General features: G+C 40.2%; 52 protein-coding genes and 2 pseudogenes (1 of these 54 running past the window's edge). 44 read left to right on the top strand and 10 right to left on the bottom strand.

Annotation, left to right across the window (positions count from 1 at the left end):
• The 5 genes and pseudogenes from R8925_RS09520 to R8925_RS09500 form a co-directional block, all read right to left on the bottom strand.
• Positions 1–251, bottom strand: partial view of an MGMT family protein gene (locus tag R8925_RS09520; RefSeq protein WP_430535638.1) — the 5' portion only. 49 nt of this gene lie to the left of the window's left edge; 251 of the gene's 300 nt are visible here — the first part of the coding sequence; the start codon lies at positions 249–251; the stop codon falls past the left edge of the window.
• Positions 252–328: 77 nt separating this feature from the next.
• Positions 329–712, bottom strand: a complete 384-nt coding sequence (gene gloA / locus R8925_RS09515; RefSeq protein WP_430535637.1) for a lactoylglutathione lyase — start codon at positions 710–712, stop codon at positions 329–331.
• A 62-nt stretch (positions 713–774) separates the two neighbouring features.
• The gene (locus R8925_RS09510; protein ID WP_430535636.1) at positions 775–1,611 is read right to left on the bottom strand and encodes a YihY/virulence factor BrkB family protein; all 837 of its coding nucleotides are present in this window, start codon (positions 1,609–1,611) and stop codon (positions 775–777) included.
• A gap of 195 nt (positions 1,612–1,806) precedes the next feature.
• A pseudogene (locus tag R8925_RS09505) lies at positions 1,807–3,235 on the bottom strand (IS1182 family transposase).
• A 135-nt stretch (positions 3,236–3,370) separates the two neighbouring features.
• Positions 3,371–4,501, bottom strand: a complete 1,131-nt coding sequence (locus tag R8925_RS09500) for an LCP family protein (protein WP_430535635.1) — start codon at positions 4,499–4,501, stop codon at positions 3,371–3,373.
• A gap of 388 nt (positions 4,502–4,889) precedes the next feature.
• Between R8925_RS09500 and R8925_RS09495 the strand changes: the two genes are divergently transcribed.
• The 6 genes and pseudogenes from R8925_RS09495 (at position 4,890) to R8925_RS09470 (ending at position 10,300) form a co-directional block, all read left to right on the top strand.
• Positions 4,890–6,137 (top strand): SpaA isopeptide-forming pilin-related protein, encoded by a 1,248-nt coding sequence (locus tag R8925_RS09495; protein ID WP_430535634.1) that lies wholly within the window; start codon positions 4,890–4,892, stop codon positions 6,135–6,137.
• A 381-nt stretch (positions 6,138–6,518) separates the two neighbouring features.
• Positions 6,519–8,006 carry an AcpB/EbpR/MafR family transcriptional regulator gene (locus R8925_RS09490; RefSeq protein ID WP_430535633.1) on the top strand — a complete coding sequence of 496 codons (1,488 nt, stop codon included), beginning with the start codon at positions 6,519–6,521 and terminating at the stop codon, positions 8,004–8,006.
• Between the two features lie 152 nt (positions 8,007–8,158).
• Entirely contained in the window at positions 8,159–9,148 is a 990-nt protein-coding gene (locus R8925_RS09485; protein ID WP_430535632.1) for a choloylglycine hydrolase family protein, read from the top strand.
• Positions 9,149–9,156: 8 nt separating this feature from the next.
• Positions 9,157–9,255 (top strand): annotated as a pseudogene (locus R8925_RS09480) (hypothetical protein); the annotation flags it as partial.
• 84 nt (positions 9,256–9,339) lie between these two features.
• Positions 9,340–9,507 (top strand): hypothetical protein, encoded by a 168-nt coding sequence (locus R8925_RS09475; RefSeq protein WP_430535631.1) that lies wholly within the window; start codon positions 9,340–9,342, stop codon positions 9,505–9,507.
• Between the two features lie 76 nt (positions 9,508–9,583).
• On the top strand, positions 9,584–10,300 hold the full coding sequence (locus tag R8925_RS09470; protein ID WP_430535630.1) for a Crp/Fnr family transcriptional regulator: 717 nt from the start codon (positions 9,584–9,586) through the stop codon (positions 10,298–10,300).
• 195 nt (positions 10,301–10,495) lie between these two features.
• On the opposite strand, the gene gad is transcribed toward R8925_RS09470, so the two are convergent.
• The gene (gene gad / locus R8925_RS09465) at positions 10,496–11,908 is read right to left on the bottom strand and encodes a glutamate decarboxylase (RefSeq protein ID WP_430535629.1); all 1,413 of its coding nucleotides are present in this window, start codon (positions 11,906–11,908) and stop codon (positions 10,496–10,498) included.
• A gap of 526 nt (positions 11,909–12,434) precedes the next feature.
• Between gad and R8925_RS09460 the strand changes: the two genes are divergently transcribed.
• The 26 genes from R8925_RS09460 (at position 12,435) to R8925_RS09335 (ending at position 40,045) form a co-directional block, all read left to right on the top strand.
• On the top strand, positions 12,435–13,151 hold the full coding sequence (locus R8925_RS09460) for a Crp/Fnr family transcriptional regulator (RefSeq protein ID WP_430535628.1): 717 nt from the start codon (positions 12,435–12,437) through the stop codon (positions 13,149–13,151).
• Between the two features lie 370 nt (positions 13,152–13,521).
• The gene (locus tag R8925_RS09455; protein ID WP_430535627.1) at positions 13,522–18,324 is read left to right on the top strand and encodes an Ig-like domain-containing protein; all 4,803 of its coding nucleotides are present in this window, start codon (positions 13,522–13,524) and stop codon (positions 18,322–18,324) included.
• A 133-nt stretch (positions 18,325–18,457) separates the two neighbouring features.
• A complete protein-coding gene (locus tag R8925_RS09450; protein ID WP_430535626.1) occupies positions 18,458–18,952 on the top strand; it encodes a DUF4352 domain-containing protein in 495 nt (164 codons plus the stop codon).
• Between the two features lie 19 nt (positions 18,953–18,971).
• Positions 18,972–20,108: a glycosyltransferase gene (locus tag R8925_RS09445; RefSeq protein WP_430535625.1), complete on the top strand. Its 1,137-nt coding sequence runs from the start codon at positions 18,972–18,974 to the stop codon at positions 20,106–20,108.
• Positions 20,109–20,120: 12 nt separating this feature from the next.
• Positions 20,121–20,783, top strand: coding sequence for a YveK family protein (locus R8925_RS09440; protein WP_430535624.1), 663 nt, complete (start codon positions 20,121–20,123; stop codon positions 20,781–20,783).
• 7 nt (positions 20,784–20,790) lie between these two features.
• A complete protein-coding gene (locus R8925_RS09435; RefSeq protein WP_430535623.1) occupies positions 20,791–21,468 on the top strand; it encodes a CpsD/CapB family tyrosine-protein kinase in 678 nt (225 codons plus the stop codon).
• Complete coding sequence (locus R8925_RS09430) at positions 21,455–22,861, top strand: O-antigen ligase family protein (RefSeq protein ID WP_430535622.1); 1,407 nt, start codon at positions 21,455–21,457, stop codon at positions 22,859–22,861. The genes R8925_RS09435 and R8925_RS09430 overlap by 14 nt, the downstream gene beginning before the upstream one ends.
• Positions 22,854–23,618: a glycosyltransferase family 2 protein gene (locus tag R8925_RS09425; RefSeq protein WP_430535621.1), complete on the top strand. Its 765-nt coding sequence runs from the start codon at positions 22,854–22,856 to the stop codon at positions 23,616–23,618. Before R8925_RS09430 ends, R8925_RS09425 begins: the two co-directional genes overlap by 8 nt.
• A 43-nt stretch (positions 23,619–23,661) precedes the next feature.
• Positions 23,662–24,315 (top strand): sugar transferase, encoded by a 654-nt coding sequence (locus tag R8925_RS09420; protein WP_430535620.1) that lies wholly within the window; start codon positions 23,662–23,664, stop codon positions 24,313–24,315.
• A gap of 3 nt (positions 24,316–24,318) precedes the next feature.
• Positions 24,319–25,758, top strand: coding sequence for an oligosaccharide flippase family protein (locus R8925_RS09415; RefSeq protein WP_430535619.1), 1,440 nt, complete (start codon positions 24,319–24,321; stop codon positions 25,756–25,758).
• Between the two features lie 19 nt (positions 25,759–25,777).
• Positions 25,778–26,605 carry a hypothetical protein gene (locus tag R8925_RS09410; protein ID WP_430535618.1) on the top strand — a complete coding sequence of 276 codons (828 nt, stop codon included), beginning with the start codon at positions 25,778–25,780 and terminating at the stop codon, positions 26,603–26,605.
• A complete protein-coding gene (locus R8925_RS09405) occupies positions 26,602–27,936 on the top strand; it encodes a nucleotide sugar dehydrogenase (RefSeq protein ID WP_430535617.1) in 1,335 nt (444 codons plus the stop codon). The genes R8925_RS09410 and R8925_RS09405 overlap by 4 nt, the downstream gene beginning before the upstream one ends.
• A gap of 3 nt (positions 27,937–27,939) precedes the next feature.
• Positions 27,940–29,148: a glycosyltransferase gene (locus tag R8925_RS09400; protein ID WP_430535616.1), complete on the top strand. Its 1,209-nt coding sequence runs from the start codon at positions 27,940–27,942 to the stop codon at positions 29,146–29,148.
• A gap of 3 nt (positions 29,149–29,151) precedes the next feature.
• A complete protein-coding gene (locus R8925_RS09395) occupies positions 29,152–29,388 on the top strand; it encodes a DNA-binding protein (protein WP_430535642.1) in 237 nt (78 codons plus the stop codon).
• A gap of 32 nt (positions 29,389–29,420) precedes the next feature.
• Complete coding sequence (locus R8925_RS09390) at positions 29,421–30,374, top strand: GDP-mannose 4,6-dehydratase (RefSeq protein WP_430535615.1); 954 nt, start codon at positions 29,421–29,423, stop codon at positions 30,372–30,374.
• A gap of 76 nt (positions 30,375–30,450) precedes the next feature.
• Positions 30,451–31,077 (top strand): MBL fold metallo-hydrolase, encoded by a 627-nt coding sequence (locus R8925_RS09385; protein WP_430535614.1) that lies wholly within the window; start codon positions 30,451–30,453, stop codon positions 31,075–31,077.
• Positions 31,078–31,090: 13 nt separating this feature from the next.
• Complete coding sequence (locus tag R8925_RS09380) at positions 31,091–31,489, top strand: VOC family protein (RefSeq protein WP_430535613.1); 399 nt, start codon at positions 31,091–31,093, stop codon at positions 31,487–31,489.
• Between the two features lie 49 nt (positions 31,490–31,538).
• The gene (locus R8925_RS09375; RefSeq protein WP_430539428.1) at positions 31,539–32,360 is read left to right on the top strand and encodes a helix-turn-helix transcriptional regulator; all 822 of its coding nucleotides are present in this window, start codon (positions 31,539–31,541) and stop codon (positions 32,358–32,360) included.
• A gap of 72 nt (positions 32,361–32,432) precedes the next feature.
• On the top strand, positions 32,433–33,509 hold the full coding sequence (locus tag R8925_RS09370; RefSeq protein WP_430535611.1) for a Gfo/Idh/MocA family protein: 1,077 nt from the start codon (positions 32,433–32,435) through the stop codon (positions 33,507–33,509).
• A complete protein-coding gene (locus tag R8925_RS09365; protein WP_430535610.1) occupies positions 33,506–34,246 on the top strand; it encodes a sugar phosphate isomerase/epimerase family protein in 741 nt (246 codons plus the stop codon). Before R8925_RS09370 ends, R8925_RS09365 begins: the two co-directional genes overlap by 4 nt.
• A complete protein-coding gene (locus tag R8925_RS09360) occupies positions 34,243–34,965 on the top strand; it encodes a ThuA domain-containing protein (protein ID WP_430535609.1) in 723 nt (240 codons plus the stop codon). The genes R8925_RS09365 and R8925_RS09360 overlap by 4 nt, the downstream gene beginning before the upstream one ends.
• Position 34,966: 1 nt before the next feature.
• On the top strand, positions 34,967–35,935 hold the full coding sequence (locus tag R8925_RS09355) for a sugar phosphate isomerase/epimerase family protein (RefSeq protein ID WP_430535608.1): 969 nt from the start codon (positions 34,967–34,969) through the stop codon (positions 35,933–35,935).
• Positions 35,935–36,984 (top strand): Gfo/Idh/MocA family protein, encoded by a 1,050-nt coding sequence (locus tag R8925_RS09350; protein WP_430535607.1) that lies wholly within the window; start codon positions 35,935–35,937, stop codon positions 36,982–36,984. Before R8925_RS09355 ends, R8925_RS09350 begins: the two co-directional genes overlap by 1 nt.
• A gap of 250 nt (positions 36,985–37,234) precedes the next feature.
• A complete protein-coding gene (locus R8925_RS09345; RefSeq protein WP_430535606.1) occupies positions 37,235–37,990 on the top strand; it encodes a DUF2653 family protein in 756 nt (251 codons plus the stop codon).
• A gap of 252 nt (positions 37,991–38,242) precedes the next feature.
• Positions 38,243–39,301, top strand: a complete 1,059-nt coding sequence (locus R8925_RS09340; protein ID WP_430535605.1) for a Glu/Leu/Phe/Val dehydrogenase dimerization domain-containing protein — start codon at positions 38,243–38,245, stop codon at positions 39,299–39,301.
• Between the two features lie 72 nt (positions 39,302–39,373).
• Positions 39,374–40,045, top strand: a complete 672-nt coding sequence (locus tag R8925_RS09335; RefSeq protein ID WP_430535604.1) for a histidine phosphatase family protein — start codon at positions 39,374–39,376, stop codon at positions 40,043–40,045.
• A 211-nt stretch (positions 40,046–40,256) separates the two neighbouring features.
• Here the strand turns inward: R8925_RS09335 and R8925_RS09330 are convergent, their stop codons facing one another.
• Entirely contained in the window at positions 40,257–40,682 is a 426-nt protein-coding gene (locus tag R8925_RS09330) for a hypothetical protein (protein ID WP_430535603.1), read from the bottom strand.
• Between the two features lie 503 nt (positions 40,683–41,185).
• Here R8925_RS09330 and R8925_RS09325 point away from each other — a divergent pair.
• A complete protein-coding gene (locus R8925_RS09325; protein WP_430535602.1) occupies positions 41,186–42,229 on the top strand; it encodes an alpha/beta hydrolase in 1,044 nt (347 codons plus the stop codon).
• 204 nt (positions 42,230–42,433) lie between these two features.
• Here R8925_RS09325 and R8925_RS09320 read toward each other — a convergent pair whose 3' ends face one another.
• Both R8925_RS09320 and R8925_RS09315 read right to left on the bottom strand, forming a co-directional pair.
• A complete protein-coding gene (locus R8925_RS09320) occupies positions 42,434–43,336 on the bottom strand; it encodes a D-alanyl-D-alanine carboxypeptidase family protein (RefSeq protein ID WP_430535601.1) in 903 nt (300 codons plus the stop codon).
• A gap of 287 nt (positions 43,337–43,623) precedes the next feature.
• Positions 43,624–44,655 carry a YdcF family protein gene (locus R8925_RS09315; RefSeq protein WP_430535600.1) on the bottom strand — a complete coding sequence of 344 codons (1,032 nt, stop codon included), beginning with the start codon at positions 44,653–44,655 and terminating at the stop codon, positions 43,624–43,626.
• A gap of 199 nt (positions 44,656–44,854) precedes the next feature.
• On the opposite strand from R8925_RS09315, the gene R8925_RS09310 reads away from it, so the two are divergent.
• From R8925_RS09310 to R8925_RS09275, 8 genes are all read left to right on the top strand, one after another.
• The gene (locus tag R8925_RS09310; protein WP_430535599.1) at positions 44,855–45,982 is read left to right on the top strand and encodes an Lmo2079 family surface lipoprotein; all 1,128 of its coding nucleotides are present in this window, start codon (positions 44,855–44,857) and stop codon (positions 45,980–45,982) included.
• A gap of 647 nt (positions 45,983–46,629) precedes the next feature.
• A complete protein-coding gene (gene tsaE, locus R8925_RS09305) occupies positions 46,630–47,088 on the top strand; it encodes a tRNA (adenosine(37)-N6)-threonylcarbamoyltransferase complex ATPase subunit type 1 TsaE (protein WP_430535598.1) in 459 nt (152 codons plus the stop codon).
• Entirely contained in the window at positions 47,085–47,768 is a 684-nt protein-coding gene (gene tsaB, locus R8925_RS09300) for a tRNA (adenosine(37)-N6)-threonylcarbamoyltransferase complex dimerization subunit type 1 TsaB (protein ID WP_430535597.1), read from the top strand. Before tsaE ends, tsaB begins: the two co-directional genes overlap by 4 nt.
• Positions 47,761–48,207: a ribosomal protein S18-alanine N-acetyltransferase gene (gene rimI / locus R8925_RS09295; protein ID WP_430535596.1), complete on the top strand. Its 447-nt coding sequence runs from the start codon at positions 47,761–47,763 to the stop codon at positions 48,205–48,207. The genes tsaB and rimI overlap by 8 nt, the downstream gene beginning before the upstream one ends.
• A 50-nt stretch (positions 48,208–48,257) precedes the next feature.
• A complete protein-coding gene (gene tsaD / locus R8925_RS09290; protein ID WP_430535595.1) occupies positions 48,258–49,283 on the top strand; it encodes a tRNA (adenosine(37)-N6)-threonylcarbamoyltransferase complex transferase subunit TsaD in 1,026 nt (341 codons plus the stop codon).
• Positions 49,284–49,389: 106 nt separating this feature from the next.
• Positions 49,390–51,360, top strand: coding sequence for a KUP/HAK/KT family potassium transporter (locus R8925_RS09285; protein ID WP_430535594.1), 1,971 nt, complete (start codon positions 49,390–49,392; stop codon positions 51,358–51,360).
• Positions 51,361–51,763: 403 nt separating this feature from the next.
• The gene (locus R8925_RS09280) at positions 51,764–51,943 is read left to right on the top strand and encodes a hypothetical protein (RefSeq protein WP_430535593.1); all 180 of its coding nucleotides are present in this window, start codon (positions 51,764–51,766) and stop codon (positions 51,941–51,943) included.
• Positions 51,944–51,981: 38 nt separating this feature from the next.
• On the top strand, positions 51,982–52,605 hold the full coding sequence (locus R8925_RS09275; RefSeq protein WP_430535592.1) for a hypothetical protein: 624 nt from the start codon (positions 51,982–51,984) through the stop codon (positions 52,603–52,605).
• Between the two features lie 99 nt (positions 52,606–52,704).
• Here the strand turns inward: R8925_RS09275 and R8925_RS09270 are convergent, their stop codons facing one another.
• A complete protein-coding gene (locus R8925_RS09270) occupies positions 52,705–54,651 on the bottom strand; it encodes an ABC-F family ATP-binding cassette domain-containing protein (protein ID WP_430535591.1) in 1,947 nt (648 codons plus the stop codon).
• A gap of 378 nt (positions 54,652–55,029) precedes the next feature.
• Here R8925_RS09270 and R8925_RS09265 point away from each other — a divergent pair, with 378 nt between their 5' ends.
• From R8925_RS09265 to R8925_RS09255, 3 genes are read left to right on the top strand one after another with little or no spacing between them, the layout of a single operon-like run.
• Complete coding sequence (locus tag R8925_RS09265; RefSeq protein WP_430535590.1) at positions 55,030–55,671, top strand: redox-sensing transcriptional repressor Rex; 642 nt, start codon at positions 55,030–55,032, stop codon at positions 55,669–55,671.
• A gap of 48 nt (positions 55,672–55,719) precedes the next feature.
• A complete protein-coding gene (locus R8925_RS09260; RefSeq protein WP_430535589.1) occupies positions 55,720–56,523 on the top strand; it encodes an aminoglycoside 6-adenylyltransferase in 804 nt (267 codons plus the stop codon).
• Between the two features lie 2 nt (positions 56,524–56,525).
• Positions 56,526–57,590, top strand: a complete 1,065-nt coding sequence (locus tag R8925_RS09255; protein ID WP_430535588.1) for a DNA glycosylase AlkZ-like family protein — start codon at positions 56,526–56,528, stop codon at positions 57,588–57,590.
• The last annotated feature ends 81 nt before the right edge of the window (positions 57,591–57,671 follow it).

The raw sequence follows: 57,671 nt of genomic DNA, 5'->3' as shown, positions 1-57,671 counted from the left end.
AATGTGATGCCTTCTGCTTTTAGTAGTTCGTATTGGGCGGGCCAGTTTGGAACGAGACGGCCTTGAGAGTTGACGACGCGGTGGCTTGGGATGCTGGCGTCACTTGGGGTTAATCGCATGGCAACACCTACAAGGCGCGAGTTTTTCGGGCGGCCAAGCATGTAAGCAATCTGACCGTATGTTGTGACTTTTCCGCGAGGGATTTGGCGGACGAGATTGTAGACGTCTTGTTGAAATTGGGCGTGGTGCATAATTTTTTTCCTCCTACTTGAATATAGATAGCAAAAGAGAGCATAAAATCGAAACTGCTCTCTTTTTTTCATTTCATTTAGCGATTTTGGATGACTTCGGTTTTGTAGCCGTCTGGATCCATTACGAAGAAGTAGGTTGGTTTGGTTCCTGGTAGGCCTTTTAAGTCGGTCACGCTGTAGCGGGCTTTTTCGAAGGTTTGGTGTGTTTCGGAAAGGTCATCAACGCCAACTGCAAGGTGCCCATAGCCATTTCCAAGGTCGTAAGGTTGCGCTTGATCGTAGTTGTATGTTAGTTCTAGTTCGAAGCCACCTTCTTCAAATGCAAGGTAAACGAGCGTGAATTTGTGGTCTGGAAAATCTTTGCGACGTGTTTCTTTTAGGCCAAATGCTTCGGTGTAGAATGCTAATGATTTGTCTAGATCCTTGACGCGAATACATGTATGTAGCATTTTGATACTCATATTAAAATTCCTCCTAAATAGCTATTTTCTCTCGATTTTATTGTAATATATCTACGCATTGATTACAAATTTTGTTGTTTGTAGGTGTTGATGATAACGTTTAGAAAAGCGCCAAGTAATAGGATAATCGAGATGAAGTAGAGCCAGAGCATGATGACAATCATAACGCTGAGACTGCCGAAGCCAAGAATTTTGTCACCTTGAAAACGGACGTAAGCGGAGAGTAGCTCGGTTGCAATGAGCCAGCCGATTGTCGCGAACAGTGCACCGCTGAGACTTTTTCTAATCTTCCATTTTACGTTTGGAACGAGCCAGTAGATGATAATAAAAAGAAGAAATAGGAAAATTGGCGTGATGAACCATTTTGCGGCACCTAAATTGGCAAGCGCGTCTAGTTTAAGATCGAATTGATTTTGCAGAAAGGTTACGAGTTGTTCACCGAATGCGAAAAGGAAAACAACAGCGCCCAAAATGATGATAATAACGAGCATCATCAGAAAAGACATGATGCGGGTTACAATGAAATTTTTGCGATCTGGGGCTTGGTAGACGATATTTAGAACTTCTTGTAAGGCGCTGAAACATTTTGAGGCAGACCAAATCGCGGTGATTAGACCGAGTGAGATGGCGGTACCGCTTGCATTTGTTAGCATGTTTTCAATGGCAGGATGCAAAATATCGTATACTTCTGGTGGCATGAATGTTTGGAGTGTGGAATAGACCTCTTCTTTTGGAAGTGGCAAGAGCGGTATTAGGTTACCGAATACTAGTAGCATTGGCAAAATGGATAATAATATGTAAAAGGTGAGCTGGGCAGCGTGCGAGGTGATTCGTGCGCTTTTCCAGTTTGTTTTGGCGAGTTCTCCTGCTTGTTTTAGTTTGACTTTATTTAAAGACATGTAGATTTCTTCCTTTCGTGAATTATTTTCCATGAGCATTAGATGGGTAAATCGAGATATTAATCGCGCTCGTTACTGTCATCATACCCTTGAGTGCATAAATAAAAACAAAATAGGTTGCATTTACTTTGAGAGAGTTTTTGTTAAGTAGAGCGAATGAGTAGATCAAAGTAATAGTTTATTCAGTAACATTTGTTACTGTAAGACTGCAGAAAAACAGGATTTCCGTTGATAATTGATGAAAAATCCTGTTTTTATGTATGTACGAAAAAATGTTAAAAAAGGCATCGCCTTTTCCCATAGCCAGTTGGCTAATTTTTTTAAGTTGAGTGCAGCGAAAGTAAACATCGCCTGCAAGGAAAATTTCGCAAGCCCGTGATAAGTTGCCCAACGCATCCCATGTTTTTCTTTAGCATCAGCAAAACATCTTTCGATGGTTTCTTTTCGGCGTTTGTACCAGATTTTATGTAGCGCAGTAAAGCGAAGTTCTTCGGAAATCTCTAAATAAGGTTGCCATAGGTGGCGAAGCATTACCTTTTCTTGTGCTTTGCTTTGTGTGCATTCATGTAGTAAGGGACAAATGGAGCACTGTCTAGCATCCGATTTAAACATACGGTAACCATCTCGTGTAAGACGACGATAAGTAAGCAACTTGTTGTTGGTGCAGATATAAGCATCTAGCCAATGATCATATAAAAATTCACGCTTGGAAAAGAGGCCTTCCTTTTTTCGAGGTCGATGGCAAGACGGCCTGAATATTTTGACTCCAAAGATATTTAGCGATGACAGCGGTTTTATATCCTGCATCAGCAACAATGACACGTGGACTAATTAAAGTATTTTTTAATTTTTCGACAAGTGGGATGAGTAGCTGACTATCATGTATGTTTCTAGGTGTCACGATGACACCAAGTATAAAGCCATTGTTATCACACGCGCTATGGAAAGAATACGCAAATTGTTTTTCACGCTCTCCTTTGACATAATATCCTGCTTCTTTATCCGTGTTACTGATTTTGATCTCCTTTGTTTCTTGTTTCTCGATCCATACAAAAGGCTTTTTTCCTTCGGATATCCCAACCATATTAATTTCATCTTCTAACACGCCTTGGTAAAGTTGTGCTTCTTTTTGTACCGTTTCTTTATGAAATTTATGCTTGTTGGCATTGGCTTTGACGTGAGTGGAATCAATAAAAGCTACTTCAGGATTTATAAACCCTGCATCAGAAGCTTGTTGAAGAATACGATAAAAAATTTCTTCAAAGACATCTGTTTCAGCGAAACGACGAACATAATTTTTACCGAAGGTAGAGAAATGAGGAATCTTTTGATTGAAGTCATACCCGAGAAACCAACGATAAGCCATGTTTGTTTCTACCTCTTTTATGGTCTGACGCATAGAGCGAATGCCAAATAGATACTGTACGAGTACCAACTTGATTAAAACAACAGGGTCTATGCTAGGTCTTCCAGTATGAGAATAGGTATGTTCTACGATAGGATAAATAAAGTCAAAGTCTAAAATAGCATCTACTTTTCTTACAAGATGTTCCTGCGGAACTAATTCTTCTAAAGAAATAGCAATCATTTGATTTCTGGTATCTCTCTGGTTTTTGGAAATAATTGGAATCACTCCTCCTATGTGTAAGCCTTATCATTATTATACAATAAAAAAAGACTATAGGCATGTAATCTAATACTGTGTCTATAGTCTGAGTCGATTGAAAACCTAGCAGGGTTTTCAATCGGCTTTTTGCATTTAATCATAAAACCCAGTAGTCGTTTTTCTGTTTGGTAAATCACCTGTCTTCGTATTTCCTTCTGTACCAATATATATGCCATCACCAGTGAATGTATCTGCATTTTTCTCTGATTCTGGGGTTGATGTTGTGTAATCACTCTTAAATTTGTATTTTCCGTTAGTTTGGAACTTCTTTTTGTCGCGGTCATCTTTTTCTTCTATTCCGAGCGACACTCTTAGCTGGTGCGCGACGTGATCAATACTATCTTGGTACAATTCCACCATGCTATGCCCGCCATTACTAAAAGCTCGCCAATCAAAAGTGAGTTGTTCAATCTCGTAATCTTTGCCAATCAGGAAATCTTGAATCACTGTTTTTATTTGACTCTTATCAAGGTCCATCTGGATTTTACCTTCTAGTGATTCGATTATTTTAAGGTATTTCGTAACGGAATTAAGGTTGGTGGCCTTGTCTTTTACCGCCTCAAGTACGAGTTGTTGTCGGAAACCGCGCATGATATCATTATCAATTTTACGTTCTCTCGAAAAAGCTAGTGCCTCTTCGCCGTTAAGGTGCTGTTTACCCTTTTCAAAATGAACCTTTTTACCTGTATCAAAAAGGGGACCGTCAAATGTTTTTGGCACATCTACATCGATTCCTCCGAGCGCGTCGATAACATGCATAAACGAATCGAAATTAAAAACTACATAGTGATTAATTGGGATATTAAATAATTTTTTTACTGTATTTACAGCGCTTTTTGGTCCACCGTACGTATAAGCTGATTCGATTCGTTGCATACCTGTATAATCATCGGATTGTATTTGCACAAAGCTATCTCGAGGAATACTACAAAGCGTCATTTTTTGTGTGCGTTTATTTAAACTTACAAGCATTAGAGTATCTGTTCTAGAGCTACCAAGATTCCTAGATGCATTATTATCCAAACCCATAATTAAAAAAGTCATTGTGTCTGGGGTTTTAACCTTATCTGTTGAAGGTACGGGATGATAGGCCTTATTCCAAACATTCTCTGCTTTAGCGTACAGGATACAGAGATAAACGAGTGTGCTAATGATCAAAACTCCGAATAATAGTGTTATAGAAAGCAGTAGGGTGCGTTTTTTTATAAACCTTGCTCGTTTCATTTGTTAACCGCCTTTCGTGAAAAAGTATGATTAAAAGAAGTATAATATAGGTTTGTTACATATATGTGTCGGTTTGAAAGACACATAATGGACATAAAAAATCATATAATTTGCAAATGGTAGATAAGTGTATCTTTAACCGGAATATAGATGGGATATTATGAAAGTATATTCATCAAAACTAGTGGGAAGGCATTTGAAACATGAGATGAATATAGCGTGCTTAAATAAAGAACAAAGGAGATTAAATCATAATGGGAAAAATAAAAAATATATTGTATGTTTGATGATTGCTATGCTTTGTTAACCGTTATTTGGCATATTTGCATCGGCACAAGGTGGAGTAGCAAAAGCTGGAGGGACAACAATTCAGACTTCACTAGCTGTTGTGACGGGAGCGATTAGTAGTCGGGAGGAAGTTGATTTACGCGTCAATATTTCTGGAAGTGCAGGTGCTTTTCTGACGGATCATGGTGACATTAAGGTGACGATACCGAAAGAGATTGTTTACAATTCGAATGATTTCATAGCTAAAACAGTCATTCTGCAACCATTCAAATTGGAAAAGGTGACGAATGATGCGCTGAATTATTATTTGACCTTCTCGATTGACCGAACGGCGATTGGAGACAACGACGCGTTCAATGGTATTTTTGAAATTAAGTTTGGGGCGCCGCTGATGACAGTTGGGGATGCTTATCATGATACGCAGACGTTCATGGTGGACTATGCTGGGCAAAGCAAGAACGTAACGGTGGATGTGCAGAAGCAGAACGTAGCGATTGCACCACTTTTTGATAAGTGGTATAAAGGTGATTTTGATAAAGATGGGGTTGCAACGTTAAACACGGTGGATTCCGAAAATAATAGTTTTCAGTTAGTCGTAAATTATCGACGCATAGACTTACAAAATGTTGTTATTACAGATACGTTGCCAAAAGGGACATCATTGATTGCGTCGCCGACTAAGTCTTCCATATCAGGGGATACGATGACAAAGGACGGGATTCGAATTTTGAAAGTGATGGCTTTTGATGCGGCAGGTACGGCAACGAAGTATCAGTATGTGACGGCTGATTTTCAAGATAAGATTCATGTGGATAAGGAAACGAATCGTTTTACCGTAGAATTAGGGGATTTGACAGTAGATGGGTTAGACCCGTGGACTTATGCATTTGTTGAAACTGCTGCACCGAAAGGGTACATGCTAAATAGTGATGCTGTGTCATTTGAAATTAAGTTTGGGGAAAATGATGGTGTCGTGGAGGTTGTGAAGGAAAATAGTCATGTTTTCACGCAGGAGCCAGTAGATCCGGTTGTGCCGGAACCAGAGATTCCAATCAAGCCAGAAGTTCCAGTCAATCCAGGGCTTCCAGTCGAATCGGAAAGTCCAGTAGATTTGCCAAAAGCACCGATTGAAAAGCCAATAGTAAAGCCAGAAATTGTTGCTCCAATTGCAAAACCGGTAATTTCTGAGAAGCCAAGTTTGGCACCAATAGTAAAGCGAGAAATAGTTGTTACATCCAAAGTGAAACAGGAAAAATTAGTGAAAACAGGAGATCAGTCAGACAAACAGTTTATTCTCCTTGGTTGTATGTTACTAGGGGCTACTTTACTTTGGTATAGAAAAGTGTAATATAATCGCGTTTTAAATAAAAAATGAGCAGAAATCTCGTGTACCCATTTTTAGAGAATGGTGTTATGCAAGATTTCTGCTTTTTTGTGCCCTCAATTAGCTAGCGTCAACTTTAGTCCAATAATCGGATTACACGGAGGTGCTCTGATCGAATTTTATGCCATGGCAATGATGTTTGACAATCCAGCTCTTAAAAATGGGGTGCGTGATACCTGCTTTTTCTTAAAATCCATTAGAAAAAACACCATTTAGTGAATATATCGTTGTTTTGGCTATAATACAAATGGTTTGGAGGTGTAATTTGAGGTCAAAAGTGGTATAAGTATTAAATGTAGTTTAAAAAATGGGATGCTTACTGGTAATTTTAAAGGAGGATTTCCAATGAAGAAGGATATTTATCAAACTGTAGGCCAAAACACAAACAATAATATGGTGCTTTTGCGGATGATTTCAGAGGAGGAACGCTGGTATACAGTGAGTGAAATAAGTGAGCGCTTGGAGATGAATCAAAGAACAGTGCAGCGTTATTTGGCAGATTTATTGGACAAAATTGAGGACTATAATGATGACAAAATTCAGTTGCATACGGCGAAAAATAAAGGTGTACTCTTGGAAGTGAAGCTAGGTGCGGATGTACTCAATTTCGAATTGTATCTTTTAGAGGATAATGTGACAATTATGTTAATGAAGGCGGTCTTTTTTGAAGAATTTACATCGGTGAAAAAATTTGCGATGGATTATTTTTTGAGTGAAACGACGATTCGGAGGTCATTAAAGTACTTTCAAGGGTTGATGGAACCGTATGAGATCGGCTTGAAGCGTGAAACGTATGAAATCGTGGGACAGGAAGAGCAGGTTAGGATGTTTTTGTACATTCTTTTTTGGCGGATTTATCAAGGAGCGATGTGGCCGTTTGACATAGTTAATCGCAATATCGTAGGAGAGGCGGCAGAAAGACTTAGCTCAAGCTTACGACTAAATTTAACGCATGTGCAAAAGAAACAGGTCGAATATATTTTAGCGATTAATATCATTCGGATTAGGAAAAAACATACGGTCAAGGTCAAACCTCAGTGGGAAGATTATCTGGATTTGGAGAACGATTATAAAAGTCTTGTTAAAATGGAAACGGTTTTTGATTCCTTGAATATCCAAGCGGAAGGAGAGGTTTATTTCTTCTATTTAATGATGGGAACGCGATCTAAGATATATGATAATAGTGAGGTAGCAAAGAGAGCGATGATACCACATCAAAAAAATGAGACGGATGTTTATGTGGCAACGCAAGCTTTTCTTCGTTTATTTTCAGAGGACGTTATTGAGATACCTGAGAAGAAACAGGAAGAGTTTTTTTATAGTAGTTTTTCGGTACATTTGTTTTGTACGTTGTTTAAGCATTTTTCGGTGGATATCAATGGGTATTCGTATTTGCGTAAGATGAAGGAGTATTATCCGAGTTTGCATCAGAAAATGGATGCGTTGTTGGATAAGCTGTATGTGGAGACGGGAAATGCGTTGTTTTTGGAGAAGGGTCTTTTACTGACGAGGTACGGGTTAATGTTTTCTTCTATTAGACGATTGACGCATTTTGAGAATCAGGTTCAGATTGTAATGGATACGGATTTGCCGAAGTTTGCAGAGCGGAATTTGCGACACCAGATTTATGACATGCTGAAATATCGGTATAAGGTTCTTTTTTTGAATAAGGATAGTGCGTCTCAAGCGGATGTAATTTTGACGACGGTTGCGACCCCGATGATGGTGGAGCGGTATAATCGTAAAAAAGTGCTTCATATTGAGTCAGAGTTGACTGCGAAAGATTTTTTTAATATCGTGAATATAGTCGTTGAAGCGATGTCTGGTAAATAGTAATAGAAGGAAGCTGCCGATACTGGTGGCTTTTTTTCATACGGTTAAAAATGTGCAGATAATACGACAAAATTACAAATTTGCGAGATGTGATATTCGCTATAATAGGTAACATAATAAACAAATACAAATTTGAAGGAGAGAATTAAATTATGTGCACAAGTTTAGTATTAGAAACGTTGGATGGGAAACATTTATTATCAAGAACGATGGATTTTGCTTTTATTTTGGAGGCGAATCCGACGGTCAGTCCGAGGAATTATGCGTGGAAAACTTCGACAGATGGCGCGAGTTACAAGAATAAGTACGCGTTTGTCGGAGCAGGCAGAGAGTTGGATAAATACATTTTCGCGGATGGATTGAATGAGAGAGGCTTGAGTTGTGCGTCGCTGTATCTTCCTGGAGAAGCGGTTTACGCGCTGGAAGCTATTGATGAGAAAATCAATTTGGCACCGCAGGAATTTTTACTTTGGATGTTGGGCACGTGTGCGACGATTGAGGATGTGGAGGCGAAGTTGGCGGATATTAACTTGGTGGATCAGCAGGTTGCGTTACTTGGAATCACGCCGCCGCTACACTGGATTTTCACCGATAAAAGTGGCCGATGCGCGGTTATTGAGCCAACGGAAACGACGCTGCGTATCAAGCAAAATCCAGTCGGTGTGATGACAAACACGCCCTGCCTCGAATGGCATATTGAGAACTTGCGAAACTACACGGGATTACAAGCGCAACAATTGGCGCCAGTGAAGTTCGGTGATTATGTCGCGAAACCATTTTCACAAGGAACTGGGACAAGTAAATTACCAGGCGGATTCACACCACCGGAACGATTTGTCCGCGCGGCTTACTTGAAAGAAAACGTGGTTCCAGCGAAAAATGAGGAAGAAGGAATCACAAACGTGTGGTACATTTTGAACAGCGTCCGCATACCAAATGGCGCCGTGATTGAGGAGAATGGCGATTCGGATTTTACACAATACGTAGCATCGATGTGTCCGGAAAGTAAGACGTACTACTTCACTTCTTATGAAAATAACCAAATCAACAGCGTTACCTTGACGGATGAACTTTTAGAAAATACGAAAGAACCGATCACATATTTTGTCGATACGACGCAGAATGTAAACAAACTAGTCTAAAGATGAGTTACTTCCTTATCGGCGTCCTTGTTATTTTCTAGGGGTTGACATTACTACAATTAAAAGGTACAAAAGTGACAGCTATCTTCGCAAAATTAGGCTTCGTTAGGTGTAACAAATCGAGGCAAAAATACCATGAAAATAGTTAAGAAGAAAGGAATCCACTCATATCAATTATTGTTATTATGAGCATGATAGCCTTTGGAGCTGGGAATTTCAGCTTAAAAAATCCGAATCATACGAAATATCTGATGTATGGCATAAAAGAAGATGTTTTGGAGTACGCGATTGCGCCAAGGCAAGAGATGAAAGGAAATATTTATTTTGAGATTTCTGTTGATTTGGAGGAGTTTTGGTGAGCTATAGGACTGAACCTAATCACGACAAAGCGACAGAATGATTGATTGTATTTCCTAAAGATTAGGAGGGGCTGGAATGGCCAATAAAGAGACTAATATGGAATTACTTTACGGGGAAGCCCATATTAGCAAAGGTTTCAATGAAGTAAAGTTCCGCGAATTTATACAGGATGACTTGATTTTTCCGACTAAAGGTGTGAAGAAGTATTATATGAAACAGGATATTCTCATTCAAGATGAGACGGATGAAAATGATGTCTATTTTATCGAAAATGGTATTGTAGCGGCTACGCTTGACGGGAAAATAGTCGTAGATTTTTTTACTGAAAATGATGTCATTGGCTTGTCTAACTTAACACTTGGAAGTAGTCCAGACTATGTTTTTACAGCGATATCCGATGAGGTGGAAGTGACGCGATATCGAAAAGAGGATTTGATTGAGAAAATCATGAACACACAAGAAGGCTATCTTTATCACTATGTGCACATGAAAAATATGATAGACAGGTTGCTTGCTCGTCAAGAACTCTGGAGATTGCCAACAGAAGAAAGGGTTATTATCGTGCTACTAGAGCTTGGTAAAAAATACGGAAAAGAGGCCAAAGATAAAGACACGCTCTGTTTTCCGAAACAAATAAGCAAGGGCATGATTGCACAATATACGAATTTTAATCCAAATACGATTACGACCATTTTGCAAAAACTAGAAGAAGAAGATTGCATTTATGCGGTTCGTAGCTCAATTTTTGTTAATACGGAGAAATTAGAAACAAAGTTAAGAGCTTTTTCATAGAAGTGAAAAGATAGGATGCTGTAATAACGCTCAATAGGAGCGATTCTTAACATGCTGGTAAACCAAGTTCGGGCTGCACAAGGCGCTTCTACTAATTATTATAATGCGACGGATGACAGGGCGCCTAAAACTGAAGATTAGACAAAGATGCCATCCGTGGGCGTTCATATTTTCCCAATCCTTATCCATCACAATTTAATGCGTAAATCCTCTCGTTTCTTTTTTACCATCTGAGGAATCATCTTTCGGGGCCAAGATTCTTGCTTTGTCTAATTCCTCAACGGCGCCATGTAAGTCTTCCACAAATTCCTCTGCTACGTTGAAACCTAAGTCAGCCCGACACACGTAGCGTTGGATTAAAACGTCCTCCATATCTTTCGGTAGTGGATAAGTCGGTACTTGCCAGCCTTTCATTTGTAAGCGATCTGTTAAATCGTACAGCGTCCATTCCTTGTCAGTATCAGCTTTTAGCGTATAACAGACAATTGGAAGGTTCGCGCCGTCATTATAAATTTCGAAAAGTCCTGTTTCTTCCAGCGCTTTAGATAAGAACAGCGCTACTTTCTTCGTTCTTTCGTGAATGCCACGATAGCCATCAAAGCCGAGTCGCATGAAATTATAGTATTGCGCGATGACTTGGCTTGCACTCCTAGAGAAGTTAATCGCCATGGTAGGCATGTGACCACCGAGGTAACTCACATCAAAAATAAGTTCTTTTGGTAAATATTTTTTATCTTTCCAAAGTATCCAACCAATACCTGGATAAACAAGCCCGTACTTGTGGCCAGATGTATTTATAGAAACGACATGTTCGAGACGGAAATCCCAAGGTAATTCAGGATTTACGAACGGTGTGAACATCGCACCACTTGCACCATCGACATGAATAACGAGTTCATGCCATTTGCTTTTCTTATTGTATGCATCTACTAAATGGTTTATTTTTTTAATGTCATCAAATTTGCCCGTATAAGTGATACCTAGAATACCAACAATTCCAATCGTGTACTCGTTGACGTAATCCATCAGCATATCGGTATTAATACTCATATGTTTCGGATCAACAGGGACTTCAATCAAATCGACATCCCAATAAACACCGAATTTTTCCCAACAAACTTGGAAACCAGAGGAGATGATTAGATTTGGTCTTTGCGCGTTGATGTCTAAACCGTTTTCAAGAGCCATTTTACGCCATCTAAATTTCATCGCCATACCAGCCAGCATACAAGCTTCACTGGATCCGACGGTAGAAGTTCCAATGAAATCGTGCTCTTTTTGGACATTCCATAAATCAGCTAAAATGTTCACGCAATAATTTTCGAGTTTGGCCGTTTGTGGGTACTCAGATTTATCAATCGCGTTCTTTTCTAGCGTTTCACTCATCAACTTTACTGCTTCTGGTTCCATATAGGTTTGACAAAAAGTAGCGAGGTTTTGGCGTGCATTTCCTTCATCCATCAGTTCATCGGAAATAAGGCGGTAAGCTATTTGTGGGTCAATTGGTTCTCTTCTCAGCGTTGTTTTGACGATAGCGGAATCCTCGGCATAACTTCCGTAAATTGGCATTTTAGGGTCATGTTTCTTTTCTCTACGATCATGTAACATAATTATCGCTCCTTAATATTAAGATATCTTCGGTTTATAGTACATTCTACTCGTATGCGTTATAGAGAACATATATCATAGTCATAATACCCTAATTTTGAATAAAACGGAAGGAGAAACCATTTTGCTGGGGTAGAAAATCTATTATTTAGAAGGAAAAACAAAGCTGCCAAAAATGTACCGTTAAAACGACAAAAAAAAGAAATTATACAGACAGAAATTCTTTATAATTAGTACTACAGTGAACAGAAGAAGCAGTGCAGTAACCGCGCATACGGTCAAAATTGTGCAAATATAAACAAATCAGCATAAGAAATTTGCTCTTTGCTAGGTAAGAAATAAAAGGACGGTAAAAAGTCATAAAAGGATACAGATCGATAATGAAAAGTCATAAAATGTTCAAAATACTACCCATTTATTCTGGATTTTAGAAAATAGATTCTTATTTTTGTTCTATACTAGGTTCCGTTCACTACCAAGAGAAAATGCATATAAATAATCGATAATGTGGGAGGAGAATGTTTAGATGCAGAATAGAATGATGGATATGGACAGTTTGTACAGTGAAGCCTCGATAGTAAGCCAGTTTAGTGAGCGTAGATTCCGCCGGTTTATAGAGGAAGATCGTATTTTTCCGGTGAGAGGCGTGAAGAAAACCTTCAATAGGAACGATATTATTTTGAAAGCTAGTAATGATTTAAATGCTATTTATTTCATTGATGAAGGTATTGTAACGGGAACTATTGAAAAAGGAGTTGTTGTTGATTTCTATACAGCACGTGATGTACTTGGGCTTTCTAATTTGATGCTTGGAAGTGATTCAGCGTATACATATCAGGTTTTATCAGAGGAATTAGTTGTAACCAGGTATGCCAAAGAAGACATTATTGAAAAAGTAATGAACACGCAAGAAGGTTATTTTTATCATTATGTACACATGCAGAATTTGATGAATCAAATGGTGAAAAAAGAGGAATTACTCAGACTCCCAACGCTACAAAGAATCAGTTCTGTACTTCTAGAGCTTGGAGAGAAATACGGTGAAGAGACCTCAGAAAAAAATATTATCAGCTTTCCGAGGCACATAAGTAAGGGCATGATTGCTCAATATGCAAATTTAAATCCGAATACGATTACAAGCGTACTACAAAAACTGCAAGAAGAAGGATTCATCTATACGATCAAAAGCGCTATTTTTATGGATAAATCCAAGCTTGAAATGAAATTAGAAGTTTTTTCGTAAGTTGTCACAAAGTATTCGAAAATTATTATTATAATTCTAAATACTAGAAAACAGACAAAGATTTCTACTATATACTAAGAATCGATAGGAAGATAATGAGGTGCAAATCACTTCAACACGAAATGATTCATAGCACAGCGTAGCGTATAAAATGAAAATAGTTATTAGTAATATTTTGTTTTTAATATTTTGATAAAAATTATAATTAGATTTTTTAGGTTATTAATTTCAAAAAAGAAAGGGGTGTATCCGTATGAAAAAACGAAATAATCCGATTGATTCAAGTTAACTCTTTTGAATTCAGTCCAAAAAAATAGTTGCGCAACTATTAAAAGTAATAATAATTTAAATCAGAGGAGGACATTAATTAATGTCAACGAAAAAAAATATCGTCAGAAAAACTGGAACAATCGCTTTAGCAACCGTATTGGTTGGGAGCTCGTTTCTAAGTACACTACCAGTTAACGCATTCGCGAGTGAAGCAGCACTTAAAAATGTAGTGTCAGAAGCGACGCCAACTGCTGCCCCTGCTGATGCAACAGAGGTATCAACATCTACAGAACTAAGAGCAGCTTTGGAAAGCAAAACCATAACAGACATTAAACTAACTGCAGACATTAAACTGGCATCAACGTTTAACTTCACAACACAAAAAAATCTATATGGTGATGGACACACGCTTGATATGAATATGAATAAAATTGGAGTTGCCAAAGCAAATTCTGTCAACCGTGTCGAAAATCTAACAATCACTAACCAAAATATTTATCCTTTATTCTGGTCAGAATATAGTGGCGTGCAAGTTACGTATAAAGATGTAACTTCTAGCGGTAAACAATTTATTTACAATGCAAAAGGTACAGCTATTTTAGAAGGAAATATTAAAGCAACTGCGAATTATGAAGAAATTTTCCAAGGAGCGAACCTGATAATTAAAGAAGGCGCAGACGTTGATTTCTCTTCTGTTGAATCTAGTTTGACGGCACTTTATGTAACTGGTGATCTAACGCAAGAAGCGAATTCGAATATGAAAGTTGATTCAAAATCATACACGCTTTACGTAGCTAATAGTAGTACACAAATTTCTGCCGCGGGAAATATGGAACTAAATTCAGAGAAGAAACAAGCTATTTATGCAATTGGCGGGAATATGGTCGTTAAATCAGGAGCTAAATTCGAGGCTAACGCAGGTGATACAGTAGAAGAAGGTATTTCTATTACAAACGGTAACTTGACAGTTCAGTCAGGAGCTGATTTCGTTGCTACTTCAAAAGGTAAACAAGGAACAGTCCAAACTGGTAAATCATTAACATTTGAGAATGGTTCAAACTTTGCCATTACAAATACCAATGCGGTAGGCTCTGTTTTTGCGAACTATGCTGGAGCTTCAACTAAAATTAACATCAATTCTGATAAAGGCCTATCCACATGGGATTATGGTTTTATCTACAATGATAAGCCAACGCATAACTACAACGATTTTAAAACAGCAACATTCGACTTATCTGGTTGGGATAAAGGAAACTTAAGCCAAAAGAACTTGATGTCAAACAGTGCGCAGTTCCAGTCACAATTTGTAAGTAAAACAACTGGTAAATTATTTGGTGGTAGCTATGCCTTAACGAATATTGCACAAACAACTATCGAGGACCTTACTACAGATTCAACGCACGTAGTCGGTCTGGCGGAACCAAATGCAAACATCGTAATTAAAAATGCGGCAGGAGTAACACTAGGTTCTGGAAAAGTAGGCTCAGATGGTTACTACGATATTACCATTGAAAAACAAGCCGCTGGAACAGTCGTAACAGCAACAGCTGATTCCAATGGCATTACATCTTCTGCATCAACGACAGTCATCCAAGCAGCGATTAAACAAACAACGATTGCACCACTCACGACAGATTCAACCAAAGCAACAGGTACAGCAGAACCAAATGCAGATATTGAAATCAAAGCAAATGGTGAAGTTATCGGGAGTGGAAAAGTAGGGTCAGACGGAAGTTATAGCATTACGATTTCACAACAAGATGTAGGTACAAGAGTAACAGCAACTGCGACAAAAGGAACAGCTTCTTCTTACGCGACGACAACAGTAACACAAGGTGACCTTGATCAAACAACAATCTCAGCGTTAACAACAAAATCGACAATAGCAGAAGGAACAGCAGAACCAAATGCATCTATTGAAATCAAAAATGGCGCTGGAGAGACACTTGGAAGCGGAAAAGTAGGATCAGATGGCAAATACAGTATTACTATTCCGAAGCAAGAAGCTGGAACAGTCGTAACAGCTACAGCAGCAAAAGATGGCAAAACATCGACCGCTCAAACAACAGTCATTCGTGGTGAAATTGATCAGACAACAGTTAACAAAGTTACTACTGAGTCAGTAAACGTTTCAGGAACAGCAGAACCGAATGCCACACTTGTTGTAGAAGATCAAGATGGTAAGCAATTGGCAAGTGGTCGCGTAGGATCAGATGGTATTTACAGCTTAACAATTGCCAAACAACCAGAAGGAACAACTATTTCAGTAACAGCTTCTTTAGCAGGATTAACATCGAAAGCATCAACGATTGTAGAACGTGATGGCATTGATCAAACGACAATTAACAAACTCACAACAGACTCAACATCTGCATCTGGAACAGCAGAGCCAAACGCAACTATTGTTATTAAAGATCAAGATGGTAAGCAATTGGCAACAGGACGTGTAGGATCAGATGGTATATACAGCTTGACGATTGCGAAACAATCAGAAGGAACCATCGTAACAGCAACAGCAACAAAAGATGGCAAAACATCAGATGCGCGCACAACGGTAATACGTGAGTCGATTGCTCCAACAACGATTAATGCACTAACAGCGGACTCCACAAACGCAACAGGAACAGCAGAACCAAACGCATCCATTGTGATTAAAAACGCATCTGGAACAACTATCGGATCAGGAACAGTAGGATCAGACGGTAAATACAACTTAACGATTAATAAACAGCCTGAGGGAACCGTCGTAACAGCGATAGCAACAAAAGATGGCAAAACAGCAGAAGCAAAAACAACGGTAACAGCGGGTGAAAACATTGCTCCGACAACGATTAATGATTTAACAGCGGATTCGACAACTGCGACAGGAACAGCAGAACCAAACGCATCCATCGTAATCAAAAATAATGCTGGAACAACCATTGGATCAGGAACAGTAGGATCAGATGGTAAATACAGCTTGATCATTACTCCACAAGCAGAAGGAACAGTCGTAACAGCGACAGCAACAAAAGATGGCAAAATTGCAAAAGCAGAAACAGTCGTAAAAGCAGGTCAAACTATTGCAGCCCCAACGATCAATGATTACTACGTGAATGACGGCTATGTGACTGGAACGGCTCCAGCAGGTGCGAAGAAAGTAACTATTGAAGTTGCAGGTAAAACAATTCGTACGGTAGATGTTGCAGCAAATGGCACGTATAGAGTATATGTCAACGATAACGCAGCAATGGGCATAGCAGGTACTTCTTTCCAAGCCTACGCAACAGATGCGAATGGCAAAGCAGGCGACAAAGCAACAAGCACAGTTAAAGCAAGAGCGGTAATCGTTTCCCCTCCAACGATTAATGATTACGTTGTAGACGGCGGCTATGTGACAGGTAAAGCGGCAGCTCCAGCAACAAAAGTAACGATTTCTGTAGGTGGCAAAGATATCCGCACAGGTGACGTAGCAGCAGATGGTACATTCAAAATCTACGTAAACGACAACGCAGATATGAAGATTGTAGGTAAAGAATTTACAGCCGTTGCAAAAGACGCAGCAGGCAATGTAAGTAAACCAACAACCGCAACGGTAAAAGGTTCTAAACTGGCGCAACCAACAATCGATCCTTACTATGCTGGTCAAGAATATGTCACTGGTAAAACAGACAAAGCAACAAGCAAAATTGGTCTCTACGACAAAGGTGGCAACTTACTTCGTTACGGCGCAGTAGACACAGCAACAGGAACATACAAAATCTATGCTTCTGATAAAACAGCAATGCGCGTTGTCGGTGATGAATTTTCCGTCAGAGCCGTTGATGTAGCAGGAACAGCAACAGAACCAACAAAAAGCACAGTTCTAACAGCGATTTTAGGAAAACCAACAATCAATGAGTACCATAAAGACGATGAATATGTAACAGGTAAAACAGACATTGCAACGTTCAAAATCGGTCTTTACGACAACAATGGAACACTACTACGCACAGGTTTAGTAAATCCAGACGGCACGTACAAAATCTATGCATCAGATAAAGCATTCATGCAAGTGATTGGTAATAACTTCACGGTTCGTGCCATTAACTCGGCAAACGTTCCTGGGCTAGCAGCAACATCAACAGTTCTAGGCGAACGCATTCCATCTACAGTAACAGCAGCAGATTACAACTTAGGCGACAACAACGTAACTGGAACGTATACAGGGGCGGGCGCGAAAGTACAACTATTTGTGAATGACGTACTCGTTAAAAATGGTGCGCTAGACACAGCAACAGGCACATACCAAGTCTATGCAAAAGACTACATCACAGCAACAACAGATAAAGTTGAAATCGTATTATACGACAAAAACTGGCAAGAACTAGATCGCACACTAGTAAACGTAAAAGCAGCAGCAGGCGAAACATTAAAAATTACTCCTGATGAGTATACAATTGGTGAGCCTGATGTAACAGGTACGCTTGATGGTGTAAGTACAGGCATTAAACTATATGTGAATGGTGAATTTGCCCGCACAGGTCAAATAAGTGGCGACGGTAAATCTTTTGCCATTTATGCACAAGATAAAATTACGTCTACAACAGATACCGTAACAGTCGTTGGAATTGATAAAGATGGAAAAGAAGTAACAGCAACTGTAACAGTCAAAGACGCAAGTGAGTCACCAGATGCATTAAAAATCGACGCTACTTCTTACAAACTAAACACAGATAACATTACTGGTTCTTACACAGGTACAATGAACGGTGTAGAACTTTGGGTAAACGATGAGAAAGCTCGTACAGGTGGATTTGACGACACAACAAAAACATTCACTGTCTACGCAAAAGACAAAGTCACGTCTGCAAGTGATAAAGTTCAAATTAAAGGTTACGACAAGAATTGGAATACAATAACAATTGATGTCACTATAAACTAAACTTTTGAAGGCAGGCATCCTAGGCCGATAATTTTAGGATGCCGCCTTTCAATAAAATAGGTACGTTTAAAATTACCACCAAATCTTGATACAGACAGGATTTTATATATATTCTAAGAAATGAGGATTTTCTATGAAAAAATATCAAAAAATAATGATTGCCGCAGCTACTGTTTTAACATTAGGAACAACAATGGCAGGCTGTAGTACTGTAAAAGAAGACGAAACTCCTAAAGCAACGCAACAAACACAAACTGATTTAGACAAGAAAAAAGTCATTGCCGACATAGAAATGACACCAAAAAAGTTCACCTATAAACAAGATGACGCATTTAACGAAAAAGGAAAAGAGTTAACGGTTATCCCGATGCACATTGCAAACAAGACGAAATCAGAATTCGGTATTGGAGCAGGTGATTTCCACTTAGAAACAACAGACGGGAAGAAAATTGAAACATTCGGTTACCATGACAGCTTTGGAGATGTTATCCCAGCTGGAAAAACACTTGACGGTAACGCCTACTTTGCTATTCCAAAAAACGGTAAAGATTACACATTAGTCTACCATCCAGCGAATGCAGCGAAAGAACAAACTTTGAAATGGGAAATCGGCGCACCTAAAAAATAAAGAAAAGAAGGTACCAAACGTGTTAAATGCAAAAAAAATAATGATGTTTAGTTCGGTTCATGTTTGGAATGACACACGCATTTTTTATAAAGAGGCGATGACACTTGCTGATGCAGGGTTCGAGGTAGACTTTTATGCGATTGATAACGGGATGGAGGTCGTGAAACATCCAGGTTTACGAGTTCATTTACTACCTGCGAGCACATTGCGACTAGCACGCCCTTTTCGCTGGCGCAAACTTTACAATATTGCAAAAGCGTCTGACGCGATGTACTACCACATTCATGATCCAGAACTGCTCCTACTTTTACCGAAGTTATGTAAGAAAAAACCAGACGCTATCTTAACCTATGATATGCATGAAAATTTTCCAGCAGATATTGAGACAAAAACATGGATTCCTGCCATTTTACGAAAACCACTTAAAAAATGGATTTTGCGAATGGAAAAACGAACCATGGCCTGCTGTGATCATATTATTTTTGCAGAAGAATCGTATGTGGGAAGTTATGAACATGTGACTTGCAAGAAAACCACTATCTATAACTATCCAACATACATGGAAGCTATCCCCAAAAGGTTATCCAAGTCGCCATTCACGCTTATCTATGTTGGCAGTATCACCGAAGATCGCGGGGTTTTTGAAATGTTAGAACTGATTCGCGGATTACAAGAGAAGCATCCGCAAGCTTATCGGCTGAAACTTTTAGGTCCGATGACAAATAGTCTAGAGATAGAAGTACAAGAGTTTGTGAGTAAGCATCGACTGGAAACTGCTGTACAGGTTTACGGTCGCGTTCCTTATCCTGAAATTTGGCAAGCATACGCGGAATCTGATTTAGGTCTTTGTCTTTTGCATCCAATTCCGAACTACCTCCAATCGATGGCTACCAAATTATATGAATACATGGCGGCATCACTGCCAATCCTAGCCTCAGACTTTCCAGATTGGGCAGCTTTTATCGAAAAGCACCAAAGTGGGACGGTTAGTTCTCCGTTTGACATAGAAAAGCTACTATGTGAAGTAGAGAACCGGGCGGCGAATCCTCAATTTTATGCGCAAGAAGGAGAGCGAGGACGCTTGGCTTATGAGCAAGAATATCATTGGGGGATCGAGGCGCAGAAAATGCTAACTGCGATTTATAACACGCATTAATTGGAGGTATTTATGAAAGAAGCAATGAAAACAAAGCAGATTTTACGCAGTTTTAAAAAGTCTTGGTATTGGTTGATTATCGTGCCTGCCATCCTTGTCATGCTTACGTTCGGAATCGAAAAATTTTGGATTACACCGAACTATACGACATCGACCCAAGTCTTAGTCACAACCGTCACTCCAAAAAATGAAACGCAGGCCTCAGATAGTGTAAGGTCCTCGATTCAACTAAGTGACACCTATAGTACGACAATTGGAAGTGCGAGAACGATGCAAGAGGTCATTGATAAATACAATTTGGATATGACGCCTGCCGAACTTGCCAATAAAGTCACCGTGAAAGGAAACATCAACTCACTCGTCTTCACGATTACCGTGATAGATTCCAATCCAGAACAAGCCCAACTCATCGCGAACGGTATCGCATCTGTGGTGCAAAGCGATTTTCCAGATTTGTTCAGCGGTACGAAAATGATAAATTTAGAAAAAGCAAGTGAACCCGTCACGGTCAGCAGTATAACGAAATACATTTTAGCAGCCGGCTTTGGATTGGGAATAGCGCTAGTCATTGTGCTATATCGAGCAAGTTACGATACTATTATCCGCCAACGAGAAAGTTTTGATGACATGGGGCTCAGATTCTTAGGCGACATTCCACTGATAGAGGGAGGATAAAAACAACATGGCTAGATTCAAGAAAAGTAAACTGTTTTTTGAAGGGAAATCTAAATCCTTCGAAGCTGAAAAAATTCGTTCGGCACAAGTAAGTCTTCAATTTGCACTGACTACGCTGGACAAAGCACAAACCATCATGTTTACATCCGCCAATAAAGGCGAGGGAAAAACATTTTGCATTAGTAATATCGCCAAAGAATACGCTAAGTTAGGCAAAAAAGTGTTATTAGTCGATTTAGATCTGCACCGGCCACGTCTCTCCCAGTCTATTGCCCCGCGAGAAGTTGGCGGTTTGATGTTGGGTGTACGAGACCTATCCGTGTTAGCCGATCAAATTCTTCCTTTGACCGAGGAAAATCTCTTTTTCTTACCTACAGGTCCACTGCCCTCGAATCCATTGGAAGTGGTGAGTTCCGGATTGCTTGCGGAAGTGTTTGCAAAATTGGAAGAAGAATTCGATATGATTTTTGTCGATACGCCACCTGTTCGTGTGTTGTCGGATGGACGTATTATTGCCACATTATGTGATGGTGTTGTATTAGTTATTCGTAATGGCGTGACGAAGTTGAATGAAGTAGAAGAAGCCAAAGCATCAATTGAAAATGCTGGGGTGCCGATTGTTGGCGCTATTTTAAATGGTCAACAGTACAACAAGAAAGAGAAGAGTACGTATGCCTATTATTAATTGGCTACAAACAAACATTAAACTGCTATTTTTCTTCTTAGGCTTAACCGCCGTATTACAGGCTTGCGTCTTTCTACCATATGGTTTCTGGGCTTTGCCACTTTTCTTCGTTATCGCCTTTATTTTTCTACCAATCAACATGGAAAAGTTCACAACTGCACTTAGTTTTGTGATTCTATTTGCTGGCTTCTTCGGTTCTTATATAGGCATACCGGGTAACGAGAATATCTTTTTATTTCGACTCTTAATCCCGATCCATCTGTTCCTCTTTTTATTCTTTGTGAAAAAAGATTGGCTACGGTTGCGCTATATGAAAGCCTTTCTCTTCCTTTTCATTGCCTTTTTTATTGGGATGATGGCAACGGGATTTTGGGCGCCACAGTTGGGACAAAGCATGCGATATCTGTATTTTATTTTTGAATGGTTGTACGTCATTTTTCTATGTGTCTACTATGTTCGAAATGAAAATATATATCAGGTGCTGGCAAAATGGCTGACGGTGCTTTTTATCGGTATTTTAATGATTGGCGTATGGGAATGCCTGACGGGGAATCATTTAAGTCAGTCGGGCTCTCTCTTTTACGAAACGACAACGAGTGCATTCCAACCAACTGGCTTTCAGTTTAATACGAATGATTTCGCCTCGTTACTCACGATTTTCTTTCCAATTGTGATGATGTCAATTACCACGTGGAAACGAAAAGTCATCATGCTTAGCGGTTTGCTGGGAGTTGGTTCGATCACGCTATACCTCGTTATCATGACCAATTCTCGCCTTGCGCTGCTAGTTCTCATTCTAGAAATTTTTGTCTTACTGTTCGGCTGGTCTAAAATCTGGTCTTTCGTTGCCGTCTATGTTTTAGGTATGGGAGCTTTACTTGTCTCGACTTTTCATGCTTCTGGTTTCGTTCAAAAGTTACTTGGCATGGTGAATAATTCATTTACGGATAAAGGAGATTCAACGAGTGAGCGGGTGCACATGTATCAAGCCTCGTGGGACATGATTAAAGAATCACATTTCATGGGAATTGGCGCGGGAAATTTACCGATTCGACTGGATGAATATATGTATGGTTTTGAAAGGGTTTCTGATAATTACTGGGCACCTCACAATTACTGGCTTGAAGCTTTGGCAAATGGTGGTTTGTTAGCGTTTATACCGTTGCTTGCATTTTTTATCGGATATCATATTTTTGCGATTCGTTATTGGGTGGCTGGAAATTATAGTGCATTCTCTGGGATTCCGCTTTTAATTGGTATTGCTTTTGTGGCGGCAAGTATTGGTCTTAGCAGTACGATTGACAAACGGCACCTTAGTTTAGGTATTGGGATTGGGCTCGCTCTTCTGAATATCTGTTATTTACAAAAAGAAAGGGTGAAACAGGATGATTAGTATTATTATGCCTGCACACAACGCAGCGGCGCATATTCAAGCGGCGATAGATAGTGTTTTAGCGCAAACCTTTACCGATTTTGAGCTATTGATTTTAGATGATTGTTCGACGGATCAGACGGTGGCGTTTGTTCATGGTTATGCGGATTCACGGATTCAGCTGCATATGTTGGAAACGAATTTAGGTGCGGCAGGCACGCGAAATTATGGTATTCGCCAAGCAAAAGGCCGATATGTGGCGTTTTTAGATAGTGATGATTGTTGGAAACCAGAGAAATTATCGTTACAACTAGCATTTATGCAAGAAAATGAATTGGCGCTCAGTTACACGGCTTATGATGTGATGAGTCCAGACGGCGCCCAGATAACAGGGCATGTGGCGGTACCAGAATCGGTTACCTACCGCTATTTACTGCGCAACACGATTATTGGTTGCCTCACCGTGATGATTGATACGAAAAAAACCGGTCTTGTGCAAATGCCTGCGTTTCAAGGCGCGGAAGATACAGCAACCTGGCTTTCGATTCTGAAAAAAGGGCATGTCGCAAAAGGTCTGACCGAGCCACTCGCTTTTTACCGGAAAGGCAACGTATCTTTATCCAGCAATAAAATTCAGATGGCAAAACACATTTGGCAAGTCTATCGAAAAGGTCAAGACATGTCGGTGTTCACAGCTTTAACGCACTTCCCATTTTATTTATGGAATGGACTTGTGAAACATTTACGAACAGGCGGTTCCGTGAAACTCGTGAAGTAGATAGCGCTTTTAATTAATAAAAAACAAGGAGGTATCAGCCATTATGGAGCAAAAAGTAACACTGGTTGTCAGTCATGAATACAGAAGAGCCAAAAGAATTATTGATTTTATGTCAGCGCTTAGCGGGATTATTTTGTTAAGCCCCGTATTTCTCATCGTAGCGCTCATGATTAAGCTAGATTCGCCGAAAGAAAAAGTGATTTTTGTCCAAACGAGAACAGGGTTGAAAAATGAACCTTTCCAAATTTTTAAATTCCGTTCAATGCGAAAGAGTGATCAGCCGGGCGGTGCTAGAAAACATGCATATGATTGGAACGACGGCGTACCGGACGATTTTGTTTTTAAATCCGTATCGGAAAACGATCCTGAAATCTCTCCCATTGGTGCTTTCGTTCGCAAATTTAGTTTAGATGAAATACCGCAACTTTTCAATGTATTACGCGGTGATATGAGCCTAGTAGGTCCGCGCCCAGAAATACCAGCGATCACGAATCTTTACTCAAGAGCGCAACAAACGAGACTGCTCGTGAAACCTGGTGTGACAGGGTGGGCACAAGTGAATGGACGAAGCAATATGAATCATGGTCAGAAAATGGTGTATGACAGTTATTATGTACGGAAACTTAGCCTGAAATTAGACATTCAAATCATCGGTATGACCGTGAAACAGGTATTAACGGGTAAGGATGCGGTTTAATCGATGAAAAAAGTAACCACGAACTATATTTTTGTTTTACTGTATCAACTGCTCATTATTATTACACCGATTTTCACAATGCCATACGTTATTCGTGTTTTAATGCCAGAAAACATTGGTGTGGAGGCTTACGTGAGCTCTGTTGTACAAATTTTCACAGCTTTTGCCGCGCTTGGTATGGGAGATTACGGTCGAAAAGTGATTGCTAGTGTGAAGCGCAAACAAGATTTAAAAGTGGAATTCTATAGTCTGTATGTGGTACAAGGCTTCTTTTCCGCTATTGTCCTCATCGCCTATCTTATTTTCACATACTATACCGAGCAATATCAGCTGTTGTTTCTGATTAATATCTTGACTATTCTTTCGTATATTTTTGATATTACGTGGTTTTACACGGGGCAAGAGAATATAAAAAACATCATGATTCGTAATATCTTGGTACGACTTGGTTCGATGATTGGTATCTTTTGTTTCGTGAAAGGACCGGATGATTTAGCGATTTACGTTTGGATTAATGCAGCGACGCTTTTTTTAGGACAACTTGTGACGTGGCTACCTCTGTTAAGAAAGTTGAGAGGGTTTGAAGTGCAGTGGGGAAAGGTGAAAAAACATGTCGTTCCTGTTATGACGGTTGCTATCGTGCCAATCATTACGCTCATTCCACTGGCTGTCAATAAAGTTATTCTGGGAAATAGCACCTCGGCGATGGATGTCGGTTTTTATAACCAAGCATTCAAATTGATGACGCTGTTTGTGGTGTTTGTCACCGCTTTATCCACCGTTATGAGCCCGCGAATGGTTAAACAATATAATGGCGCGAAAAAAGAAGACTTCGAACGTTCCATGTATTTTTCGTTTCGCTATGTCGCGCTCAGCACGTTACCACTTGTGACTGGTTTAATCGCCATTGCACCGTTGTTTATCCCATTATTTTTAGGCAGCGCGTTTCAACCCTCAACCCTTAATTTACAAATTTTAGCCCCTAGTTTATTTTTCTCCGGTTTAGCTGGTATTTTCGGATTGCAAATTTTGGTGACGACAGGTAGGAATAAAAGTTACGCCTTCAGTGTTCTCATTGCTGCAATCGTGAGTTTCGGCACGAATATTATCTTCATTCGGCTATGGGGGAGCTACGGCACAGCGCTTTCCTATCTTATTTTCATGATTATGACCTGTGTGCTACAAGCTTACTTTGCGAGACATTATTTCTCCATCAAAAAAATGATGCAACAACTATTTCCTTATGTGGCAGCGAGTTTGGTTGCTTTTATGTTTGAAATTAGCGTCACGTATGTTTTAACAGAAATACACGCAATTTTTATCATTGCTGTACAGGTGTTTATCGGCGGAATTGTATATTTTGGCATATTAATTCTGTTCCGCGATCCACTTCTTTTAAAAGCTGGACAAATCTTGCAGGTGAAAATAGCGCGTAAAAAATAAGAAGAAAGGTGATGGGCGTTTGTTTAACTTTGATAGTATACGAAATATGGAAGACTTGCTTGCTAAAAAAACAGCGATGCTAGCTTCCTGTAATGAAAAAAAGCTTGTTCTGCTGGGCGGTAGTAGCGTACTGTACGGATTTAATACCGATGAAATACAGCGAAGGCTCGGGAAACCGACGTTTAATGCGGGCGTCAATGTTGGTTTAGGTTTTCGGTACTTGCTTGACCACATAGAACCCCACTTAAAACCAGGCGATCAGGTGCTTTTACCCTTGGAAATTAATCAGTACACGAATCCGGTTTATTACGTGTTCGGCTTTGGAATTGATACGTTTGTTCATCGCAACTACTGGAGAAATCGCAGGAAGTATCGCCAAAAATGGAAGTTGTTGCTGATTTCGCTCAAACATGCTAGATCTTCTGCAACACCGGAAAAGCTGGCCAGACGTAAAGTAGCAACACTGACAGAGACGGGCTGTTACCTTGGCTTGGATACACGACTACGAGACCCAGCCACTTTAAAAGCGATTCCGTTCCCAGAAACGTTTCACGAGACGGACACGATGAGGGAAATCGTTGCATTCATGGCACGGTGCCGAGCAAATAATATTCGTGTGACATTATTGCCACCTGTTTTTTACGCACTAGAAGTGAATACTGCCTACCTTGAAAAATTATATGCTTATTTTGGCGAAATGATATCGCCAGAGCTGTTTCGTTTGGAGGCATCAGAAGTATATGATTCCGTTTACCATGCGAATCAAGCCGGCCAAACGCGTGTGACAAATCGCTTGATTGAACGATTGGAAGAACCCCAAAATAGAAAGGAATTAAACCAAATATGAAAACGAAATTTTTAAATAAAGAAGCTAAGATTGCTGTGATAGGACTTGGATATGTGGGATTACCTCTCGCTGTTGCGTTTGTCCAAAAAGGATTCCAAACAATTGGCTACGATACGCGTGCAAAAAAAGTGCAGTCACTAGTAGCCGGTGTATCGGATATTGCGGATATTTCGAATCAGACGCTTCAAGCATGCTTAGATACGAATGCGTTTGAATTATCAGCGAGTCCGGAAATTTTACATGAAGCGGATGCGATTATCATTTGCGTCCCAACACCGCTGACCGAAGCGATGGAGCCGGATATGAGCTTTATTAGATCCGCGATGCAAGATATCTCCACGTATGCGAAAGAAGAAGTCTTTGTTTCGCTCGAAAGCACAACATATCCAGGTACAACACGCGAACTCATCTGTGCCCCAATGCTTGAAAAAGGCTATACGCTTGGGCAAAACTTCTTCGCATGCTATTCTCCAGAGCGCGTTGACCCAGGAAATAAGCAGTTCCAAACATTGAATACACCAAAAGTAGTCGGTGGTGTGGACGCGATGTCCAAAGAACTCGGCGAAATTTTATATGGACAAGTGATTGATACGATTGTCCCCGTTAATTCGGCAGAGGTCGCTGAAATGAGTAAGCTCCTCGAAAACACATTCCGCAGTATTAACATTGCTTTTATTAACGAAATGGCACTTTTAGCTGAAAAAATGGAGATCGATATTTGGGAAACGATTGAGGCGGCGAGCAGTAAACCGTTCGGCTTCATGAAATTTACACCAGGCCCTGGGATTGGTGGACACTGTATCCCACTTGATCCGATGTACTTATCTTGGAAAGCAAAATCGAAAAACTTTTACAGCCGTTTTATTGAATTGGCGCACGAAACCAATCATTTAATGCCAGAAAAAATGGTGGATCATGCCGCAGAAGCGTTGAATCTGCATCAAAAATCAATTAACGGCTCGAAAATCCTGCTTGTTGGTATGGCTTATAAAGAAAACAGCAACGATTTACGCGAATCACCAGGACTGCATATGTATGAGCAACTCGTATTACGCGGAGCTGACGTTTCATTTTGTGATCCAGAAGCGCCAACATTCCGAGATGCAGATGGAAACATGCAACATAGTATTCCACTTAACTATCAAGCGTTCGCTCTATATGATTTAGTGGTTATTGTCACACCGCATAAAGTATTCGATCTCAAACAAATCGGTACAGAAAGTCCGCTTATTTTAGATACGAAAAATGCATTAAAAGACATGTTCCAAGAGAAGAAATGGGCGTATGGCAAGGTGCAGATGAAACAAGTGACGGCAAAAGGAGTGAAATAATTGATGTGTAAAAAAGTCCTGTTTTTTGTGACAGAGTTTCCAACACTCTCCGAAACATTTATTTTAAACCAAATGACAGGGGCTATCGACTTAGGCTACGATATCACGATTTTGGCGTTGAAAAAGGGAAATACAACGCAGATGCATGCTGATGTGGCGGCCTACGGATTATTAGATAAAGTCATGTATGTCGATTTACCTGATCAGAAAGGAAAACGCGTCTGGCAAGGGCTCGCTTGCGGTATCCAACATCCAATTCGGACGGCGCGCCTGTTGAACACGAAGAAATATGGCAGGATTACGAAGTCACTCCAACCTGTTTTAGTCGCACAAAAAGTACCAAAACAAGCGTTTGATCTCATTATTGCGCATTATGGGAACATCGGTTTAGTCGCCAGCATTTTACAAGATCAAGGCATACTATCAGGAAGATTGCTGACGTTTTTCCATGGGTACGACGTGACGCGGACGATCAAGCAAAAAGGAGCTACATTTTATCAATTTCTATTTAGCTCCAACACAGTTCTGTTACCAATTAGCGATTTTTGGGCAAAACGATTAATTCATCTGGGCGCCGAGAAAGAGAAAATGCACGTCCATCACATGGGCATTGACACGCAGATGTTCCAGATGCAATCATTGAGAGCGACACAACCAACATTGCAGCTATTACTCGTGGCACGTTTGACAGAGAAAAAAGGAATTCCGGATGCAATCCATGCCGTTCAGTTTTTACAAAATCAGGGAGTAGATACCGTATTGCATATTGTCGGCGATGGAGAAGATCGCGTGGCATTAGAGGAAATGGTGGAGCAACTTGGACTCCAAAATCAGGTTCAGTTCCACGGCTTTTTAAATCAAGCGCAGGTCAAAGAACAATTTAACGCGAGTGATATTTTCATTTTACCAAGCGTAGTTGCGCAAGATGGTGATATGGAGGGGATTCCGGTTTCTTTGATGGAGGCGATGGCGCAAGGAAAACCTGTGATTTCAACGATGCATAGTGGTATCCCGGAGCTAGTTATACACGGTGAAACAGGATTTCTAGTGCCTGAAAGAGATGCGAAAGCCTTGAGCCAAGCCATTATCGATTATCTCCACTTAACAGAGGCTCAAAAAGACGAGATTGTAACAAACGCACGACAGAAAGTAGTGGCGGAATTCGATATACACCGCTTAAATAACGCCTTACTTCAGGAGGGAGCGTGGTGAGTGATGGTAAAACTCAACAAAAAAGAGCAACGTCAGCTATTAGATCATTATTTTCTTTCAACAACGGAGGCACTTTCTATTTTATGTATCTCCAAACAAAATTTTTATTCGCTTATTCATCGGGATAAAATTACAAAAGTAAAAAAAGATGGTGCTGTGCTATTTTTTAAAGAAGAAATTATGGCACGAGCCCACGAACAAAACCAGTTACGCCAAAAATATCGTCCGTATGATTTTTAACTAATCCCCATTGGAACGAGGAGGTCACACTAGTGAGGAACACGATTTTAGTAACAGGTGGCGCAGGATTTATCGGTAGCCACCTAGTAGAAACATTAGCTAAAAAGGAAACGAGTACCATCGTTGTTTTTGATAACTTAAGTACCGGATGTCTCGAGAATATACCAAATCAGAAAAACGTACTGTTTATCCAAGGAAATGTGCATCATGAAGCCGATATCGCGCACTTATTTCGCTCGTTTTCGTTTGACTATATTTATCACTTGGCGGCGGTTGCGAGTGTTGCAGAATCAGTTCAAGAGCCACTCGCAACGCATCAAGTAAATATGGACGCCACGATTTATTTGTTAGAAGCAGCTCGAGTCCAAGAAAAAGCGGTTCGTAAATTTATTTTTGCCTCATCAGCCGCTGTTTATGGTGCAGAGCCAACGTTACCGAAAACGGAAAATTCTGTGATTGACCCGATTACGCCATACGGAATCGATAAATATGCATCTGAAAAATACGTGACATCTTACGGGCATTTATACGGTTTAAATGTTGCAGTTGCGCGCTTTTTCAATGTATATGGACCGCGTCAGAACCCGGCATCGCCGTATTCTGGTGTATTATCGATTTTAACGGAGGTCGCACAGCAGGTGAAGCAAGGGAGAACGGCATTATTCCAAGTGTTTGGCGATGGAGAACAAGTGCGTGATTTCGTTTTCGTCGAAGATATCGTGCAGGGCTTGATCTTACTGAGCACGAAAGCGGAAAGCCAAGCAAACGCATTTAACATCGGTTCTGGTGAAAAACATTCGCTTCGTGACATCATCGTTGCGTATGAAACGCTGCTAGATATAGATATTCCGGTAGCTTATCGGGAAGCGCGCGCAGGAGATATTAAGTATTCGTACACTTCTATCGATAAAATAACAAAACTCGGCTACCAACCAAAATTTTCGATAAGTCAAGGTTTAGAAAAATATGTGGCGTGGATGAATTAAGATAGAGTTCTGCCTTGGTTAATCATTTCGTTTGCGCTATACTTTAAGAAATGAGAAGAAAAAGGTGGCGTGTACAATGATAGAAATTAGTGGTTTAGCAACAGGATTATTACAGGAGAATTGTTATGTGATTTCTGATGAAAAGCACTGCTTGATTGTTGATCCAGGCAGCGATGCAGAAAATATTATCGCAAAAGTCGAGGAAACAGAGACAAAGCCAGTTGCTATTTTGTTGACGCATTGTCATTATGACCATATTGGAGCACTTGAAGAAATTCGGGCGCATTATGGTGTACCAGTTTATGTGAGCCCGCTGGAGCAGGAATGGCTTGGAAATCCTGAGTTGAATGGCTCAGTTGGGATGTCACAATATAGTAACAAGGAAATTATTTGTGTTCCTGCTGAGAATGAGTTTGAGAATCGTGATTATAATATAGAAGGTTTTACGTTTCGTGTTGTATCAACGCCGGGCCATTCGATTGGTAGCGTGAGTTTTATTTTTGATGATTTTGTTGTTGTTGGGGACGCATTGTTTAAGGGCAGTATTGGACGTTCAGATTTGTATACGGGTGATTTCGATACGTTAATTGAAAGTATTACGAGCCAGTTGCTAGTTTTGCCTGATGAGACGCGTGTATATGCAGGTCACGGTGATGCAACGACGATTGGCCATGAAAAAGCGACAAATCCATACTTAACGTGAGGGGATGAAAAAAATGAGGATTAATTTAGCGAGTGTTTTTGTGGATGATCAGGAGAAGGCATTGCGATTTTATACAGAAATTCTAGGATTTGTGAAAAAAGAGGATGTTCCGGTAACGGAGCAATTTCGCTGGATTACGGTGGTTTCAAAAGAGGAGCCGAACGGTGTGGAGCTGGTTTTAGAACCGGATGAAAACCCAGCAGTGGGACCATTTAAGACATCACTTTTTGAGCAGGGGATTCCGTTTACTTCATTTGCAGTAGATGATGTATATGAGGAACATGAACGGTTAAAGGCGCTTGGCGTTGTGTTTACGAAAGATCCGGTATCTCATGGACAGGTGACGCTCGCAGTTTTTGATGATACGTGTGGGAATTTGATTCAGATTATGCATATGAACGAGGCGGCGTAGCAACGTGGGACTTTATTTGGAGTTTCCAGCGCTCGATAGGGATTTTCCGATGCGTAGCTTTACGAACGAGGGTGGCGTGATTGTATATCCTCACTGGCACAAGGAAATGGAGCTGATTTACGTCATGGAGGGGCGTTTGAACCTTGGCGTGAATGATGTGCCGATTCAGATGGAGCAAGGCGAGATTTATGTAATTAATGGCGGTGATGTGCACTATTTTTTGGCATCACCGAATAGTGAGCGGATTGTGTTGCAATTTGATTTGGCGGTTTTTCAAGAATTTTCGTTGACGGAGGATGAAGGAAAGCGATTACGAGATTTATTTTTGCATGTATCGCCGTCTAGTGCCGATTGGGATTCGGATGTTGCGCAGCAAATGGCAGAATTTTTGCAGGTAATTCATTTGGAAAGTTCGCAACGTAAGCCGGGTTATCGTTATGTGGTGAAGGCGAAATTATACGAGATGCTGTCGATTTTGGAGCGAGATGTGCCAAGGCTTGTACGTGATTCTACGGAGGACGCGACAAGTAAATCGCAGGAAACGCTTGAGAAATTGCAACAAATTTTTGCATACGTGGAAGAGCATTACCAGGAGACGATCACGCTACAGCAGGTTGCGGATCATGTTGGTTTTAGTTCGTATTACTTCACGAAATTGTTTAAGCGCAATATGGGGATAACGTTTATGACATTTGTAAACGATTACCGACTAAGCAAGGCGAAATGGATTCTGCTAAATGAGGAAACGCCGGTGACGGAAGTGGCTGAGCTGGCGGGCTTTAGTAGTGTGAAGACATTCCATCATGCATTTAAACGTGCAATGGGTGTGTCGCCTCTTAAATATAGGAGGACAATATTCGGGAATAAGTAAGCAATAAAGTAGGAAGAAATACCTCGATTTGTTTTGTATCATGGAGATAATAAAACAAATGGAGGTTTTTTGATGACTTTAAAAATTGGAATTATAGGTTGTGGCGGTATTGCAAATGGGAAACATATGCCTAGTTTAGCGAGTGTAGCAGAAGCGGAAATGGTAGCGTTTTGTGATATTATACCAGCACGTGCGAAAAAGGCAAAAGAAGATTTTGGGACAGATAATGCAAGCGTATACACGGATTATAAGGAGTTATTGGCAGATAAGACCATCGATGTGATTCATGTTTGTACACCAAATATTTCGCATGCAGAGATTTCAATTGCTGCGATGGAATCTGGGAAACATGTGATGTGCGAGAAACCAATGGCGAAAACAACGGCAGAAGCGCAAGCGATGATTGATGCAAGTGTAAAAACTGGTAAGAAATTGACGATTGGCTATCAAAATCGTTTCCGGAAAGATTCGCAATTTTTGCATGAGGTTTGTGAAAATAACGAATTGGGTGAGATTTATTATGCAAAAGCTAAGGCGATTCGTCGTCGCGCTGTTCCAACTTGGGGTGTTTTCTTGGATGAAGAGGCGCAAGGTGGCGGTCCGTTAATCGATATTGGGACGCATGCACTTGATTTGACACTTTGGATGATGAATAATTATAAACCGAAATATGTCGTTGGGAATGCGTATCATAAGTTGTCACAACGTGCGAATGCAGCAAATGCGTGGGGAGCTTGGGATCCTGCGAAGTTTACTGTGGAGGATTCAGCATTTGGCTTTATCACGATGGAAAATGGAGCAACGATTGTGCTTGAATCGAGTTGGGCGCTGAATACGCTTGATGTTGGTGAGGCGAAGACAACGCTTTGCGGGACGGAAGGTGGCGCGGATATGGAGAATGGTCTGCGTATTAATGGTGAGTCGCATAGCCAAATGTATGAGACAGAAATTCAGATGGAAGCGGGCGGTGTTGATTTCTATGATGGATCGGGTGATGTTCCGGAAGAATTGGAGGCACAGCAGTGGATTGATAGTATTTTGAATGGAACAGATCCTGTTGTGAAACCGGAGCAGGCGCTTGTGGTCACACAAATTTTAGAAGCGATTTATGAGTCTTCGCAAACAGGGCAACCGGTATTCTTCAAATGACGACGCCGATTGCGATTCAGTTGTGGAGTGTGCAGGATGCGTGTCAGGAAGATTTTTTCGGGACGCTTCGGCATATTGCAGAGATGGGTTATGACGGCGTGGAGTTCGCGGGTTATTATGATACGCCCGCGACTGATTTGAAGGCGAAATTGAAGGAGCTAGGTCTTGGAATTGCGGGTTCACACATTCCATACGAGCAGTTACGCGATGAGTTAGATACAGTCATTGCTTTTGAAAAAGAGCTGGGAAATGCGTATATTGTTTGTCCTTGGGCAGAGTTCGAAACAGAAACGGAATGGATTGAGTTCGCGAAATCGCTACGTTTGATTTCGGATAAGATTCGCGATGCTGGCCTTCATTTCGTCTATCACAATCACGCGCATGAGTTCGAAAAGCTGGGAAATGACTATATTTTGGATGTGTTGCTGGCAGGGGTGCACGGCTTGGAGGTCGAGTTGGATACGTATTGGGTGCATCATGCGGGCGTTGACGTTGTGCCGTATATGGAGCGCTGGGCGGATCGGATGCCGCTCATTCATTTAAAAGATATGAAGCGTGCACCAATTGAAAGTACAGAAATTGGTAATGGGGTTTTGGCAATCAGACGTTTTGCTGAACTTGCCGAACAAAATGGCGTAAAATGGTTCGTGATTGAGCAAGAAGCATTCGAAAAAGCGCCACTTGTAAGCGTTGAAATTGGCCTGAAAAATTTGAGAAAGATGGTGGGCAAACAATGACAAAAGTAACAGTTTGGAACGAGTTTCGTCATGAAAAAGAGAGTGAAGAGGTTGCTGCGATTTATCCAAATGGTATTCACGGCCAAATTGCGAGTTTTCTAACAGCCTCGGGACTTGATGTCAAAACGGCGACACTCGATGAAGCCGAGCATGGTTTGACAGAAGCGGTTTTAGCGGATACAGACGTGCTTGTTTGGTGGGGGCACATGGCGCATGATCAAGTTGAGGATGAAATTGTGAATCGCATTCATAAGCGCGTTTTGGAGGGAATGGGCTTAGTTGTGTTGCACTCTGGACATATGTCGAAAATTTTTATGCAGCTGATGGGAACCAGTTGTGATTTGAAATGGCGTGAAGCAGACGAGAAAGAGCGACTTTGGGTCGTGGCACCGAATCATCCAATCACAGATGGAATTTCCGAATATATTGACCTTGAAAAAGAGGAGATGTACGGTGAGCATTTCGATATTCCAGCTCCCGAAGAATTAATTTTCATTAGTTGGTTCGAAGGTGGGCATGTATTCCGCAGTGGAGCAACGTATAAACGAGGAAACGGCAAGATTTTCTACTTCCAGCCGGGCCATGAAACCTATCCAACATACCACAATGAAGCAATTCAAAAAGTCATTACAAACGGCGTTAATTGGTGTGCCCCGACTTCTTGGGTGTACCCGAAATATGGTAATGCAGAACCATTAGAAAAGATTGGAGGAAAATAACATGAAATTAGGCGTATTTACACCATTATTTGCAAATTTAAGTTTGGATGAAATGCTTGATAAAGTAGCAGCGGCGGGTCTTGGAGCGGTAGAAATTGGCACAGGTGGAAACCCAGGGAACCATCACTGTCCTACCGATGAGTTACTTGTAAGTGAAGAGGCACGATTGGCATATTTGAAGAAGTTTGATGATCGCGGTTTGGTTATCAGTGCGTTTAGTTGTCATGATAATCCGATTTCACCTAATCCAGAAGAAGCACGCGCCGCCGATGAAATTTTAAGAAAAACGATTCGTTTGGCGTCGATGATGGGTGTGCCAGTCGTGAACACATTCTCAGGGACAGCGGGTGACAGTGACGAGGCGAAAGCTCCGAACTGGCCAGTAGCGCCTTGGCCAACCGTGTACAGCGACATAAAAAAATGGCAATGGGAAGAAAAACTCATCCCGTATTGGAAAGAAATAGGGCACCTAGCAGAAGAATACGACGTCAAAATTGGCATCGAACTTCACGGCGGGTTCCTCGTTCACACGCCACACACTATTTTAGAACTACGTAAAGCAACGAGTCCAGCAATCGGTGCGAACCTCGATCCAAGTCATTTATGGTGGCAAGGTATCGATCCTGTCGGCGCCATCAAAATCCTAGGCAAAGAAGGCGCGATTCACCATTTCCACGCTAAGGACACGTATCTTGATCAAGATAACATCAACCGCTACGGCGTGCTCGATATGCAGCCATATGGCGATGTGCAAACACGCGCGTGGACATTCCGCTCGGTTGGTTGTGGGCACAGCGTGAAAGAATGGTCGGATATGATGAGTGCTCTTCGCACATACGGCTATGACTACGTTGTCAGCATCGAACATGAAGATCCGTTAATGTCGATTGATGAAGGTTTCCAGCGAGCAGTAACGAATTTGCAAACGATTTTAATTAACGATGAGCCGCTAGATATGTGGTGGGCATAATGAAGCATTTAGTCATTGTAGGTTTTGGTGGAATGGGAACGTACCACGTGGAACTCGTTGGGGCGGCTGACGGAATTACGGTAACCGGCGCCTATGATATTTCACCAGACCGTATGCAAGTAGCCACAGAAAAAGGTCTCGAAACGTATCAAAGCTTTGAAGCTGTCCTTGCTGATGAGAAAGTAGACGCGATACTGATTGCAACACCAAATGATAGTCATAAAGACTTGGCAATTCAAGCACTAGAAGCGGGAAAAAACGTGGTCTGCGAAAAGCCCGTCACGATTACAAGCGCAGACTTAGAAGCAATTCTCACTGTTGCAAAAAAAGAAAACCGAACATTTATGGTTCACCAAAACAGACGCTGGGATGCTGACTTTTTAATCGTGCGCGACATGCTACAAAAAGAAGCCAAAATCGGCAACGTTTTTCATATCGAATCTCGCGTACAAGGCGCAAATGGAATTCCAGGCGATTGGCGTCATCTAAAAGCACAAGGCGGTGGTATGGTTCTTGATTGGGGCGTACACTTACTTGATCAGCTCCTTTTCATGACCGATAGCCGAATCAAAACGGTGTCCGCGAACCTTAGCTACATTCTTGGCGATGAGGTTGATGACGGTTTTACAAGTATCATTCAATTTGAAAATGGTCTAACGGCCTTAATCGAAGTCGGCACAACCAACTACGTGAAACTGCCACGCTGGTATGTCAAAGGCACAGAAGGCACAGCGGTTATCGCTGATTGGGATTTAAGTGGTGAAATCGTTGGACCAAACCGTGATGTTGCAAAAGTTGAACCAAAACCAATCCAGGCAGGGCAAGGCCTCACAAAAACGATGGCACCACCTTCCGAAGAATCCACAACACGTAGCCCCATCGAAAAAGTCGAGCCAGATATGCCAGGATTCTACGATAATTTTGCGGCTGTTCTAAACGGCGAAGCAGAACCAATCGTCAAAAATGAAGAAGTCCACCGCGTTCTCCGTCTTATTGAAGCGATTTTTGAAGCAGGCGAACAACAAAAGGTAGTCCATTTCCAAGAATAAATAGGCACAATAGCTTGCCAATCACCGCGTAATATACTATACTTATCATATTCAAATTCAGTACGCCCGATAAGGGGAGTAGCAGTATAGCAATGTCGTCAGTACGGGATAAAACCCCGGCATTGTTAGCAATTCATCCGATTGTTTGCGAGACCTTACGTTTATTCGTGAGGTCTTTTTCTTGCGCTTAGATGGTCATGTGGCTCCGGCAAGTTGATGCGAACAATCTAGTTAAACAGGAGGAAAACCATTGAAGAAATTACTTTTTTTCGTGATGTCAATGATGCTCGTTTTTTCACCACTGGGCACCGTGACATACAACACCGTTATGCCGGCAAAATATGAACAAGTAAGTGAGGCGCACGCGAAAGGTTACCGCTCGCCAAGCCGTTCTTACCGCCCGAATAACAATCAAATCAAACGCAATAACAATACGACAAACAAAGCAACAAATAACCAAACAGCAAAGAAATCTAATCGTGGCTTTTGGGGCGGTTTAATGTTCGGTGGTTTAGCAGGATTACTATTTGGTAGTATGCTTGGGAATATGGGAGCATTCGGCGATATTTTAGCTTTAATTATCAACGTTATCGCGATTATTCTTATCATTCGCTTGCTAATCTATTTCTTCCAAAAATGGCGCAATCGCAACAATCCAAAACCACAATCCAATGTTTTCGATCATCAAGGAACAGCAACGCAAGAAACTGGAAACAGCACGATTATTCTAGATGAGGGAAATATTTCAAACGCGGTCATCCGTTTCTTCACACACGAAAAAGGATTGCAACTAGAAGATGTCGAAGTTATTTTGACATACGACGAACAAAAAGGTTTCGGTGCCGATGTCATGAAGAATAATACACTCGTTCAGGCGTTAGATCACTTTTCACTTATCCAAGCAATCAGATATTGGGCAACGAGAGAAGCTCATTTTGATTCTAATTGCGGATTGGAATTGCGTTTCTCTGAATCAGAAGGTATTACAGCGGTAGTAACAGAATAATTAGAAGAAGCGTCTTTAGCGGGCGCTTCTTTTTTATGTATTACTTCTAACGGAAATATTGCAAAAATAGTAAGAAGAGATAAATTATACCTAGGCTTATTCACCTTATTTGTTCTATTTTGAGTAAACGCTTTATAAGTATATTGATTCATATTTGGATACAAAGTATGAAAAATGATATATATAGTCTAAAAATTTCCCTTCAATTGTCTCATTTCGTATAATGAAGGAGAAGAAATGGGAGGGATTTGTATGTTGTTTAAAGAAATGGAAAAGTATGATTATGAACAAGTTGTTTTTTGTCACGATAAGGCTTCGGGATTAAAGGCTATCATCGCCATTCATGATACGACACTTGGCCCAGCGCTTGGTGGATGTCGGATGTGGCCTTATGAAACAGAAATGGAAGCGCTTCAAGATGTATTGCGTTTAGCCCGTGGGATGACATACAAAAACGCTGCAGCTGGCCTTAACTTAGGTGGCGGTAAAACAGTGATTATTGGCGATCCGAAAAAAGATAAGTCAGAAGAAATGTTCCGCGCTTTGGGGAGCTATGTGGAGCGTTTGAATGGTAGCTATATAATTGCAGAGGACGTTGGAATCACAGTTGCTGATATGGATTTAGTGCATGAAGAGACAAAACATGTAACAGGCATTTCCGAACGTTTTGGTTCATCCGGAAACCCAAGCCCAATGACAGCTTTTGGCGTATATAGCGCAATGAGACGGACAGCTTTGGAGGTATTCGGAACAGATTCGCTAACAGACAAAACAATCGCAGTTCAAGGTGTTGGGAACGTGGCATTTGCGCTCTGTCGATTGCTCCATGAAGATGGCGCGGAACTAATTGTGACAGATATTAATGAAGAGGCAGTGAACCGTGCTGTGACACAATTTGGAGCGAAGGCCGTCGCACCAACAGCTATTTATGAAGTGGAAGCTGATATTTTTGCCCCATGTGCACTCGGTGGTATTTTGAACCATGAAACTATCCCTAAGTTAAAAGTGGCAGCTATTTGTGGTAGCGCTAACAACCAACTTCTAGACGCGGCGAAACACGGCGAAATGTTGGCAAGTCGTGGCATTTTATACGCACCAGATTACATTGTCAACGCTGGTGGAGTCATCAATATTGCCGATGAACTGAATACTTATAACGAAGCCCGCGCACAAAAGAAAATCGGTGAAATTTTTGACCAGATTGGTAAAGTTTTTGAAATTGCCAAATTGGAGCAAGTTACACCAGATGAAGCGGCCAATAGGATGGTAGAAAACCGAATGGAAGCATCGAAAACTAGCAAAATAGTTTAGATTGATTATTTTTTCGAACCTGCCAAATGTGGTATAGTTGAGGGAGCACATATCGATTTGGAGGGAAAAGGAATGAAGAAACCATTATCACTGTATTTTGTACGTCACGGTCAAACGTATTTGAATAAATATGAGAAAATGCAAGGTTGGGCAGATTCACCACTCACTCCTGAGGGGACAGAAATTGTGAAAGCGAGTGGTCGTGGGCTTGCCGACACAGAATTTGTTGCGGCCTACTCCAGCGATTTACACAGAACCATCGCAACCGCAGAGCTTATTTTAAAAGAAAATAAACACGGATTTGGCTTGAATTTAGAACCGCGCAGTGAATTCCGTGAGACGTTTTTCGGTTCCTTTGAAGGCGATGCAAGCGCGATGACTTGGGATTTAGTAGCCAAAAAAATGGGATTTGCGTCGAAAGCAGAACTTTACGCTAAGGCAAATGTGCGCGAAACAATGAACGGCACAAAAGTTGCAGATCCAACGCACGATGCGGAGGATTTTATGACATTTTGGCATCGCGTGGAACAAGGTTTTCTACACGTGGTGAACGCGCACAGAGAAACAGGCGGTAACGTGTTGATTGTAGCACATGGCAATACGATTCGTAATATTGTGCATGAACTAGAACCAAGCGTAAAAGCTGATTTCATATTAGACAACGCCAGCGTAACCGTCCTTACTTATGAAAATGGTCTGTTTAAAATCGAGCGTTTGAATGATACGTCTCATTTTATAGGATAGAGACAAGAAAACCTGAGATAAACTCTTATGATGGATTTTGCAAGCAATTGCTGAAAAAGTGAAGCTCTTTCTTGCTTTTTTACACGAGGAAATGAGAAGTGGAGTCGTCTATCAATGAGATCAGTAATCTGAAAACATACTGATCTCATTTGATGTCTAAAGTTGGTTTATAAGCCTATAAACGAGAGGAAACGTTACACTAAAAAGACCTTCATTTCATATACCCAATAATTAAATCTTGTTCGGCTTGTCTCTCTAATTTTCGCAAAAGTAGGGTATATTTACATAATGCTATATTGGAACATGTGAATGTATCTTGTTGAAGCTGCTGAGAAAGATACTCCAGTGTGGATGTAAAAACAAGGTGCAAGTTGCTCACTGTTTCTACTAATGGTGTTCCGATATCTTTACAGTCTTCGCCGACATTTTGAAAGAGCGAAGTGTTTACATAGTTTTGTTTCAATTGTTGGTAGGTCGTGTGAAAAAGCTGTGTGACTTCTTGAGTTCGAGTGCTGAGAAAACCATCATATTCTTTTCTTTGTTGATACTCATCGGTTTTCGTATAATAAGTTGAGACCCAATAGCGAACAATGTTGTCTATATTTTCCTCGACATGCTTAAAAATGGTTTGTACCATATGAGAACCCCCTTTTTCTAAATAATACTGTGCCAATATAGTATACTGCTCCAAGCTAAAAAAAGATAGTGTATTAATGAATGTTCACGGAATTGTCGGAATCATATGGTTTTTCTATAAAATAATGCTTGTAGTCCATATTTCAATGGAATATTATAAAAAGGAAAATTATTTTTCATTAAATTCTAATCTGAATCACAGCTTACTTTCTTCTTTTAGATGTAATATGAGTGTATAAGCTAACAATAAGCAACACCATTTCTATACTTTTCCCCGAAGCATGGAAATGTGAACTCCCTTTTTGACCGTCGCGGTTACTCCCTTTTCTGCGACGGTTTTTTTATGCGCACTAGCACTAGCTCGTGAAATAGAGACTATCAAAATGTACCGAGCAATCTGTACAAAGAGAAAACAAGTATACAAAATTTGTATGCTATAATCAATATTGGCCAATAAACCGTATATAATATTATATTAACTATTTTGCTAATTAGGAGGAAGATATGAGAAAAAAACTGATTAAAATGACGGGAATTATTATAATTGCTAGTATGTGGGTAGTAACGATTCCACAACTTGCAGAAGCTACTGATACAAATATAAAGGAACATGTACTTGCTGATGAGGGCGCTAAAATAGGCGAATCTACTTTAGCGCATCTTATTTATTCGGTTGTTTTTACTAATTTAGCAGGGAATACATTAATGAATGAGCCGGTAGAAGAATTGCCTTACGAAAAAGAATTCAACGACGCTGTAGCATGGTTTAATAATCAAGAAAAAGAAGAGTGGGCATCTTATTATGAATCAGATGGTATTAAGAAAAAGCTACGAGCATTATATTTGAAAAATCCTAATAACACGAAAAAAACAATGATTTTAGCTCATGGTGTTGGAGGATCGACTAATATGGGTCCATGGGCTAAATTATTTTATGACAATGGTTATAATGTATTGTTACCGCAGTCGAGATCATATGGGGAAAGTGAAGGAGATGCTGATAAGAATATTTCGTTAGGTTGGTTAGAGCGTGAGGATTATATAAACTGGATTCATCTAGCAGATAAAGAAAATGGATTAGGAAGTGAGATAGCTTTAATGGGGGCTTCTATGGGTAGCACAGCAGTCCTATTAGCAAGCGGGCAGGATTTACCGAAATCTGTTAAGGCCATTATAGCCGACTGCGGATTCGCTTCTCATAAGGCTTTGATTCAAACAGTTCTTCAAAAACTCCCTTTTGGAGGGATTATTAATAAAGAGAAAACGTACCGGCTTATTAATCAAGAACTATTCGAAAAGCAAAATTTCAAATTAGAAGATGCGTCAACAACTAGGGAAGTAGCGAAATCTAAAATCCCAACGCTTATAATACATGGAACGGGAGATCAATTATTTCCTGTTGCTATGGCACAAGATATTTATCAGGCACTTGGTGGAGAGAAAGAATTATATTTAGTAGAAGGAGGCCCGCATTTTAAATCTATAGCTAAGGATCTTCCGAATTATACGGCACATGTGAATAACTTTGTGAATAAATTTATCAAGTAAAAAAATAATTAAAAAAGTAAAGCTTTTGGCTGCACAATATCAACGTAACACATTACCCACAGGAATGAATATGATAAAAAGTGCAAAATAAACTATGTAAATATTGAATCTTAGGTTCATTATTTACATAGTTTTTCTTTTTTTCACTATGAAAGTCACTGTAATATTTTCTTGTAAACTATAAAGCTGAATTACACATTTATTTTAGTTAGTAAAGCCATATGCCATCAGTTTTTTCGTATCTTGAAAGCGGGCATCTGTTGTTTTTGCTTTTAACACAATGGATATAAGACGTTTCCCATTTCGCTCTGCAGTGCCAACAAAACAGTACCCCGCGCCGTCTGTGAACCCAGTTTTCAAACCATCTAAGCCATCGATTTCTTTATTTGCTAAAAGCGCGTCTGTGGATTTCAGCGTGTAGTCATTACTCGTCACATAACTTGCTCTTGAAGTCATATCTAGCACTTCGGGGAATTTAGTTATTAGCTCTGATGCAAGCAAGAATAAGTCTTTACTTACCGATACATTTTCCTTTCCATCTTTATCTAAACCACTTGCACTGACAAAATTGCTACGATTAGAGAGTCCCATGCTCTTTGCTTCTTTATTCATTTTTGCAGGAAAGTCATCGCTCAATCGTTTTCCAAGAGCCTCTGCAGCATCATTTGCAGACATGACAATCATCGCTGCATAGAGGTCTTTTACGGTCCATTCTTTTTTGCTCGTAGTCATATAAAGAGATATGGCAGCCTTATCATCAAGCGGTTCTAAGGATAGTTTTTCATCCCAAGACAACGTTTTATCGTGTATGGCCTGTAAGACTAAATACGTCGTCATTAGTTTAGTGACACTGGCAATTGGCGTTACAACTTGTGGATTTTCTTCGTATAATGGTTTGCTTTTTTTGATGTCATATAATGCTGATGAGACGGATGAAATACCAAGGTTTGGTGTGGGTGTGAGTTTTTCTTTTGCTGTTTTATCTGAGGTAGACACTATAGGTTCTTCTTTCATTGGTGTTATAGCTTCTCTATCTACGCACGCCGACAGAGAAATACTCGCTGTCAATGTAAGCAGCGCAGTAGCACATATTTTAGTCATTTTCATATTAGACTTCTCCTTTGAACTATCTTTTTTCCTCTTGATTACATTTTATCTCAAAATAGTAAAACGAAAAGCAAGAAATGAATAAGAAGATATAAAGAATCCGCGTATAGTCTAACACTTTTGTAAGAAACTAGTTAGTGATACACCGGATATCATCAATAATAGAGGCTGATTGTGAATAGTCGTGAAAGATAAATACCTCGCATCCATTGGAGATAAACACAACTCTACAAGATACGAGGCACATATTTAAGCTATTGAACAGCTGTATTCCTAGTCAACTAGATTCAAACAAATGCAATATTGATAATTCCTATCCCTATCATGCCAAGCAGAATTAAAGCTGTTACCGTTATGTGCCACCATTTGTACATAACAATAATAGCGATAAATTCACGCATCAAGGCATTCGGTAAATAGTAAAGCGCCGTTTTGGAACTGATACCTTGGCTCTTTAATCCGGCTTTTCGCGCGTAAAGGCTCGCTCGGAACAAATGGAAATTATTCGTTACGAAGATACTGCGGTGTTTCGGTTTTAAATCATCCATTAATGTTTTCGAAAAACGCATATTTTGCAACGTATTCACAGACAAATCTTCCATAAGGATATGTTCTTCTGGAATTCCTTTATCAAGCAGATAATTTTTCATCGCAAATGCTTCGGACACTAGTTCATCTGGACCTTGACCACCAGATACGATAATCTGTGGTGCAAATTTTTTCGCGGCCTGCTTGTAATAAAAAACAATAGCACGATCTAGTCGGCTACCTAGCAACGGTGGTACCTGAGTTCCATCGATTAGTCCGCTTCCAAGTACAATGATAAAATCTTGCTTTAGGCGCGGTCGATTGTACTGATAGATAAAAGAAGATAGCAGAAAACTGATTAATAGGAACGAGAAGTAACCTAAAATCAAAAACAATGCAGTGAAAATAATACTTAACCAAACAGAGTCGAAAATAGTTAATTGCAGGATGAATAGAACAATTAATGCAAGAATCGTAATTCCAACAAATAGTGTGAGTAGATTAGGTATTTTTCGGCCTTCTCGTTTCACCATTAATCTTCCGTTATAAATCAAACCAATGCCCAAACCGATAACAAGAAATGGCGAAAGAAAAAGAATCAGGAAGAAAACCCCGATAACAATGAGTGCAATAATATTACCGCCTTTTGACATTAAGCCATAAGCAACAGATAACATCGTGAAGAATAGGGCTAGCGTGAGAAAAATGCCATTGCTTACTCTGCGTTTATCAACCATAAACAGTATAAGAAATAAAATAATAAAAAATCCTGCGATATATGCTAATAACATAATCAAACCTCTTTTCTATATCTATCTTCCCAGTATACTTGTTTTTCTTTTGAAAAGGCAAGTCCCTTTTTTTATAGCTATAAAAAGCAAGTTTCAATTGCATAATTTGTCAAATATGTGAACAAATCATCAATAGGATTGAGTTCCACTGTCTTTTGTGATAGATTTAGACTATAAAAGAGAGCGAGGGAATGTATAAATGAAAATGAAAAAGCTTACATTGTTAGTATTAACCTTACTTATAGGACTTGTCCTAGTGGCGTGTGGGAGTACGCCGCAAGAGAAATTTACGAAAAGTGTGGAGAAGACGTCAGATCCCGCTGATCAAACTACATCGACAATTGGAATTACGATTGATGAATTACCAGCTACATTAAAAGCAGAACAAAGCGCGGCCATGTTAGAAGGCTTGTCTGTAAAAATGACAGTTGCTAACGATCAAAAAGCGCAAAAATCAGCGGCTACAATTGCGGTTAAAACGGCAGGATTAGTAAATATAGACGCAACACTTGATTTATTAATGGATTCAAAAGCAGAAAAAGTATACTTGCCATTAAGCGATTTATATGATGATAAAGGTAATTTGACAACATTACTTGATCAACTAACAAGCGGTATGTTCTCGCGAATCAAGGAAGATAATCCAGATTTAGCAACAAAATACGTAGAGCTTACAGGGCTTGCAGAGGATTTAACGAACGAAAAAGAGAAAAAAGAAGCAACAGATACGAAAGCAGTTGAGAAAGCAACGAAAGATTTGAGTGAAAAAGTAACTAAAACAGTCTCAGATTATTTCAGCAGTTTACCCGAAGATCGCTTTAAAGAAGGCGATGACGGCGAAATTACAGTAAAACTAACCAAAACCGACATTACAAAACTAGCCAATCAATTAGTGAAGTTAGCTGAGGATAAGGATGTAAAAGCTGATTTGAAAGTTATCGTCACATCACAAGGCGTTTCAGAGAAGGACTTTGATGAGCAATATACAGCTACTGTAAAATCTATAAAAGACTCCATTAAAGATTTAGAAAATGAGAAAGATGCTGCTATAACAATCGATACTACTATTAAACAAGGCAAAGATGACGCGATTGAAAATATGAAGATGAAAGTGAAGCTTACTGATACATCAGACAAGGAAAACCCTGAATCAATGGCATTTACAATCACGATGAAAACGAAAGATTCAGCCAAACTTCCTAAGTTCCCATCTTCATCTGATGTTATTTCTGCAAAAGAACTACAAAAGATAATTGAGGAAGCAACTGCCGATTATTACAAATCGATGTACGGAGATGCTTTGACAGATACAGACGAAATACAATAACATAATGAAACGAGATGCTCAGCGTTATAGGACATCTCGTTTTTTTATGGTATGATATGTACAGAAAATAATAAGAAAGGGGTCTGGGACATAACCAAAATAAATCGGCGACAAGCGCTCGCATTGTTGGGACTGTTCGAATAGGTAATGAGTTACAGTCCCAATATGCCTATGAGCATCACGAATAGGCGTTCTTTCAGGATATTTAGAATAAGGATGGAGAACAATCGAGCGGTTCTGCTACACAAGAGCAGTTTCGCTTAACTTCTTGCATGGTCGGGGAAACTACTCCCTCCCTGCTTTCAGTCATCACATACACCAGTATGCTCCGCTTTGTTGGGACTGTTCGAATAAAAAGAGTTACAGTCCCAATATACATGAGAGCAAAGCGATCATGTAATCCCTCAGTGACTGTTCGAATAAAAAGAGTTACAGTCCCAATATAAGCGTGAACAAAGCGAGCGGTTAATCCAATCCAAATCCCCTGAATACAAACGCTTTCGCTCGATTTGTGTCAAGCAAGATTCACATCCTACTCGAAAAAAAGAATTTGTGATATTTTGCTTATTTTGTATGACAATGAGCTTTGTCTTGGCTTCTTTTTTTATGGTATGATATGTACAGAAAATAATAAAAAAGGTGAAGCGATGAAATATATAATAGAAACAACAGATGAATCAATGACGCGTGAGATGGCAAAAAAAATAGGTCAGAAGATGCAAGCTGGGGATGTTATTCTGCTAGAAGGGGATCTCGGAGCTGGTAAAACAACCTTTACAAAAGGACTCGCGGAAGGCTTGGACATACCGCAAATGATTAAGAGTCCGACATTTACCATTGTTCGCGAATATACAAAAGGGCGCTTACCTCTATATCATATGGATGTTTATCGCCTAGAGAACACGGAGGACGATTTAGGACTGGAAGAATACTTCGAAGGAAATGGCGTTTCTGTTGTGGAATGGGCGCATTTTATTGAGCAAGATATTCCTACTAATTATATCCGATTCACATTAAAACACGTAGCAGAAAATGAGCGTACAATTGAGATAGAACCAGTGGGAGCAAGATACGAAACACTTTTTTCGGAGGTTTTTGGAGAATGATTATACTTGGAATAGATACGTCAAATGACACGCTGGGCGTCAGTTTGTGGCGTGATAATAAAGTCATTGGTGAACTCGTTACCAACTTGAAAAAAAATCACAGCGTCCGATTGCTTCCAGCGATTGCACAACTAATGAAAGAATGTGATGTGACACCCCAGGATTTGACGAAGATTGCTGTGGCAGAAGGGCCTGGTTCATATACCGGACTTCGAATTGGTGTAACTGTAGCAAAAACAATGGCTTGGGATTTGCAAATTCCGCTTGTTGGTGTTTCTAGCTTGGCTCTGATGGCACAAAATGGTCGTTTTTTTGAAGGGCTTATTGTACCAGTGATGGATGCTAGGCGCGGAAATGTTTACGCCGGTATTTATAATGAAGAAGGAGAAGTAGTAGAGGGTGACCAACATCTTGCATTCACAGATTTGCTTGCAAAGTTGGATGCGACAGCTAAGGTTTTATTTATTGGCGATGGCTTGGCAAATTTTAAAGAAGAAATCGAAGTGGCTCTAGGAAATCGGGCTACTATCGGGGATGCGGCACGTTGCTATCCACGGCCATCATTTCTTGGAGAACTTGCTCAGCATCAGGATGGCGTCGCGGCGCATACGTTTGTCCCAACATATCTAAAACTTGCAGAAGCAGAAAGCAAATGGCTCGAGGCAAACAATCATGAATGAAGTCACTTTTCGCCAAGCAACCGTAGCTGACGTAAAAAGCTTGCTCTGTATTGAGAACGCGGTATTTACTTCACCATGGAGCGAGAAGGCATTTCGAAATGAGTTTTACACGAACCAGTACGCCTATTATCTCGTTGCTGAACAGAATGAAGAGGTCATTGGATATGCAGGCGTATGGTTGATTTTAGATGAAGGTCACATTACTAATATTGCGGTACATCCTGACTATCAAGGAAAAGGCTACGGTCAAGCGCTATTAGCTGAATTACTAGATACCGCAACAGCAAAAGGTGTTATTCGGTTAACGCTTGAAGTCCGTGTTTCCAACATGCAAGCACAGAAATTATATCGGAAATTTGGATTTAAAGACGGGGCAATTCGCAAACAGTATTATCCAGATAATCAAGAAGACGCGCTAGTTATGTGGGTAGAACGATGAGCCAACTATTGTAAAAAAATCGTATCGTATCAACCAAAGTAGGTGGAATTATGAAAAAAGATATACTAATATTAGGCATCGAATCAAGTTGTGATGAAACAGCAGCATCTGTTGTCAAAAATGGTACAGAAATGTTATCCAATGTTATCGCATCCCAAATCGAGAGCCATAAGCGTTTTGGTGGGGTGGTTCCAGAAATCGCATCTCGCCATCACGTCGAACAAATCACAATCGTACTTGAAGAAGCTTTAGAGCAAGCAGGTGTAACGATGAATGAAATCGATGCCATCGCAGTAACAGAAGGACCAGGTCTCGTAGGCGCCCTTCTTATCGGTGTCAACGCTGCTAAAACACTAGCCTTCATTCACAACAAACCAATTATTGGTGTTCATCATATCGCTGGGCATATTTATGCGAATCGTTTTGCAACCGAGATGACATTCCCGCTTCTATCCCTCGTTGTCAGCGGCGGGCACACAGAACTGGTCATCATGCATGAACATGGCAAGTTTGAAATTATTGGCGAAACCCGCGATGACGCAGCTGGGGAAGCCTATGACAAAGTAGCGCGAACACTTGGTTTAACCTATCCTGGTGGCGTACAAATCGATCGACTAGCCACTACTGGAGAAGATACATTCCAGTTTCCACGCGCGATGATGAATGAAGCTAGCTATGACTTTAGTTTTAGCGGACTAAAATCTTCTTTTATCAATACAGTCCATAATTTACGCCAAAAAGAATTACCAATAAACCAAGCGGATTTAGCAGCAAGTTTCCAAGCCAGCGTTGTTGACGTTCTTGTGGCAAAAACAATCCGCGCAGCGAAAGAATTCAACGTGACCCAACTACTTTTAGCAGGTGGTGTTGCAGCGAATCAAGGACTTCGCGCGCGACTCATCAAGGAAACTGCAACAGAAATCCCAGAAGTCGAGATCATTATCCCGCCACTATCCCTATGTGGTGACAATGCTGCAATGATTGCTGCTGCCGGAACCATTCTTTTCGAAAAAGGAATCCACGGAGATTTGACGATGAATGCAAGTCCTGGCCTGCTTTTTGAAGACACATACTAAGCGAAAACGAGTGTATTTTTAACCCTGAAAAATAGGGCCAAAGATATGCTCGTCTTTTTGTTGGAATGGTGGTATAATACGTCCATGGTTTAAGAGGGGGATAAAAATGGAGAGAAAAGATAAAATCAGACTTGGCTTGGCAATAGGAACACTTGGTATTGTTTATGGGGATATTGGAACGTCGCCTCTTTACGTTATGAAGTCGATTGTCGCGAGTAACGGAGGTCTGAATAACGTATCAGAAGACTACATCATTGGTTCTTTATCTTTGATTTTCTGGACGCTCACATTACTGACAACTTTCAAATATGTGGTCATTGCTTTACGCGCAGATAACCACGGGGAGGGTGGGATATTCTCACTTTATGCCCTCATCAGAAAACGAGGAAAATGGCTCGTCATCCCAGCAATGATTGGTGGGGCAGCATTGCTCGCAGATGGCGTTTTAACACCAGCTGTAACCGTAACCTCAGCAATCGAAGGACTGGAAGAAATCCCGGCTTTTGATGCATTATTCACTGGAAACACGACTTTAATAGTTACCATTGTTATCGTTATACTTAGCGGTATTTTCTTTATGCAAAGATATGGAACTATGTTCATTGGTCGAATTTTTGGGCCGACGATGTTTCTTTGGTTTTCGATTCTAGGCGTGCTTGGCATTATCAATATTCTTGGAGACTTGTCTATTTTTAAAGCATTTTCTCCATATTACGCAGTGGAATTACTTTTTAGTGATCAAAATAAAGCTGGATTCCTAATATTGGGTAGTGTGTTCCTAGCAACAACAGGTGCAGAAGCTTTATATTCCGATTTAGGACATGTTGGACGCAAAAATATCTACATCACTTGGCCATTCGTTAAAGTCTGCTTACTACTCAATTATTTCGGACAAGGCGCTTGGATTATATCGCTCAAAAATTCAGACGATCCATTTGTGAATCCGTTTTTCCAAAGCATGCCAGAACCGTTCATCATGTACGGCGTATTGATCGCTACATTAGCAGCAATTATTGCCTCCCAATCCTTGATAACAGGCGCATATACATTGGTTTCAGAAGCAATCGCACTCAATCTATTACCGCGCCTAAGCATCCGTTACCCATCAGAGACGAAAGGGCAAGTTTATATTCCAACTGTGACGACAGTGCTTTGGATTGCCTGTGTAGGCGTTGTGCTCTATTTCCAAGATTCGACTCATATGGAAGCTGCGTACGGACTATCAATTACTGTGACAATGCTGATGACGACCGTATTACTTTTCCAGTTCCTGTTACGAAAAGGATTCTCCAAACTGGTTACAACAGCTATTCTCATGACATTTGGAATCTTGGAATTTGCCTTCTTCATCTCAAGCGCTGCGAAATTCATGCACGGCGGTTTCGTCGCAGTCATTATGGCCGTAGCAATTATGGCACTTATGTATATCTGGTTCAGCGGCTACCAACTAAAAACGAAACTAGTAAAGAACGTATCCTTGAAAAAATTCGTACCAATGCTCGCCAAATTAAAAGTAGACGAGGCGTATCCAAAATTTGCGCATAATCTTGTTTATTTAACGAGTAGCCGCAACCCTTATCGCGTTGAGCATGAAGTCATGGCGTCGATTCTTGACAAACGTCCAAAGCGCGCTGATGTTTACTGGTTTGTAAACGTTCAAGTTGTCGATAGCCCATATGCCGCCTATTATACAGTCGAGAGTTTTGAGAGTGATTTTGTGATTCGCGTGCAATTGAAACTAGGTTTTAGAGTTGAGCAAGATATTAATGTGTTCCTACATCAAATTGCGAAAGATCTCATATCAAAGGGCTCACTCGCACAACAAAATCGGAAATATACAGCCAAAATTGGTCGTAAGCTTGGAGATTTCTGCTTTGTTATTGTGAAAGACGAGCTGAGCACAGAGGCCGATCTTACCAACTGGCAACGAGGGATTATGAAAAGCAAATTGTTCATCAAGCATTTCACAACGTCACCAGAAAATTGGTTTGGCTTAGAGTACAGCGATGTTCAAACAGAAAACGTTCCATTGTACCTTTCGAAGAGAAAAGTCGTTAAGATTCGAGAGTGGAATTGAGTATATTGTTAAATCAAGTATGAATGCGTATATTTGGCAGGTTGAGATAGGACTTGACATTCAACTTCAAAGATAGAAAGCAGAGTCCGGGACAAACTCCCATGTCAGCGAAAGCTGACATGGGAGTTTGTCCCGGACTCATTTTAGAAAATGGAGTATACAAGGATGTTATTTTTTAATTCTATAGATATCTTTGTCCAAATGATAGTATATTTATAATTCAAAATATAACTTATTAAATTGTGTACCATATGTTTATTGGTAATTAAATGCATCCAAAAGTTAACGATTTGACATTTAAGTAATATTAATGTAATATTTATTGTAAACGGATACATAATGTGGATTATCTTCAAATGATATAGAAACATGTGAAATTATAATTGATAGGAGGTGAATCAATATGAATATAAAAATAATATTTTATAGTATCTTTACTATATTAGTTTTGTTCTTACTGGTGGCATTTCTTATGAGCTGGATTTCAGGCGTAGTACTAATGATTGGTATTTTAATGTTATTGTTGCTTAACATCCTATTTGGTTCTTTAAAAAAACATACGATGGAGGATGATAAAAAATGAGGAGAGTAGTCACAATATTACTTGCAGGAGCGCTTGTCGTGTCAGTGGCAATACCGGCAGAGGCTGATAGCACAGATGAAATAATTTATTCAGATTCAAATATTTCTATATCACAAGAGCATAGAGACTCGTTTCTTGTGATTGATAAAAATACTAAAAAAGAAAATGAAATAACAGTAGATGCTGAAAACAAAACGGCTACAATCACTGATGAAGATGGTTCAAGAATAGATATCAACTATCAGCAACAGAAAAGCTTGGACATGGTTAAAACAGACATCATAATTGACGGTGAGAGAGCTGGAACAATCAATGTATCCACTGAAAATGAGCTGGCTCCGAGATCATTAATGAGAAGCCCTAGTAGTTCTATGAAATTAATAACGACTAGAAAAGTCACAGCGACAATGACTAAGGTTAATAAAGCAAGCGCTGCTGTTGTGCTGATTGGATTAGGGTTAGTGCCAGGCCTTGGATGGACCGCTGCGGCATTCTCCGTATATGGCGTTATTAGTGAATTTAAAGGGAAGAAAGCCTATATAACAATCAAACAATATGCAAATAATTATAAATACAGAAATGATTTGTATGTTTATAAAGACAGTAAGAGAACTAAATTATTAAATAAGCAAAGGGGCATTCCAAGAAGATATTTTTCTTAAGTAAGGTTACTATTGGGCTAAGACCCCAAGTGATTTACATATTTATTGCTGAAAAATAGGATTCTCCATCAAATCAATAATGGAAAATCCTATTTTTATCTATTCTTCTAATTCCTCACTCAAAATTGTCCATTCATCCATCAAGTCCTCACTCAATTGTTTTAGAATATCGAGCCGCTCTGTTCGTTCATAGGCCGCCTCGTGATCTTGATACACCACAGGGTCCAAAAGTTCTTGCTCAATCTCATTAATTTTGGAATCCGTTTCTTCCATCCGCGTCTCGATTTCTTCTAATTTTCGCTTTTTCTGGCGCAACACTTTTTGCTGTTCCTTATCCAAGTGATAGGCATGCTTATTCGTCGCCAATTGCTTGTTCTGGGGATTTTCTTGCTGTTTTTGCAAAGCGTCAAGTCTTGCGTGCTCCTTTTGCTCTGCGATTTTATCTTGATAATAATCATAATCTCCAAGGTAGACCTGCGCGTGTTCTGGATGCATTTCTACAACTTTAGAAGCAATCCGATTGATAAAGTACCGGTCATGCGAAACAAACAAAATCGTCCCTTCAAAATCAATCAATGCGGCCTCAAGAACTTCCTTACTCTCAATGTCCAAATGGTTGGTTGGCTCATCGAGAATCAGCAAATTAGCGCCAATCAATGTCAATTTCGCCAGAGCAACACGCGCTTTTTCACCACCACTAAGCGTATTAACTACTTTCAAAACATCATCATCAGAAAATAAAAAATTGCCCAATGTTGTGCGAATCTCCTGCTCATTCAGCTCCGGATAATCATCCCAAAGCTCATGCAAAATCGATTTATTAGAATCAAGTTTTGCCTGTTCTTGATCATAATAACCAATCTGAACGTTCGTCCCAAAACGATAATCACCAGAAAGTGCCGGAATATCACCAATCAATGTTTTTAGCAACGTCGATTTCCCAATTCCATTCGGCCCAACAAGCGCGATACTTTCATGACGCTTCATATCGAAAGTAAGCTTCTGCGCGATACGCTTATCAACCGTATAACCAATTGCCAACGCCTCCACAAACAAGACATCCTTACCACTAGAACGCTCAAATTGGAATCCGAAGTGTGCTGTTTTTTCACTGCCTTGTGGACGATCTAACCGATCCAATTTCTCCAGCTGTTTACGGCGGCTCTGTGCCCGTTTTGTCGTTGAAGCCCGCACAATATTACGTGCCACAAAATCTTCTAATTTTGCGATTTTCTCCTGTTGTTTATCGAATTCCTTCCATTGCTGTTCTAATTTTGCTTGCTTTTGAACGAGGTAACGCGAATAATTGCCAACGTAGCGATCAATATGTGTCCGACTAATCTCGTACACTTGATTTACTACTTTATCCAAGAAATAGCGGTCATGCGAAACGATGAGCAGGGCACCTTTGTAATTTTGCAAGTAAGTCTCAAGCCAAGAAAGGGTCTCAATATCTAAATGGTTCGTAGGCTCATCAAGAATCAGAATATCGTGGCGCGCCAGAAGCAGTTTCGCTAAAGCAAGCCGCGTTTTTTGACCGCCGCTAAGCGATGCAATCAGTTTTTCATAATCCGCTTCGAAAAATCGCAAGCCATGTAAGACGGACCGAATATCAGCCTCATATTGGTACCCACCTTGTTCCTTAAATGCGTGCTGCAATGAATCATATTCCTTCATTGTCTGCTCATACTGCTCCTGGTTCTCATAAATAGCAGGTTCACCAAGACGTTCCTCAAGCGCGCGTAAATCTTGTTCCATTGCCTGTAATCCTGTAAAAACGTCTAGCATTTCATTCCAAATCGTTTTTGAAGACTCAAGCCCCGTGTTTTGCGCTAAATAACCTATTTGAACATGTTTTGGCTTTGAAATCGTGCCGCCATCATAACTCATCTGCCCAGCAATAATTTTTAAGAGTGTCGATTTACCCGCACCATTTCGACCAACAAGAGCAATCCGATCATTTGTTTGTACTTCTAATTTTATATTTTCTAATATCGTTTCAGCGCCAAAATTTTTGACAATCTGCTGTACTTGCAAAAGTATCATTTTTAACGTCCCCTTCACCTTCCAAAATCTCTATCCTCCTAGTTTATCGTAAAGCAAGGAGAGAAGCAATGGCTTGAGAAAGGAAACGCTTACGAAAATTAAATTCACAAACTTCCACTTGTGAAAAGACTAGCAATGTGGTATCTTTTACTGTATAATGGAATTCAACAAGCGTTGTAACAAAATAGTAACATATAATTTGAGCAAAAACATTGTGAAATCTATGTGAAATGTTTATAGTGAATAAGCAAGCATGTGAAATGAACAACGATAGAAATTGGCGCAATCGTTTTTGTTATATCTCCATGTTTCATAGCACAAGGATGGTGCGCAACAGCCACCGTCCATTTAAAATCAAAAGGAAGAAGGGAAACAAACATGATCGAGGAAACGGGCAAGATTCCACAAGCCACAGCAAAGCGTTTGCCGCTTTATCACCGTTATTTAAAGTATTTACATGAATCAGGGAAAGAACGCGTATCATCCGCGGAATTAAGCGAGGCTGTGAAAGTTGATTCAGCAACGATTCGTCGCGATTTCTCCTACTTTGGAGCACTTGGCAAGAAAGGTTATGGCTACAATGTGTCCTACATTTTGGACTTCTTTAGCAAGACGCTGAGCCAAGATAAGCAAACGAACGTAGCTATTATCGGTGTTGGTAATTTGGGGACCGCACTCTTACACTACAATTTCATGAAAAATAATAATATAAAAATTGTCGCGGCTTTTGACGTTGACACTAGTAAAGTTGGAACGGTACAACAAGACATTCCAATTTATCATTTAAACGATATGCAAGATTTGCTGAAAGAGAACAAAGTTGAAGTCGTAATTTTGACAGTGCCATCAGATGAAGCACAAACAACTGTTGATCGCTTGCTAGAAGCAGATGTGAAGGGGATTCTGAACTTTACACCGGCACGTATCAGCGTACCAAAACACGTTCGCGTGCATCACATCGATTTAACAACGGAGCTACAAACATTGATTTACTTCTTAGAAAATTATCCGAATAAATAACTATTAGAGCCAAACAATGTGTTTGGCTTTTTTATGAGGTGGGGAGCAATGTTAGAAGAAATTATAATGTGGGCCAAAAAGCAAGAACAAGTCCGCGCGCTCGTGCTAGAAGGATCGCTAGCAAAACAACAAGGCGTAGATGAACTATCAGATTTAGATATAAACGTCTGGTTCAGTGGAGAATTACTATTTGGAAGAAAAGTGGAATGGTTGAAGGAAATCGGTGACGTACTAATCGAGACTCCATTACATATGGATTCACCAGCCGGAGAAGTGGCAACACAACTCGTTATCTTCCAAAGTGGTATTAAGGTCGATTTTTCCTTCTGGCCAATTACATTTTTAGAAAACCCGTTCCCGTACTATGAAAAAATGGAAATATTAATAGATAAAGATGCGCATACTGAGCAAATAAAACGATGCGTCCACGAACAATCGAAGCTTCCGATGACAAAACTAACTTTTGATAAAATCGTAAACGAGTTCTGGTTTGAATTGCATTACGTTGCTAAGTTCCTAAAACGGGAGGAAATCTGGTTTGTACAGAGTATCCAAGCGGGAATCCGCGAAAACTATCTCTTACCGCTACTAGAAGAACAAGCCCGAATTGCTGGACGAAATACCTCTTTTTCAGGACGAAACATCGAATTATGGCTGAATTCGGTACATTTAGAGCGCTTACCATCGATTTTTGCAGATTACTCGCTGGAGACTAATTGGCAAGCGATGTGGGAAGAAATAGCATTATTTGAAGATATCTCGCAATTTATCAGCACGTACTATCAATTTGAACTGCCAACCGCTATGATAGAAGGAATGAAAAACTTATTGCGAAAAATACAGGAGGGATGACTGTGTTCACAAAAGCAGAAATAACGCAGATTAGGCTTCATAAATTAGGCATGGTGGAGCCATTTACAGAACCTACCACATTCATAAGACAAGCAATCGCGCTTCAAACACAGAATCATCAGCCGGCACTCGTGAATTTTTTGCAACATGTAGATATGAGTTGGCTTGAAGCAGAACAGTTTTTTGCATCCAATCAAATTATTAAAATATGGGCTAACCGATTGACACTGCATACTTTTTTAGCGGAAGACTGGGAGATGGTATTTCGCGTTTTTGGTACACGAACGAATATTGTGCACCGACTTTGCCAAAAAGAAGGCACTGACTTAGCATCGTTGTTGGTGGAAATAGACGATTTGGGGCGAAAACGAGAGGTTTTTAGCCGTAAAGAATTAGAAGCAATCATTGGTGAGTATCCCTCACAGGTCACATCATCAATCATCGCACAAGCCGCGATAGCAGGGATTTTATATTTATTGCCATCAAGCGACGCGGTAAAAAACTATAGCCACCGTATCCGATTAGGAAATTATCAAGCATGGACGAGCGAGCCTAAAGCCAATTTAGAGGCGCTGATGATGCTAATTCGTCGTTATTTAAAAGGCTACGGGCCGGCAACTTGGGAGGATTTCAGGCATTGGAGTGGGCTAAATATCGGTGAAATAAAACCAGCGATAGCAGGTCTTGAAGCAGAGCTTGACACATTCACGATAGAGAGCCAAGCTTATGTATCACTGAAAGGCGAAAAAACGATGCTTACTGCGCAAAAGATATTTTTATCAGGCAAATTCGATCAAGCCGTAATTGCATATAAAGACCCAACATGGATTATGACAGAAGCCCAGCGAAAATCAGCGTGGACAGTCAACGGCCATTGCTCCGCGATTATTGTAGCAAACAATCAGGCTATCGGATTATGGAAATACGATTGGAAAAAGGACACGCTACAATTCACCGTTTCCTATTTTGAAACGCCGTGTTTCGAAACTGAAATTAAGCAAGAACTAGAACATTTCGCATCACGCCTCGATAAACAAGCTACAAAAATTCAATATAAAGGTATATAAAAAGTACAATGGTACCTATAGAATGGACACTTCAAAAAAAGAAGTGCATTCTATAGGTGTTTTTTGTATACTCAACTAAAG

The organism is Listeria rocourtiae subsp. hofi, from assembly GCF_963575615.1.
In the GTDB taxonomy this organism is placed as follows: domain Bacteria; phylum Bacillota; class Bacilli; order Lactobacillales; family Listeriaceae; genus Listeria_A; species Listeria_A hofi.
This window is presented reverse-complemented; position numbering and strand designations above follow the sequence as displayed.

Coding starts and splice junctions, on each gene's coding strand:
- R8925_RS09380 (WP_430535613.1), top strand. CDS start 31,091: ATGAGGATTAATTTAGCGAGTGTTTTTGTGGATGATCAGGAGAAGGCA.
- R8925_RS09350 (WP_430535607.1), top strand. CDS start 35,935: ATGAAGCATTTAGTCATTGTAGGTTTTGGTGGAATGGGAACGTACCAC.
- R8925_RS09360 (WP_430535609.1), top strand. CDS start 34,243: ATGACAAAAGTAACAGTTTGGAACGAGTTTCGTCATGAAAAAGAGAGT.
- gloA (WP_430535637.1), bottom strand. CDS start 712: ATGAGTATCAAAATGCTACATACATGTATTCGCGTCAAGGATCTAGAC.
- tsaB (WP_430535597.1), top strand. CDS start 47,085: ATGATTATACTTGGAATAGATACGTCAAATGACACGCTGGGCGTCAGT.
- R8925_RS09440 (WP_430535624.1), top strand. CDS start 20,121: ATGAAAGAAGCAATGAAAACAAAGCAGATTTTACGCAGTTTTAAAAAG.
- gad (WP_430535629.1), bottom strand. CDS start 11,908: ATGTTACATGATCGTAGAGAAAAGAAACATGACCCTAAAATGCCAATT.
- R8925_RS09260 (WP_430535589.1), top strand. CDS start 55,720: ATGTTAGAAGAAATTATAATGTGGGCCAAAAAGCAAGAACAAGTCCGC.
- R8925_RS09425 (WP_430535621.1), top strand. CDS start 22,854: ATGATTAGTATTATTATGCCTGCACACAACGCAGCGGCGCATATTCAA.
- R8925_RS09270 (WP_430535591.1), bottom strand. CDS start 54,651: ATGATACTTTTGCAAGTACAGCAGATTGTCAAAAATTTTGGCGCTGAA.
- R8925_RS09330 (WP_430535603.1), bottom strand. CDS start 40,682: ATGGTACAAACCATTTTTAAGCATGTCGAGGAAAATATAGACAACATT.
- R8925_RS09285 (WP_430535594.1), top strand. CDS start 49,390: ATGGAGAGAAAAGATAAAATCAGACTTGGCTTGGCAATAGGAACACTT.
- rimI (WP_430535596.1), top strand. CDS start 47,761: ATGAATGAAGTCACTTTTCGCCAAGCAACCGTAGCTGACGTAAAAAGC.
- R8925_RS09430 (WP_430535622.1), top strand. CDS start 21,455: ATGCCTATTATTAATTGGCTACAAACAAACATTAAACTGCTATTTTTC.
- R8925_RS09365 (WP_430535610.1), top strand. CDS start 33,506: ATGACGACGCCGATTGCGATTCAGTTGTGGAGTGTGCAGGATGCGTGT.
- R8925_RS09455 (WP_430535627.1), top strand. CDS start 13,522: ATGTCAACGAAAAAAAATATCGTCAGAAAAACTGGAACAATCGCTTTA.
- R8925_RS09395 (WP_430535642.1), top strand. CDS start 29,152: ATGGTAAAACTCAACAAAAAAGAGCAACGTCAGCTATTAGATCATTAT.
- R8925_RS09510 (WP_430535636.1), bottom strand. CDS start 1,611: ATGTCTTTAAATAAAGTCAAACTAAAACAAGCAGGAGAACTCGCCAAA.
- R8925_RS09400 (WP_430535616.1), top strand. CDS start 27,940: ATGTGTAAAAAAGTCCTGTTTTTTGTGACAGAGTTTCCAACACTCTCC.
- R8925_RS09485 (WP_430535632.1), top strand. CDS start 8,159: ATGTGCACAAGTTTAGTATTAGAAACGTTGGATGGGAAACATTTATTA.
- R8925_RS09460 (WP_430535628.1), top strand. CDS start 12,435: ATGCAGAATAGAATGATGGATATGGACAGTTTGTACAGTGAAGCCTCG.
- R8925_RS09280 (WP_430535593.1), top strand. CDS start 51,764: ATGAATATAAAAATAATATTTTATAGTATCTTTACTATATTAGTTTTG.
- R8925_RS09385 (WP_430535614.1), top strand. CDS start 30,451: ATGATAGAAATTAGTGGTTTAGCAACAGGATTATTACAGGAGAATTGT.
- R8925_RS09340 (WP_430535605.1), top strand. CDS start 38,243: ATGTTGTTTAAAGAAATGGAAAAGTATGATTATGAACAAGTTGTTTTT.
- R8925_RS09500 (WP_430535635.1), bottom strand. CDS start 4,501: ATGAAACGAGCAAGGTTTATAAAAAAACGCACCCTACTGCTTTCTATA.
- R8925_RS09420 (WP_430535620.1), top strand. CDS start 23,662: ATGGAGCAAAAAGTAACACTGGTTGTCAGTCATGAATACAGAAGAGCC.
- R8925_RS09335 (WP_430535604.1), top strand. CDS start 39,374: ATGAAGAAACCATTATCACTGTATTTTGTACGTCACGGTCAAACGTAT.
- R8925_RS09435 (WP_430535623.1), top strand. CDS start 20,791: ATGGCTAGATTCAAGAAAAGTAAACTGTTTTTTGAAGGGAAATCTAAA.
- R8925_RS09375 (WP_430539428.1), top strand. CDS start 31,539: ATGCGTAGCTTTACGAACGAGGGTGGCGTGATTGTATATCCTCACTGG.
- tsaD (WP_430535595.1), top strand. CDS start 48,258: ATGAAAAAAGATATACTAATATTAGGCATCGAATCAAGTTGTGATGAA.
- R8925_RS09415 (WP_430535619.1), top strand. CDS start 24,319: ATGAAAAAAGTAACCACGAACTATATTTTTGTTTTACTGTATCAACTG.
- R8925_RS09320 (WP_430535601.1), bottom strand. CDS start 43,336: ATGAAAATGACTAAAATATGTGCTACTGCGCTGCTTACATTGACAGCG.
- R8925_RS09405 (WP_430535617.1), top strand. CDS start 26,602: ATGAAAACGAAATTTTTAAATAAAGAAGCTAAGATTGCTGTGATAGGA.
- R8925_RS09475 (WP_430535631.1), top strand. CDS start 9,340: ATGATAGCCTTTGGAGCTGGGAATTTCAGCTTAAAAAATCCGAATCAT.
- R8925_RS09265 (WP_430535590.1), top strand. CDS start 55,030: ATGATCGAGGAAACGGGCAAGATTCCACAAGCCACAGCAAAGCGTTTG.
- R8925_RS09315 (WP_430535600.1), bottom strand. CDS start 44,655: ATGTTATTAGCATATATCGCAGGATTTTTTATTATTTTATTTCTTATA.
- R8925_RS09370 (WP_430535611.1), top strand. CDS start 32,433: ATGACTTTAAAAATTGGAATTATAGGTTGTGGCGGTATTGCAAATGGG.
- R8925_RS09490 (WP_430535633.1), top strand. CDS start 6,519: ATGAAGAAGGATATTTATCAAACTGTAGGCCAAAACACAAACAATAAT.
- R8925_RS09355 (WP_430535608.1), top strand. CDS start 34,967: ATGAAATTAGGCGTATTTACACCATTATTTGCAAATTTAAGTTTGGAT.
- R8925_RS09310 (WP_430535599.1), top strand. CDS start 44,855: ATGAAAATGAAAAAGCTTACATTGTTAGTATTAACCTTACTTATAGGA.
- R8925_RS09325 (WP_430535602.1), top strand. CDS start 41,186: ATGAGAAAAAAACTGATTAAAATGACGGGAATTATTATAATTGCTAGT.
- tsaE (WP_430535598.1), top strand. CDS start 46,630: ATGAAATATATAATAGAAACAACAGATGAATCAATGACGCGTGAGATG.
- R8925_RS09470 (WP_430535630.1), top strand. CDS start 9,584: ATGGCCAATAAAGAGACTAATATGGAATTACTTTACGGGGAAGCCCAT.
- R8925_RS09450 (WP_430535626.1), top strand. CDS start 18,458: ATGAAAAAATATCAAAAAATAATGATTGCCGCAGCTACTGTTTTAACA.